The 56125-nt window shown below is 44.0% G+C and carries 50 protein-coding genes and 1 pseudogene; 17 read left to right on the forward strand and 34 right to left on the reverse strand.

What is annotated here, in order from left to right; all coding sequences use genetic code 11:
- The first annotated feature begins 131 nt into the window (after positions 1–131).
- Positions 132–2993, forward strand: a complete 2862-nt coding sequence (locus CU635_RS19165; protein ID WP_245917534.1) for a transglycosylase domain-containing protein — start codon at positions 132–134, stop codon at positions 2991–2993.
- Positions 2994–3321: 328 nt separating this feature from the next.
- Here the strand turns inward: CU635_RS19165 and acsA are convergent, their stop codons facing one another.
- Positions 3322–5040 carry an acetate--CoA ligase gene (gene acsA / locus CU635_RS19170; RefSeq protein WP_101578986.1) on the reverse strand — a complete coding sequence of 573 codons (1719 nt, stop codon included), beginning with the start codon at positions 5038–5040 and terminating at the stop codon, positions 3322–3324.
- 227 nt (positions 5041–5267) lie between these two features.
- Here acsA and CU635_RS19175 point away from each other — a divergent pair, with 227 nt between their 5' ends.
- From CU635_RS19175 to CU635_RS19185, 3 genes are all read left to right on the forward strand, one after another.
- Complete coding sequence (locus CU635_RS19175) at positions 5268–5900, forward strand: GNAT family N-acetyltransferase (RefSeq protein WP_101578987.1); 633 nt, start codon at positions 5268–5270, stop codon at positions 5898–5900.
- Between the two features lie 71 nt (positions 5901–5971).
- Positions 5972–6619 carry an acetoin utilization AcuB family protein gene (locus tag CU635_RS19180; RefSeq protein ID WP_101578988.1) on the forward strand — a complete coding sequence of 216 codons (648 nt, stop codon included), beginning with the start codon at positions 5972–5974 and terminating at the stop codon, positions 6617–6619.
- Positions 6616–7788 carry an acetoin utilization protein AcuC gene (locus CU635_RS19185; RefSeq protein ID WP_101578989.1) on the forward strand — a complete coding sequence of 391 codons (1173 nt, stop codon included), beginning with the start codon at positions 6616–6618 and terminating at the stop codon, positions 7786–7788. The genes CU635_RS19180 and CU635_RS19185 overlap by 4 nt, the downstream gene beginning before the upstream one ends.
- Positions 7789–7899: 111 nt before the next feature.
- Here the strand turns inward: CU635_RS19185 and ccpA are convergent, their stop codons facing one another.
- Positions 7900–8901 carry a catabolite control protein A gene (gene ccpA / locus CU635_RS19190; protein WP_101578990.1) on the reverse strand — a complete coding sequence of 334 codons (1002 nt, stop codon included), beginning with the start codon at positions 8899–8901 and terminating at the stop codon, positions 7900–7902.
- 267 nt (positions 8902–9168) lie between these two features.
- On the reverse strand, positions 9169–10245 hold the full coding sequence (locus tag CU635_RS19195) for a bifunctional 3-deoxy-7-phosphoheptulonate synthase/chorismate mutase (protein ID WP_101579030.1): 1077 nt from the start codon (positions 10243–10245) through the stop codon (positions 9169–9171).
- Between the two features lie 267 nt (positions 10246–10512).
- On the opposite strand from CU635_RS19195, the gene CU635_RS19200 reads away from it, so the two are divergent.
- Positions 10513–12672: a cell division protein FtsA gene (locus CU635_RS19200; protein ID WP_101578991.1), complete on the forward strand. Its 2160-nt coding sequence runs from the start codon at positions 10513–10515 to the stop codon at positions 12670–12672.
- A gap of 178 nt (positions 12673–12850) precedes the next feature.
- Here the strand turns inward: CU635_RS19200 and ytxJ are convergent, their stop codons facing one another.
- The 12 genes from ytxJ to CU635_RS19265 all read right to left on the reverse strand — a co-directional run bounded on the left by ytxJ (position 12851) and on the right by CU635_RS19265 (position 24824).
- Positions 12851–13177, reverse strand: a complete 327-nt coding sequence (gene ytxJ / locus CU635_RS19205) for a bacillithiol system redox-active protein YtxJ (protein ID WP_101578992.1) — start codon at positions 13175–13177, stop codon at positions 12851–12853.
- Positions 13178–13281: 104 nt separating this feature from the next.
- Positions 13282–13860 carry a YtxH domain-containing protein gene (locus CU635_RS19210; RefSeq protein ID WP_101578993.1) on the reverse strand — a complete coding sequence of 193 codons (579 nt, stop codon included), beginning with the start codon at positions 13858–13860 and terminating at the stop codon, positions 13282–13284.
- Positions 13861–13879: 19 nt separating this feature from the next.
- Positions 13880–14353, reverse strand: coding sequence for a DUF948 domain-containing protein (locus CU635_RS19215; RefSeq protein WP_101578994.1), 474 nt, complete (start codon positions 14351–14353; stop codon positions 13880–13882).
- Between the two features lie 298 nt (positions 14354–14651).
- Positions 14652–15953 (reverse strand): UDP-N-acetylmuramate--L-alanine ligase, encoded by a 1302-nt coding sequence (gene murC / locus CU635_RS19220; RefSeq protein WP_101578995.1) that lies wholly within the window; start codon positions 15951–15953, stop codon positions 14652–14654.
- A 133-nt stretch (positions 15954–16086) separates the two neighbouring features.
- Complete coding sequence (locus tag CU635_RS19225) at positions 16087–16776, reverse strand: hypothetical protein (protein WP_101578996.1); 690 nt, start codon at positions 16774–16776, stop codon at positions 16087–16089.
- 132 nt (positions 16777–16908) lie between these two features.
- Complete coding sequence (locus tag CU635_RS19230) at positions 16909–18006, reverse strand: nicotinate phosphoribosyltransferase (RefSeq protein WP_101578997.1); 1098 nt, start codon at positions 18004–18006, stop codon at positions 16909–16911.
- Between the two features lie 99 nt (positions 18007–18105).
- Positions 18106–20574 (reverse strand): DNA translocase FtsK, encoded by a 2469-nt coding sequence (locus CU635_RS19235; RefSeq protein WP_245917535.1) that lies wholly within the window; start codon positions 20572–20574, stop codon positions 18106–18108.
- Between the two features lie 265 nt (positions 20575–20839).
- Positions 20840–21637, reverse strand: coding sequence for a DUF1444 domain-containing protein (locus CU635_RS19245; protein WP_101578999.1), 798 nt, complete (start codon positions 21635–21637; stop codon positions 20840–20842).
- Between the two features lie 109 nt (positions 21638–21746).
- Positions 21747–22061 carry a thioredoxin family protein gene (locus CU635_RS19250; protein WP_101579000.1) on the reverse strand — a complete coding sequence of 105 codons (315 nt, stop codon included), beginning with the start codon at positions 22059–22061 and terminating at the stop codon, positions 21747–21749.
- Entirely contained in the window at positions 22058–23080 is a 1023-nt protein-coding gene (locus CU635_RS19255; RefSeq protein WP_101579001.1) for a PTS sugar transporter subunit IIC, read from the reverse strand. Before CU635_RS19255 ends, CU635_RS19250 begins: the two co-directional genes overlap by 4 nt.
- 310 nt (positions 23081–23390) lie before the next feature.
- Positions 23391–24161, reverse strand: a complete 771-nt coding sequence (locus CU635_RS19260; protein ID WP_101579002.1) for a YhcN/YlaJ family sporulation lipoprotein — start codon at positions 24159–24161, stop codon at positions 23391–23393.
- Between the two features lie 138 nt (positions 24162–24299).
- Positions 24300–24824: a hypothetical protein gene (locus CU635_RS19265; protein WP_101579003.1), complete on the reverse strand. Its 525-nt coding sequence runs from the start codon at positions 24822–24824 to the stop codon at positions 24300–24302.
- Positions 24825–24982: 158 nt separating this feature from the next.
- Between CU635_RS19265 and CU635_RS19270 the strand changes: the two are divergent.
- Positions 24983–25147, forward strand: a pseudogene (locus CU635_RS19270) (YtoQ family protein); the annotation flags it as partial.
- Positions 25148–25193: 46 nt separating this feature from the next.
- Here CU635_RS19270 and CU635_RS19275 read toward each other — a convergent pair.
- Together CU635_RS19275 and CU635_RS19280 are read right to left on the reverse strand one after the other, a co-directional pair.
- Positions 25194–25709, reverse strand: a complete 516-nt coding sequence (locus CU635_RS19275; protein WP_101579005.1) for a DUF84 family protein — start codon at positions 25707–25709, stop codon at positions 25194–25196.
- A gap of 132 nt (positions 25710–25841) precedes the next feature.
- The gene (locus CU635_RS19280) at positions 25842–26915 is read right to left on the reverse strand and encodes a M42 family metallopeptidase (RefSeq protein WP_101579006.1); all 1074 of its coding nucleotides are present in this window, start codon (positions 26913–26915) and stop codon (positions 25842–25844) included.
- Between the two features lie 172 nt (positions 26916–27087).
- Between CU635_RS19280 and CU635_RS19285 the strand changes: the two genes are divergently transcribed.
- Positions 27088–27402, forward strand: a complete 315-nt coding sequence (locus CU635_RS19285; protein WP_101579007.1) for a PepSY domain-containing protein — start codon at positions 27088–27090, stop codon at positions 27400–27402.
- Positions 27403–27524: 122 nt separating this feature from the next.
- Here CU635_RS19285 and CU635_RS19290 read toward each other — a convergent pair whose 3' ends face one another.
- From CU635_RS19290 to CU635_RS19305, 4 genes are all read right to left on the reverse strand, one after another.
- Positions 27525–27725 carry a hypothetical protein gene (locus CU635_RS19290; protein ID WP_101579008.1) on the reverse strand — a complete coding sequence of 67 codons (201 nt, stop codon included), beginning with the start codon at positions 27723–27725 and terminating at the stop codon, positions 27525–27527.
- 265 nt (positions 27726–27990) lie between these two features.
- Positions 27991–28365, reverse strand: a complete 375-nt coding sequence (locus CU635_RS19295) for a nucleotide excision repair endonuclease (protein WP_101579009.1) — start codon at positions 28363–28365, stop codon at positions 27991–27993.
- Between the two features lie 266 nt (positions 28366–28631).
- The gene (locus CU635_RS19300) at positions 28632–28832 is read right to left on the reverse strand and encodes a cold-shock protein (protein WP_101579010.1); all 201 of its coding nucleotides are present in this window, start codon (positions 28830–28832) and stop codon (positions 28632–28634) included.
- 99 nt (positions 28833–28931) lie between these two features.
- Positions 28932–29810: a GNAT family N-acetyltransferase gene (locus CU635_RS19305; protein ID WP_101579011.1), complete on the reverse strand. Its 879-nt coding sequence runs from the start codon at positions 29808–29810 to the stop codon at positions 28932–28934.
- Between the two features lie 170 nt (positions 29811–29980).
- Between CU635_RS19305 and CU635_RS19310 the strand changes: the two genes are divergently transcribed.
- Positions 29981–30355: a hypothetical protein gene (locus CU635_RS19310; protein WP_101579032.1), complete on the forward strand. Its 375-nt coding sequence runs from the start codon at positions 29981–29983 to the stop codon at positions 30353–30355.
- A 60-nt stretch (positions 30356–30415) separates the two neighbouring features.
- Positions 30416–31681: an erythromycin esterase family protein gene (locus CU635_RS19315; protein ID WP_101579012.1), complete on the forward strand. Its 1266-nt coding sequence runs from the start codon at positions 30416–30418 to the stop codon at positions 31679–31681.
- Positions 31682–31744: 63 nt separating this feature from the next.
- On the opposite strand, the gene CU635_RS19320 is transcribed toward CU635_RS19315, so the two are convergent.
- Complete coding sequence (locus CU635_RS19320; RefSeq protein ID WP_101579033.1) at positions 31745–32584, reverse strand: YtnP family quorum-quenching lactonase; 840 nt, start codon at positions 32582–32584, stop codon at positions 31745–31747.
- Positions 32585–32697: 113 nt separating this feature from the next.
- Positions 32698–33342, reverse strand: a complete 645-nt coding sequence (gene trmB / locus CU635_RS19325; protein WP_101579013.1) for a tRNA (guanosine(46)-N7)-methyltransferase TrmB — start codon at positions 33340–33342, stop codon at positions 32698–32700.
- Between the two features lie 198 nt (positions 33343–33540).
- Here trmB and CU635_RS19330 point away from each other — a divergent pair, with 198 nt between their 5' ends.
- On the forward strand, positions 33541–33819 hold the full coding sequence (locus CU635_RS19330; RefSeq protein WP_101579014.1) for a YtzH-like family protein: 279 nt from the start codon (positions 33541–33543) through the stop codon (positions 33817–33819).
- A 1-nt stretch (position 33820) separates the two neighbouring features.
- Here CU635_RS19330 and CU635_RS19335 read toward each other — a convergent pair whose 3' ends face one another.
- From CU635_RS19335 to thpR, 5 genes are all read right to left on the reverse strand, one after another.
- Positions 33821–34591, reverse strand: a complete 771-nt coding sequence (locus tag CU635_RS19335) for a phosphotransferase family protein (RefSeq protein WP_101579015.1) — start codon at positions 34589–34591, stop codon at positions 33821–33823.
- A 285-nt stretch (positions 34592–34876) separates the two neighbouring features.
- Positions 34877–37027: a type I pullulanase gene (pulA, locus tag CU635_RS19340; RefSeq protein ID WP_101579016.1), complete on the reverse strand. Its 2151-nt coding sequence runs from the start codon at positions 37025–37027 to the stop codon at positions 34877–34879.
- A complete protein-coding gene (locus tag CU635_RS19345) occupies positions 37024–38001 on the reverse strand; it encodes a diacylglycerol/lipid kinase family protein (protein ID WP_101579017.1) in 978 nt (325 codons plus the stop codon). The genes pulA and CU635_RS19345 overlap by 4 nt, the downstream gene beginning before the upstream one ends.
- 33 nt (positions 38002–38034) lie before the next feature.
- Entirely contained in the window at positions 38035–38997 is a 963-nt protein-coding gene (locus CU635_RS19350; RefSeq protein WP_101579018.1) for an NERD domain-containing protein, read from the reverse strand.
- 25 nt (positions 38998–39022) lie between these two features.
- Complete coding sequence (gene thpR / locus CU635_RS19355; RefSeq protein WP_101579019.1) at positions 39023–39595, reverse strand: RNA 2',3'-cyclic phosphodiesterase; 573 nt, start codon at positions 39593–39595, stop codon at positions 39023–39025.
- Positions 39596–39827: 232 nt separating this feature from the next.
- On the opposite strand from thpR, the gene cysK reads away from it, so the two are divergent.
- Positions 39828–40763: a cysteine synthase A gene (gene cysK, locus CU635_RS19360; protein ID WP_180955662.1), complete on the forward strand. Its 936-nt coding sequence runs from the start codon at positions 39828–39830 to the stop codon at positions 40761–40763.
- Positions 40764–41172: 409 nt separating this feature from the next.
- Here cysK and pepV read toward each other — a convergent pair whose 3' ends face one another.
- Positions 41173–42588 carry a dipeptidase PepV gene (gene pepV / locus CU635_RS19365; RefSeq protein WP_101579020.1) on the reverse strand — a complete coding sequence of 472 codons (1416 nt, stop codon included), beginning with the start codon at positions 42586–42588 and terminating at the stop codon, positions 41173–41175.
- Between the two features lie 143 nt (positions 42589–42731).
- The gene (locus tag CU635_RS19370; protein ID WP_101579021.1) at positions 42732–43271 is read right to left on the reverse strand and encodes a DUF3231 family protein; all 540 of its coding nucleotides are present in this window, start codon (positions 43269–43271) and stop codon (positions 42732–42734) included.
- Between the two features lie 450 nt (positions 43272–43721).
- Between CU635_RS19370 and CU635_RS19375 the strand changes: the two genes are divergently transcribed.
- Positions 43722–43943 (forward strand): DeoR family transcriptional regulator, encoded by a 222-nt coding sequence (locus CU635_RS19375; protein ID WP_101579035.1) that lies wholly within the window; start codon positions 43722–43724, stop codon positions 43941–43943.
- A gap of 116 nt (positions 43944–44059) precedes the next feature.
- Here CU635_RS19375 and CU635_RS19380 read toward each other — a convergent pair whose 3' ends face one another.
- From CU635_RS19380 to CU635_RS19395, 4 genes are all read right to left on the reverse strand, one after another.
- Positions 44060–45199, reverse strand: coding sequence for a dihydrolipoamide acetyltransferase family protein (locus CU635_RS19380; RefSeq protein WP_101579022.1), 1140 nt, complete (start codon positions 45197–45199; stop codon positions 44060–44062).
- A 15-nt stretch (positions 45200–45214) separates the two neighbouring features.
- Entirely contained in the window at positions 45215–46237 is a 1023-nt protein-coding gene (locus tag CU635_RS19385) for an alpha-ketoacid dehydrogenase subunit beta (protein ID WP_101579023.1), read from the reverse strand.
- A 30-nt stretch (positions 46238–46267) separates the two neighbouring features.
- A complete protein-coding gene (locus CU635_RS19390) occupies positions 46268–47224 on the reverse strand; it encodes a thiamine pyrophosphate-dependent dehydrogenase E1 component subunit alpha (protein WP_101579036.1) in 957 nt (318 codons plus the stop codon).
- 758 nt (positions 47225–47982) lie between these two features.
- Positions 47983–49929, reverse strand: a complete 1947-nt coding sequence (locus tag CU635_RS19395; protein WP_101579024.1) for a sigma-54-dependent Fis family transcriptional regulator — start codon at positions 49927–49929, stop codon at positions 47983–47985.
- A gap of 284 nt (positions 49930–50213) precedes the next feature.
- On the opposite strand from CU635_RS19395, the gene CU635_RS19400 reads away from it, so the two are divergent.
- The 5 genes from CU635_RS19400 to CU635_RS19420 all read left to right on the forward strand — a co-directional run bounded on the left by CU635_RS19400 (position 50214) and on the right by CU635_RS19420 (position 56098).
- Positions 50214–51767 carry a spore germination protein gene (locus tag CU635_RS19400; protein WP_101579037.1) on the forward strand — a complete coding sequence of 518 codons (1554 nt, stop codon included), beginning with the start codon at positions 50214–50216 and terminating at the stop codon, positions 51765–51767.
- A gap of 23 nt (positions 51768–51790) precedes the next feature.
- A complete protein-coding gene (locus CU635_RS19405; protein ID WP_101579025.1) occupies positions 51791–52963 on the forward strand; it encodes a Ger(x)C family spore germination protein in 1173 nt (390 codons plus the stop codon).
- A complete protein-coding gene (locus CU635_RS19410) occupies positions 52956–53174 on the forward strand; it encodes a hypothetical protein (protein ID WP_101579026.1) in 219 nt (72 codons plus the stop codon). The genes CU635_RS19405 and CU635_RS19410 overlap by 8 nt, the downstream gene beginning before the upstream one ends.
- Positions 53175–53187: 13 nt before the next feature.
- Positions 53188–54261 (forward strand): GerAB/ArcD/ProY family transporter, encoded by a 1074-nt coding sequence (locus tag CU635_RS19415; RefSeq protein ID WP_101579027.1) that lies wholly within the window; start codon positions 53188–53190, stop codon positions 54259–54261.
- Between the two features lie 169 nt (positions 54262–54430).
- A complete protein-coding gene (locus CU635_RS19420; RefSeq protein WP_101579028.1) occupies positions 54431–56098 on the forward strand; it encodes a spore germination protein in 1668 nt (555 codons plus the stop codon).
- Positions 56099–56125 lie beyond the last annotated feature (27 nt).

Below are 56125 nucleotides of genomic sequence, written 5' to 3' on the forward strand. Positions count from 1 at the left end.
GAATCCGCTTACACGTTTTAGGTGGAAATAAATTCCGCCAACAAATGCTTGACTCAAACAAATGCCATAGCTTGTCATCGCAGGATGTTAATGTATGCTATAATGTAGGTGATTTTAGGGGGATTGATAAAGTGAACGAAAAGCCAAATTGGAAAGACGAAATAAAATCATGGTTCAGCCTTGTTACTGATAGGAAAACAGTCAAAGGCGCAAGAATTACCTATCAAGTTTTCTGGAATTTATTGCTAATTTTTTTAATAATCTTAGTACTCGGCGGTGCTTTCGCAGGCGGGGTTGGGGCAGGTTATTTTGCGTCACTCGTCAAAGAAGAGCCGATCCGCTCCTATGAAAGTATGAAAAAAGATATATATAACTATGAAGAAACGTCGGAAATGTATTTCGCTAACGATGTGTATTTAGGCAAGCTCCGCACCGACCTTGAGCGCGAGGAAGTCAAGCTTGACGACGTATCTCCATATTTAATTGATGCCGTTGTTGCAACAGAGGACGAGTATTTTTACGAGCATAACGGTGTCGTTCCGAAAGCGATCGCACGTGCCTTGTTTCAAGAGGTCAGCAATTCGGCCAACCAATCAGGCGGCAGTACACTCACACAGCAGCTCATTAAAAACCAGATACTCACAAATGAAATTTCTTTTGAACGTAAAGCAAAGGAAATTTTACTGGCACTCCGGCTTGAAAAATTCTTTGATAAAAAAGAAATTCTCGAAGCGTATTTAAACGTTTCCACATTTGGCCGCAATTCTTCGGGACGAAATATTGCCGGTGTACAATCAGCTGCAAAGGGGATCTTCGGAGTTGAAGCGAAGGATCTTAATTTAGCCCAATCCGCCTTTATTGCTGGCCTTCCGCAAAGTCCGTTCGGATACACACCGTTTACAAACAAGGGAGAAGTAAAAGCGGACCTTGAACCCGGCCTGACGAGGATGAAGACTGTTCTAAAAAGAATGCATGAAGGCGGGGCAATTGACAGCAAGCAATACGAAGAGGCGATTGCCTATGACATTACCAAGAATTTTGTACCACCAACTGATAACCCCACCGAACAGTATCCATGGTTAACCGTTGAGATCGAAAAGCGGGCAGTTGAAGTTCTTTCGAAAGTACTCGCAAAAAAAGATGGATATGAGGAAGAAGCTCTAAAGAAAGACGATGATTTACGGGAAAAATACATAACTCTTGCAGATCGGAATCTCCGCCAAAATGGTTATCGAATTCATAGTACCATTAATAAGGATATGTATGATGTCATGGCTGTCGTAACGGCGAATTATAAAAATTTCGGCCCTGAAAAGCAGCAGGTTATTACCGATACGGAAACCGGCGAACAGAAAACGGTCATGGAGCCAGTTGAGGTTGGCGCTGTGCTGATCGAAAATCAAACTGGGAAAATTCTCAGCTTCGTCGGCGGAAGGAATCACAAGCGCGAACAGATTAACCACGCAACAAGCGGGCTTCGCCAAAACGGCTCAACAATGAAGCCGCTGCTTGTCTACGGACCGGCAATGGAGCTTGGTAAATCAGCTCCAGGAACGATTTTGCCGGACATCCCTTTGAAGCTTAACCCGCAGCTCAATCGGCCATGGCCAATGAACTATACGAGAACCTATAGCGGACTTGTATCAGCAAGATATGCTTTGGAAAAGTCATTAAACGTCCCGGCTGTTAAGTTATATAAAGATATAGTTGATCAGAGGCCCGCTAGTTATTTGGAAAAAATGGGCTTTACCTCTTTAGTAGAAGAGGACTACACAAATCTCGCAACTTCGATTGGCTCATTGAAAGATGGAGTCACCGTTGAAGAAAACACCAACGCTTTTGCAACATTTGCCAATAGCGGTCAATTTATCGACGCTTACATGATCGAGAAAATCGTTGATAAAGAAGGCAATGTGATCTACCAGCATGAAGTAAAACCGGTTGAAGTGTTCAGCCCGCAAACAGCTTATTTAACGATTGACATGATGCGCGATGTTATTAAAACCGGGACAGCTGCATCCATTAAAGGAAGGTTAAAATTCAGTTCCGACCTTGCCGGCAAAACGGGAACAGGAAATGAATTTTACGATTCCTGGTTTGTCGCTTCCAATCCGAATATTTCCTTTGGAATCTGGACGGGCTATGATACGCCTAAGTCGTTAAAAACGGCAGGGTTGAATTACAGTCTGCGGACCAATTATTTGTGGGCGGAACTACTGAATGCTGCCTACGATATTAATCCCGCACTGATTGCTCCTGCTGAGCAATTCAAAATGCCTGGCGGAATTGTCAGAAGGTCGTATTGTGTAACCTCGGGACTGCTTCCTTCTGAAGCGTGTTCGCGAGCGGGCCTTGTCGAAACCGATTTATTTAATGCGAAATTTGTTCCAACTGGTGTGGATGACAGCTTGATTAGCGGAAAGTTTGTTCGAATTGGCGACGCCAAGTACCTTGCTCTTGATTCGGCTCCGGCAGAATTCGCTGAAGATGGCGTAATTTTAAACCCTGATTATCTTCAAAAGATTTTTGGAATTACAGCCAATGTCGACCAGCTCATTCCGAAAAAAGATCGCTGGGCAAATATTTTGATTCCGAATGCGAAAATTGAAGATAACGGAAAAGCTCCTGCTGCTCCGGTCGTCATGGGTTCCGGCTCCACTCTCACATGGGGCAGCCACCCTGAGCCAGATGTCATTGGTTATCGTGTCTATACAAACGGCGGCCAACGGATCGGCAGCATTAAAGCGGGGGGCGGGCTTGCGCAAAATGTTGGAAATGGAGAATACTATGTAACGGCCGTTGATATAGCCGGAGCAGAATCGCCTCCTTCCAACATCGTATTAATCGGTGCGCCGGCCGTAACAAACCCGGTTGAACCGAAAGAAACCGAGCAAATTCCGGCACCGGTGCCAGCCCCTGCTCCGGCTCCGGTACCGGTACCAGGACCTGTCGAGCCTGTTCCTGACCCGGGAGATGGATCCACCGATACTTAATAACATTTTAAACGCCGCCTCAAAAAATGAGGCGGCGCGTTTTTTCATCTGAATGAATTTCGTAAAGCCATTCTTTAATTGAAAAACGAACAGTTACTTACATTATAGTATTATTTGTTTCCTACGGCATACTGCTGTATATCTAGAAAACTTCATTCGTTTTTCGGTTTAGCTTATTACATTGTGAAATTGGCTCCATAAAGCAATTCTTTAATTGAAAAATGAACAGTTATTTAAAATTAATCGTTGCCTGCGGCATACTCCTGTTTACTTAGACGACTTCATTTCATTTTTCGGTTTAACTTATTACATTGTGTATCTATTACGATTAATCTTCCATTGTCGACAGGTCACCAGTCGGCAAATCCAATTCCCATGCCTTTAAAACGCGGCGCATAATTTTTCCGCTTCTTGTTTTCGGCAGCTTGTCACGGAAATCAATTTCCCGTGGCGCTGCATGGGCAGCAAAACCTCTTTTTACAAATTGGCGGATTTCTTCCTTCAATTCGTCAGAAGCTTCATAACCGTCCCTCAAAGCAACGAACGCTTTAATAATCTCTCCGCGCACTGGATCAGGTTTACCGATCACGCCTGCTTCCGCAATAGCCGGATGTTCAAGAAGCTTGCTTTCGACTTCAAACGGGCCAACCCGTTCTCCAGAAGTCATGATCACATCATCCACTCTGCCCTGGAACCAGAAATAACCATCCTCATCCATATAAGCGGAGTCGCCAGAGACATACCAGCCGCCAGGCATAAAATACGAATCATACTTTTGCTCATTTTTCCAAACCGTGTGCATCATCGAAGGCCAGCCTTTTTTGATCGCCAGGTTTCCCATTCGGTTTGGTGGAAGCTCGTTCCCCTGATCATCAACAATCGCCGCTTCAACACCCGGGATTGGTTTTCCCATCGACCCTGGTTTGATTTCCATGCACGGATAATTACAAATAAGCTGCGCACCCGTTTCTGTCATCCACCAAGTATCATGAATCCGCAGGTTAAACACCTTCATTCCCCATTTGACTACTTCCGGATTAAGTGGTTCCCCGACGCTGAGGATATGGCGGAGGCTGCTTAAATCAAATTTTTTGACTACTTCATCTCCCGCACCCATCAGCATCCGGAAAGAAGTTGGAGCGCTGTACCAGACCGTAACTCCCATATCCTCAATTAATTTATACCAGGTCTCTGGATTGAACCTGCCGCCAATTACGACATTTGATGTGCCGGTTAACCAAGGTCCGAACATTCCATAGGATGTGCCGGTAACCCAGCCGGGATCTGCTGTACACCAGTAGATATCATCTTCTTTCAAATCAAGAACCCATTTTGCAGTCTGGTAATGCTGGATCATCGCGTTATGGACATGCAGTACTCCCTTTGGTTTACCAGTCGAACCGGAAGTGTAATGGAGGATAAGACCGTCATTGCGATCAACCCACTCAATATCAAGCTTGCGGCTCGCCTCTTCTAGTTTCCTCTTAAAATCAAGGTAGGGACCCTGTTCTTTAATATCATCTCCGACTAGAAAAATATGCTTTAAAGCAGGAAGCTCCTCTACCGGGACACGCTCGAGCAGCTCGGGGGTTGTAACGAGCACCTTCGCTTCGCTATCTTCCAAACGGTCGCGCACGGCCCCTTCCATAAATGCTTCAAATAACGGACCGACGATCGCTCCCAGCTTAATCGCTCCTAAAGCGGCAAAATAGAATTCAGGCGAACGCGGCATAAATATAAACACGCGGTCTCCTTTTTCTACATCCGCAAACGCTTTAAATACGTTCCCTGCCTTATTGGACAGCTCTTTCATTTCCTTAAATGTATACTTTTCATTGCGGCCACCGCTCCGGTAATACAACGCAATTTTATTTTTCCTTTCAGATTCAGCATGGCGGTCAATCGCTTCATAAGCCATGTTCATGAGTCCAGTATTGGACCAGGAAAAATGCTTTTCGGTTTCTTTCCAATCAAACTGCTTGTACATTTGTTCATAATCTTCTAGATTAAATTGCCCCTTTATTACTGGCAGCGCTTCCACTTTCATGCACCATATCCCCCTTTAATTCGGTTAGTCAACATTATTATAGTATAAAAAACATTTTTTCTCAATTTTTAAAATATTCTACCTGCCAAAGATTTCTTTAATCTTTATGTGACGGCTTTTTAACATATATTGAAATTTACCAGAAAATTTTGTGAAAGCGCTTTTAATTAATAGTTTTTATGTATAATAGTATTAATCTGTTAATTGTTATTCCAGGTGGTGTATAAATGGAGCATAAAAAAACTTACAATGCAAAAGAATTGAAAACAAAGCACGGCGACCTGATTATCGAAGGGCCAATTTCTGCTGAGAAGCTTGCCGGTTATGAATTTCATAAAGATTTAGTTGCCTTTCGCCCTCCGGAACAGCAGCATAAGGCACTAGTGGAAATCGCCGGCCTCCCTGAAGGAAGAATTTTGATCGCCAGATACAGGCATATGATTGTCGGCTACGTAACTTATTTATATCCTGATCCGCTCGAACGATGGTCTGAGGGCAATATGGAAAACCTGATTGAACTTGGTGCGATTGAAGTTATTCCGGAATTCCGCGGGGCGTCAGTCGGAAAAAATCTTCTGGTTGTATCGATGATGGACGATGCAATGGAAGACTACATTATTATTACGACTGAGTATTACTGGCATTGGGATTTAAAAGGAACCGGCTTGAACGTTTGGGAGTATCGCAAAGTAATGGAAAAAATGATGAACGCCGGCGGGCTGGAATGGTATGCAACCGATGACCCTGAAATAAGCTCACATCCTGCGAATTGCTTAATGGCACGAATCGGAAAAAGAATCGATCAGGAATCGATTCAGCGCTTTGACCAGCTAAGGTTCATGAACAGATTTATGTATTAAACGAAACCTGAAGCAACTGATGCCATTTATTGATTTACGAATAAATGACATTTGGTAAGGGGGAAAAAACGATGATTGTCGAAGAAATCATGAAAACGAATGTGTGCACGTTATTTCCAAATAGCACGATTGCGGATGCCATTCTTTTAATGGAGCAAAAGAAAATTCGCCATATTCCGATCATCAATCAAGATAACCGTTTAATCGGCCTGGTGACAGACCGGGATATCCGTGACGCTACCCCTTCGATTTTTCGGGCCGAAGAATATAAGGACGATTTACAGAAACCACTGGAAACAATTATGAAAACGGACGTGATCACAGGCCATCCCCTCGACTTTGTAGAGGAACTTGCTGCTCTATTTTACGAGCATCATATTGGCTGCCTGCCGATTTTAAAGGATCGGAAGCTGGTCGGGATTATTACGGAAACCGATTTACTGCATACGTTAGTTGAATTAACCGGGGCTCATCAGCCAGGTTCGCAAATTGAAATAAAAGTTCCCAATAAAGCAGGCATGCTTTGGGAGGTAGCGACCGTCATCCGCAACCGTAAGGCCAACATTCAAAGTGTCCTCGTCTACCCTGATAAAAAGGATGAAAACTATAAAATAATTGTACTCAGAGTCCAGACCATGAATCCGGTCGGCATGATTGACGATTTAACGAATGCAGGACTTCAAGTGCTGTGGCCGAATTTACCAGGGCTTCCATCATGACCGAGCAATCCGTATTTGTATTTTCAGAAGAACTGCTGAACTACAAATTCAGCAGGCATCATCCTTTTAATCAGCTTCGGCTTAAAGTGACACTTGACCTGCTCCAAAGAATGCAGGCTATTGAAGAACAGCAAATCGTGCCGCCCCGGTCTGCTTTAGAGGAAGAGCTTTGTCTCATCCATGATCAAAATTATATAAACGCTGTCCGGCTGGCAGGACACGGGAGCCTTGACAAGGATATTGCTGAAAATTACGGCCTTGGTACCGAAGATACGCCAATTTTCGACAAGATGCATGAAGCAAGTTCGCTGCTTGTCGGCGGAACGTTGACAGCGGTTGATTATGTCATGACAGGCAAGGCAAAGCATGCCTTGCATCTCGGCGGCGGGCTTCATCATGGATTCAGGGGAAAAGCTTCAGGATTTTGCGTATACAATGACACTTCGATTGCGATAAAGTACTTGCAGCACAAATACAATGCGCGCGTTCTTTACGTTGACACAGATGCCCATCATGGAGACGGCGTTCAATGGGCATTTTATGATGATCCAGACGTTTGCACGTTATCAATACATGAAACAGGGCGCTATTTATTTCCCGGGACAGGCAATGTTAATGAAAGAGGCCAGGGAAAAGGGTACGGTTATTCCTTTAATATCCCGGTTGATGCGTTCACAGAGGATGATTCATGGCTTCACGCGTACTACAATGCTTTAAACGAAGTGGCCGATTTCTTCAAGCCTGATGTGATCCTGACGCAAAACGGAGCCGACGCCCATTATCTGGATCCGTTGACCCATTTATCGGCAACGACAAAAATTTTCCGGGAAATACCGAAACTGGCCCATGAAATAGCGCATAGGTACTGTGACGGACGCTGGATCGCAGTTGGCGGCGGCGGGTATGATATTTGGAGGGTCGTTCCAAGGGCATGGGCCCTGATCTGGCTGGAAATGACTGAAAATCCGAATCGTTTTGGCAATATGCCCTCTGATTGGATTGAATTCTGGCAGGATAAAGCGCCCATTGCGCTTCCGAAGGAATGGGATGACCCGGCCAACCTCTACCCGCCGATCCCAAGAAAAGCGGAAATTACCGAAAAAAACAGCCAAACACTTGACAAAGCACTATATCCGATTCGCAACAGGACGAAAAGTGAATCAGGATAAGACCATCCGTGTTGAAATTTCGGATAAAACAAAAAACAGGAGGCCCGGAAGGATTTTTCAATCCTTACAGGTCTCCTGTTTTTTTTGCAAAGTTTCTTTATATCGGCAAACTTACTCTTTCGTTGAGCTGCGGTATTCAATTCGGTGCGGAAGAACTACGATCTGATCGTCGACTTGTTCCTTATTCATCAATTTCGTTAACAGCCGCATTGACACTGCTCCAATATCGTAAAGCGGCTGCACGACCGCTGTCAGCTGCGGACGGACCATCATAGTCAGTCTTGTATTGTCTGAACTAATCACTTCGAAATCGTTCGGGATGCTGTAACCCTTATCCTCTGCACCATGGACAACACCGAGTGCCATTTCATCTGAACCGACAAATATCGCGGTTGGCTTTTCTTCAGCTTCGAGCAATTTTTCAAATGCCTCTATTCCTGAATCGTACGTGTAATCGCCTTCGATGACAAGCTCATCACGGTACGGCAACCCGGCAGCTTCTAGGGCTCTTTTATATCCGGCAAGCTTTTTTTCCAGATTGATCGGCTCATGGAAAGGCCCTATTACAAACGCGATGTTTTTATGGCCTTTTTCCACAAACGTTTGAACAACATCAAAGGCTGCTTGCTCATAGTCGATATTAACGGAAGGAATGTCCCCGCTTGCCTCAATGGAACCGGCAAGAACAATCGGCACAGGTGATTTTTTGAACTCTTCAACATGTTCAGCCGTAATATTGCCGCCCATAAAGACGATACCATCAACCTGCTTGCCGAGCATTGTATTCAAAAGATGCAATTCCTTTTCTTTGTTTTGATCCGAGTTACTGAGGATAATATTGTACTTATACATTGTCGCAATATCTTCGATTCCCCTTGCCAGCTCAGCGAAAAAAGTGCTCGAAATATCGGGAATAACGACACCGACGGTCGTTGTTTTTTTGCTGGCCAGCCCCCTTGCCACTGCATTCGGACGATAACCAAGCCGCTCAATGACTTCCAGGACTTTTTTTCGAGTCGCCGGTTTAACGTTAGGATTCCCGTTGACCACCCGGGAAACGGTTGCCATCGAAACATTAGCTTCACGGGCAACATCATATATTGTTACATTCATATCTATACACTCCTTTTTGTTTGCACACGCACCGTTTTTCTTTATTTTACTGCAACAAAGGAAAACCTAAACATCTTTCTAAAGTTTGTGACGCGTTAAACAAGTCTAATTATGTATTTAATCATACGACAGACAAGGGAATGCCGCAATGTCAAGCCCTTAATTTTTGCATTTTTTTATAAATTTTATGTATATTCGCCACGATTTTCACATGAAAAGAGCCTTCCCAATGAACAGAAGGCTCCTGATGTACCTTAAAAAATGCACTTAAACTCTTACAAATGGCGTGCTTTGTAATTCCTTGAAGAAATGCTCGAATTGTGGCAGATCCATTTGCTGGGCTGAATCGGAAAGAGCTACTGCCGGATCCGGATGAACCTCGGCCATTACCCCGTCAGCTCCGACGGCCAATGCTGCTTTCGCTGTTGGGATGAGCAAATCACGGCGTCCTGTCGAATGAGTTACATCCACAAGTACCGGCAAATGCGTTTCCTGCTTGAGAATTGGCACAGCTGAAATATCAAGCGTATTTCTTGTCGCGCGCTCATATGTGCGAATCCCCCGCTCACAAAGGATGATTTGTCCGTTCCCCTGCGCCATAATATATTCAGCTGCATTGATAAATTCTTCGATGGTGGCAGCGAGGCCCCTCTTTAATAAAACAGGCTTATTTACTGCCCCGGCAGCTTTAAGAAGCTCAAAATTTTGCATATTGCGGGCACCGATTTGAATCACATCAATATATTGAACAGCCGTTTCAATATCAGCAGGATTGACAATTTCGCTGATGACAGCCATGTCATAATCATCTGCGACACGCTTGAGGATTTTCAACCCTTCCAAGCCAAGCCCCTGGAAATCATACGGAGAAGTTCTCGGCTTGTAGGCACCGCCGCGCAACAGCTTTAACCCTTTTGCTTTTACCGCTGCAGCAACAGTCGCTACCTGTTCATATGACTCAACCGCACATGGGCCAAATACAAAATGAGGCTTGCCATCCCCAACCAATTCTCCCTTAAGGTTAACTACTGTGTCCTCAGGTTTTTTCTTCCGGGAAACAAGCAGAGCTTTGCGATGGTCATCCTTCTGCAGCTCCAGACCTGCTTTAAATACTTCTTTGAAAATATGCTCAATTGTTGAATTTTCGAATGGTCCATCATTGTTTTCTTTAATTAAATCAAGCATTCTCCGTTCTCGCACTGGATCATAACGGTAAACTCCCTGAGTTTCTTTCACTCGCCCGATTTCCTGGACGAGCCGGGCTCTCTCATTAATTAATGATAACAGCTCCAGATTTAATTCATCTACGCGATCGCGCAGTTGGTCAAGTTGTTTATTGCTCATTTTCTTTCCCGTCCTTTCAAATTTTTTCGGTTTTTTAAACACTTGCTTTGCACCCATAGAATCAGGTAAACTGCAAGCCAGCTGGGCGGGTCAAAAGCTTATCGTTTCCAATCTCTTTAACGCCCCGTTAAAATGTGGTACATTTTATTATAATTACGATTTATTATATATGAATCTTTTCTTAATGTCACGAAATTTCTTTATTAATTAAACGCTTTTAAGTGTTAAAGTATTTTATGATGAATTTAAAAAGAAGGTGTTCTCATTTTGCAGGAAAAAAACAAACTGTTTGCCCTTGATATTGGCACGCGTTCCGTAGTCGGCGTCATCCTTGAAGAAACCGGCGGCCAGTTCCATGTTGTTGATATGCTTTCGATGGAGCATAGCGAACGTGCGATGCTTGATGGGCAAATCCATGACGTGTTGTCAGTCTCAAAGTTGATTGCCGTTATAAAAGAGCAGCTTGAGGAGCAACATGGACCGCTACATAAAGTCTCGGTCGCGGCAGCCGGCAGGGCTTTGCGAACAGAAAGGGCCAAGGTATCGGTCGATATTAATGGAAAACCGATGATGACAAAGCAAGACATCCTTTACCTTGAATTAAGTGCTGTCCAGCAAGCCCAGGCGATGGTTGCCGAAAAGCATGAGATTGAAAAAAGCCAGTATTATTACTGTGTCGGATACTCCGTGCTTTATTACCGGCTTGATGGAGAAGAAATCGGCAATTTGATTGATCAGCAGGGTGATGAAGCTTCTGTTGAAATCATTGCGACTTTTTTACCGAAGGTTGTTGTTGAATCACTTATTTCTGCTCTTCACCGGGCAGGATTGGAAATGGATGCTTTGACGCTGGAACCGATCGCCGCAATCAATGTGCTGATCCCTCCTTCGATGCGCAGATTAAATGTCGCTCTCGTTGATATTGGCGCAGGCACTTCCGATATCGCGATCACCGATGCAGGAACGGTCATCGCCTATGGAATGGTGCCTGTTGCCGGAGATGAAGTTACTGAAGCAATCAGTGACCATTTTCTCCTCGATTTTCCGCTTGCAGAAAAGGCGAAACGGGAGTTATCCAGCCGTGAAACGATTACCATAACCGACATTCTCGGTTTTGAAGCAGAGGTTACAAGGGAGGAAGCAGTTGGACACATTACACCTGCCTTGGATAAGCTCGCTGCTACGATTGGCGACGAAATTTTAGCATTAAACAACGGGAAGCCGCCAAAAGCTGTCATGCTTGTCGGTGGAGGCAGCTTAACGCCTGAACTCCCAAATAAGCTCGCGCAACGTCTCGGGCTCCCGGAAAACCGGGTTGCGATAAGGGGCATAGAAGCGATTTCTTCGTTAACACTTGCAGATCATATTTTAAAAGGACCGGAACTGGTTACTCCCGTTGGAATTGCGATCGCGGCCCAAATGTCTCCGGTTCAATATCGGACTGTTTACGTTAATGAGCAGCCCGTTCGCCTTTTTGAAGTGAAAAAGCTAACGGTCGGCGACTGTCTGCTTGCAGCCGGAATAAAAATGAATAAACTATACGGAAAACCGGGCCTGGCGATGATTGTGACGTTAAATGGACAAAGCATTACGATTCCCGGCCAGCTTGGCAGTGCTCCAACCATTTTAAAAAATGGTGCCAGCTGTTCCTTCGATGAAGAAATCAGCAATAATGACCGGATTACGGTTAAAAAGGGCGCGGACGGCCAACAAACGAAGATACAAATAAAAGATTTAATTGACCATCTTCCCCAGAAAATGGTGACGATTAACGGGAAGCCGGAAATCATTTCTGCCGTGCTTACATGCAATAAGGCAGCTTGCAGCCCGGAAAAATTTGTTGAGGATCGCGATGAGATCGTCTGCACGCTCCCTGAGACAATTGAAAAACTGCTTCATTCATTAAAATTACAGTACTACCTGCCTGAGCTGCGCCCGCTTTTCCTTAACATAAACGGAAAGGATCAGTACTTTCCAGGATTCGGCGGAAAAATCTATCGAAATGGCATGGAAGTAAGACTGAAAAGCGGCTTCAATGACCTTGATGAATTAACAATCACCAAACGAAAAGCGCCGACAGTCGAGGATCTGGCAGTAATCAAGCAAATAAATCGATATCAAAAGTTGCCAATCTCCTTTAACGGCGAAAGCGTTACGCTTACTAAAGAAGTTACAGAGTTTTACAGAGGTGAGCAAAAACTGCTCGATGATGATATCCTGTCAGATGGAGATCATCTGAGAATTTCCGAAAAAAGCTTTGAACCGTTCATCTTTCAGGATATCTTTACGGCGGTTCAGGTCGATATGCCCGCCCATGCAAACGGAAGCTTTGAACTGACACGGAACGATCAGCCTGTAGCCTTTCATGATCAGATTCAAGCGGGAGACAGCTTGAGAATTTTCTGGCCGCTTGCTCAACAGAATTAGCAATAAAGCAAGCATATTTTGGATGGTGATCGAAAATGCGGATTGCCGCTCGTAAATTTCGATAAGCGCTCGTAAATCCGAAGGGTTCCTCTCATCAATCGGTTGTTACAACTTTATGCAGTACTTTTATCAAAACAAAACCACCTTGCAATTCAAGAAAGGTGGTTTTGTCGATAATTTATTTGTTTTCAGCTAGCACATTCGCCAACGTCTCATAAGTAATTTTCCAGTGTGAGGCATGCCAGGCGACACCCGAATTCGTGAATAGGAGCGCCTGCGGAGACTCATGCTTGAGATCATACTTTTCCGCAATATGGTTGGAAAGTGGGCGGGCATCCTGGACAGTTAAATAATAGCTGTTAACCTCTGGATGGTCCTCTGTGAATTTTTCAAATTCTTCATAGGCCGCCTGGCTAATCGGGCAGGTAGTACTGTGCTTTAATATTAAGAATGCTCCATTGTTAACTGCGTCGTCAAATTGCTCCACTGTGTTGATTTTATTCAAAATAATCCCTCCTGAAAAACTTGGAGCCCGTGCCACTTTAGCACATAAGCAGCCAATAAATAACGGTGAAGTTATCTTACCACTTCACCGTCTCCAAAACAAACTTAATGTTTTTGATTTAATTTTTTCTCTGTTTCATCAAAAGCCTTTTTTGTTTCCTCAAGCTTTGCTTCGGGGTTGCCGGTTTGGATAGAACCTTTGTTCTCAGTCTCGCTTAGTACGTCAATGGCTGATTCACTGGAAATATATTCATCTGGCGTGTTAACCCCGGTGCCATCCCCGACTTGGGATCCGCTTTCGGAAGAATTTTTGCTGCTTCTCACCTTGTTAAGAAGGTCTGTCGATTGCTGGGCGACTGAACTCGTTTTTTGTTTCGCAATAGACACCACTTCCCCGCCTTTAGTCATGGCAGTTTCACGAAGCTGACCGGTCTTTTCTTTTGCTTGCGCAGCCAGATCACTGCCCTTCGTCATCGCCGCTTCGCGATATTCATTTGTTTTTTCTTTTAGCATGCCTGCTTGTTCCTTTAAGTCGCTGCGAAGCTCCCTGCCTGAGTTCGGAGCCAGTAAGAGCGCTGTTGCTGCTCCGACAACCCCGCCAATAATCGCACCCAAAACAAAATCCCTCGAGGTCCCACTATTGTTTTCGTTAAAACCTTCAAATTGACTACGTTCCTTCACCATGCTCAATTCCTCCTCACCTTTAATATCTTGCCCGCTCCCGCTCTGTTCTTACAACAGGCGGCCGATTTTCAAGTTGATTTTCTTTTTTTCTGGCTGCCCACTTGTCTTTTAATTCCAGGAACACATTGCTCCATTGGACAACCTGTGAAATCTTATCCTTATGCTGATCAAGCTGATGGTCAACAGATGAAGTGATATTTTGAATAGATGTGTTAAACTTCTGAACTGAATAGCCTACATTCTTCACTGCGTCCACGACAGTATTTAAGCTTTCGGACTTTTGCTGAATATCTGAAGCGAGAGCGTTGGTTTTATGCAGAAGCACAGTAGTCTCTCTCGTAACTCCATCCAACTGCTGCTCTAATCCTGTCAATGTTTTTGAAACACTGTCAAGGGTTGTTTGCACTGATTTCAACGTTTTTGTTAAATACAGAACTAACACAAAGAAAGCTATGGCGATCACAGCTACGCTTAAATATAAAATAATCTCCATACATTCCACCTCCATAATCGTTACTCTATTTTTTACCCAGGGCGGTCCAGCCTAAACCACCGTTTTACTAAATAAGTATCTTACTTTAACGGTATCATACTTCTCCTCATTTTAAAAAGATATCATTTTTTCAATTCTCCTTTAGGCGAATTTTTCGCAGCTGAGTTTATCTAATAGGAACGTGAACCATCCTTGACTCCTTGGCAAGCAGCCAAAGATATGCATCAACCCCCATATTTTATACCAATTAAAGTAATCTAATCAAAAAAACCACCTTGTGAAGGTGGTTTTCGACTTTTTACAATTGCAGCTGCTTTTCATAAGCTGACTGGAACTTTTGAATATCGCCGGCACCCATGAAAATAATCACACTATTTTCGTGTTTTCTCAAGGAGCCTGTTTCTTCCTCTTTGATAATCTCTGAATGCGCTATTTTCGCCTGCAAATCTTCGATTGAAAGTTTACCGTGATTTTCACGGGCAGATCCGAAAATTTCACATAAATATACTTTATCAGCTTTATTCAAGCTTTCGGCAAATTCATTTAAAAAGGTTTGCGTTCTCGTAAAAGTATGCGGCTGGAAGACTGCAATGATATCGCGATCAGGGTACTTCTGCCTGGCTGCTTCGATCGTGGCTTTGATTTCGGTTGGATGATGCGCGTAATCATCGATGACAACTTGCGAACCAATTACCTTTTCTGAAAATCTTCTTTTAACACCGCCAAACGTTGAAAGCTGCCGGGCGATAACTTCTGTGTCAATCGCTTCATAATGGCAAAGAGCAATCACCGCCAAGGAGTTTAAAACATTATGGTTACCATAAGTAGGGATTTCAAACGTCTCATAATACGTATTCCGGACGAAAACATCAAAGGTCGTTCCCTCAGTCGACTTAACCACATTCCTTGCCTGGAAGTCATTTTCTTCGCCGAATCCATAAAATACGACAGGCACCTTTGCCTGGATTTTTTGCAGCTGTTCATCATCACCGCATGCAAATATACCCTTCTTTACTTGCCATGACATCTCCTGGAATGCAGAAAAGACATCGTCTATATGGGCAAAATAATCAGGGTGATCAAAATCTATATTCGTCATGATCGCATAATCAGGAAAATAGGATAAAAAATGCCTTCTGTATTCGCACGCTTCAAAAGCAAAATACTCAGCATCCCGGTCTCCTTTTCCAGTACCGTCTCCAATTAAGAAGGAGGTCGGCTTTGCACCACTCATAACATGAGCAAGCAGCCCGGTTGTCGAAGTTTTTCCGTGCGCACCTGTTACGGCCACACTGGTGAAGTTTTCCATAAAATCACCTAAAAAACGATGATATCTGACGATAGGAAGCCCGAGTCTCATTGCCTCCACGATCTCTTCATGAGTATCAGGAAAAGCATTACCGGCAATAATCGTCATTCCGGGCTGTATATTCTCCTTTTGAAAGGGAAGGATCTTTATTCCAGATTGCTCAAGCGCTTGTTGAGTAAAAAAGTGCTTATCGACATCGGAGCCTTGCACATGATAATTCATATCATGAAGAATTTGTGCGAGCGCACTCATTCCGGACCCCTTTATACCTACAAAGTGGTAAATGGTCATGTAAAGAACCTCCAACCAACGTCTATCTGTAAAACAGTATATGACATTTATATTAATTTGCTCATTTCATCCATTAGTCTGAGCTGCATGCTAAACATTATAACATCTTTCTTATATCTGGTGAAATCCAGATCTAAAACTCTTTTCTATAAATCTGTTTCCGTAAGCCTTCGTAAAGAAAAAGTATCGCATGATTTTTTAAATATGTTCTCCACGAAAGAGATTCATCCTCGCGTTTTTGATCGATAAAACTGTTTTCCAATTTGTTAAAAACCTCAGGCCCACTCACTGCAAATAAAGGACTGATCGCGATATCTCGTTTCAGCGCCGGTATTTTCCTCAAAAATACGTATTGCAAATTTTGAGATTGCAAAAGAGGAAGTTTGGAAAATACAGGGAATTCCACCTCTGACGCAAAGCCTTGTACTGTAATCTCCTCATTCCCTTCGTCAACCGATATAACAGTAAACGGCTCCAGCATTGAGCTTAAAATTAACGCCCCCTGGATCATCTCAGGTTCTGTTAAATTTGCAGCCTGATTTTTCAAAAACAGGCTCAGCATCGTAAAGCCTTGAATTGTCTGGTAATCAAATAGAAACCACTGCTCAAACAACTCTTCTTCAACGGCAGTCAATATGTGCCCATTTCGAAGGCCGAGCTTCTTGCGGAAAATATGCTTAGCACGAACTTTTTCCCGGATATTCGTGTTTCTTTCGGTATAATCTGCGGCAAGCCGGAGCAGATGCTGAACGCTTTTCTCTGCTTGTGCTTGCTTTTGGCTTCGATAGTTATCTAAATTTAAAGTTGAGCGGTCCATAGTCATAAGGATGCTCCCTGCCTTTTCCCGGCAGATAAGCGTGCCGGTCTTCTATAGTTTCATTAATAAAATTTAAAGATGGTCCTGCTCGAAATTGAATCCGGAACATTGATGATTTCCAGATCGAATTTCTGATTGTTACTCTACTTTTTCAAGACGCGAATTCGGCCGCAATTTCCGGCCTGCCTTTGCCTGGTGCTCCCCATTTAACGTCACATTATCACCTGTAAAGCCAATGTTAATCTTCAAAAGGCTGCCACCCACGCCGTATAAATCGACAGGAACTCCATTTTTTTCAAATTCAACAATTCTTGTTTCATTAAAACCGCCGCTGACAACAATTTTGACATGATGATAGCCTTCATCATCCAGAGCCTTCCGCAAACCAAAAATCAGCTCGGCGTTAACGCCGCGCGGATCAAAAGTTCCTAAAAGGTGCTGGTTACGCAAAAAGTATTGGTCGATAAGGGTTCTCGAAGTATCCACCCTTACCCCCTTCAAATCGTCGCCAAAAGCGCGGGCAACCTTTAATGAATCGGTAACCGCATCATTATTATAATCAACAAGAGCAATTAAATCATCATCGGGGAATGTTTCCTGATAAGCCTTTGTCGCTGCTACAATATCCCCGTTAAATAGCTGGATCAGCGCATGCGGCATCGTACCCATCCCTTGTTTTCCCCACCATTCATTCATGGCATGGGTCGCCTGGGCCGTGGCACCACCGATATAGGCAGCATACCCGTCGCCAGCCTGGGTTGTAAAATGGTCATCTCGGTCTCCCATAAAAATGACCGGTTTCTGTTTACCGGAGATGCCTGCCGCCTTGACAACATTATAAACATTCGTCGCTACCGACGTCCGGCGCGCCAATATCCCATCAATGAGTCCTTCCAGGTATCCGAAATTCTGGTATAAGCCTGTAATTGTTAAAACGGTCTCGAATGGACTGATCTTGTCTCCATCCTTTAACGAATAGATTTCAAGCTCCTCCGGACGGTCCGCAAATGTTTTAACGAGCGCAATCACTTCATCTGTTCCGCACAGCACCGCATGTTCTTTCTGGAAGAATTGCATAGTGACGATGTTATCTTTTAGATACTTTTGGACAATTTCCCGCGTTTTTAGAAAATAAACGGCAGAAAACCACCCATCCTTCACTCGTTCGTCGAATTTAAAGGTGCGATTCGTTAAGCGCTGGATTTCACCTTTTAACTTCAATTCTATTTCTTTCATTTCAAAGCTCCTCTAAACAAGTCAATATTGCGGGCAACCCGTTAAGTAAAATAAAGATAACCCTATTCTTCGATACATGCTAATACAGAATAACATTAATTAATCGATTGGACTAGTGTCTTGCAATGCCGCAAGCTCTGTTTCCGTAATCAGGACATCGCGCGGTTTGCTGCCTCGCGTTTCAGATATGTAACCATGCTGTTCCATCATATCAATTAACCTGGCGGCGCGATTATAGCCGATTTTGAAACGGCGCTGCAGGCTTGAAGTCGAAGCAGCCCCATGGCTGACAACAAATTCGCAAGCTTCATAAAAGAGTTCATCTTCCTCTTCGCTCGCCTCGGCTTTTTTCAGCAGTTCTCCCTGTTCAAACAAATAAACAGGCTCCCGCTGGGCGCGCACATGGGAAACAACATCGTCAATTTCAAGATCGGAGACATAGGTTCCCTGCAAACGGACAGGCTTGGATGAGCCATTTTCAAGAAACAGCATATCACCACGGCCAAGCAGCTTTTCAGCGCCGCTTATATCAATAATCGTTCTTGAATCGATTTGCGAAGACACAGAAAAAGCAATCCTTGTTGGCACATTCGCTTTAATCAAACCGGTAATGACATCCACTGACGGTCTTTGTGTCGCAATGATCAAATGAATTCCGCACGCCCGCGCTTTTTGGGCAATCCTGCAAATTGCCTCCTCGACATCTGCCGGCGACATCATCATCAAATCGGCGAGCTCATCGATAATAATCACGATGAACGGCAGCTTATCGGAATAACGCTTGTGCTGGTCTGCCATTTCATTAAAACGGTTAATATCACGGACACCTGTATGGGCAAACAGCTCATAGCGCCGTTCCATTTCCTCCACTGCCCATTTCAGGGCAGCAGTAGCTGCTTTTACATCTGTAATAACTGGACAAACGAGGTGAGGAATATGATTATATGGCGCAAGCTCGACCATTTTCGGATCAATAAGCAGTAATTTTACCTGGTCAGGATCTGCTTTGTACAGCAAGCTGACAAGAATCGTATTGATGCAGACACTTTTTCCGGAACCGGTCGCACCGGCAATCAGGCCATGCGGCATTTTCTTCAAGTCGGTGATAATCGGTAACCCGGATATATCAAGACCGAGAACAGCCGTCAGCGGCGAAACGCTCTCTGTGAACTCACGGCTTTTGATGATTTCACTAATCAAGACCGGACGGCTCTTCTCGTTTGGCACTTCAATTCCGATCGTATGCTTGCCCGGAATCGGTGCTTCAATCCGGATATCTTTGGCAGCGAGGCTTAATTTAATATCATCAGAAAGATTGGTAATTTTATTTACTTTTACTCCGGGATCAGGCTGGACCTCAAAGCGGGTTACGGACGGCCCTTGCACAACATTGACCACCCTTGCACCGACATTAAAATTCTCCAGCGTTTCGTTCAACAGCTGTTCCTGCGCGTACAGCCATTCATCATTCGCTTCATAAACAACAGGCGGCTCAAGTAAATCAAAATCCGGATGCGTGTAGCCTTGAGCGGTTTCCGGTTCTGGTTCAGCTTCTTTAGCCGCGGGATATCGGTTCATTTCGGTGGCGGACTTGTCATAAGAAGCCGCACTTCGACCTGTCTCGCTGCCGGACCGCTTATTGGCTAAAGGAAATTGGTTTTCCTCCAGCTTCTGCTTATCCTGCTTCAGCATAAGGACGTTAAACGGCAAATGCGGCCTTTCTTTCTGTGATTGTGGAGCCTGTGGTTCGGATTGTTGCTCCCCATCTTTCAGGCTCAGGTCATCGACGGTTTTGTCCGCTACCGGAGCAGCTTCGAATCTTTGAATATCAGGAACCTCATTTTCGAAAATTGAATTGCTGCGAGACTCGCTATCTCCCTCAGAGATTAACGTTTCGCTTTCGGAAACAGGTTCGCTTTCTACTTGAAAAATTCGGGATGGAGCTGCTGCCTGTTCGAAAAATGCATCGCGCTGAGTCCTGGATCCGTCCTGAATCGTTAAAGATTCACTTTCAAAAATAGGATTACGATCAGTCTCGATTTTCCCTTGAAGAATTGCCGACCCGCTGTTAGGCGTTTCACGAGCAGCAACATCAGAATCTGCTTTGATATTCTCTCGGTATTTGATTTCAGTTAATTGGCTGTTGTTCGGCTCAAAGCTGCTTATTTCGTGGATGATGGCTTCATCCTTACTTTGTTTGCCAAAGCCAAATACGGGTGGAATTTCAACCGGTCTAAAAGGCTGGCTTGCTTGACTTGACACGGTTGGCATTCGGTTTTTATGTAAAGTTGACTGTTGTTCCCTTTTTTGCTGAATGGTGACGGGACGATTTTTTTTATGCATGCGTTCAGTTCTACTCTGACTCGGCGGCTGTGACTCCTTTTCATCCGGAATAACGGGAAACCGAAACTGCCCTTTAGGATAATGATACGCAACCCTCGTCTCGATATCTTTGCCGCGTCTTTTTTTTATTTCCGGATTAGGCATCCCGGCAAATTCATCTCTATTTGAAAGATATTCGCTCTCTTCGTCTTTAAACATGTGAAGCAACTTTTTAATCCAACTCAAAATCTATCACTCTTTCTTCTTTCTCATATATCATATCTATTTTATCAGTAATTCCTAAAATATCGACATAAAATGAAGGAATGAGCTGATTAATTGAGCTTTTGGAGAATAATACTAGATTGTTATGACTTTTGTAGGATATCCCCCTCGCAGGACAACGGATTGTAAAATAAGTAGATAGATTCGATTTTTCGAATTTAGCGAAAGTGCTCATTGCATTAAAAAAGCATGGCATCGTGCCACGCTTTTTTGATGTGTATATTACTTACTCCCGTTTCCGGTTTTTTCCCAAAATAAAAATCGGCTCAAGCTCGCCGTCCTCGTATAAAAAAGACAGGGCCGTAACCGGCACCCGACCGCTTGCAAAGAAGCTCATCGTCATTTGCGCGAGCACATCGTAGCCTGTGTTATTCTGAATATCTCCGATAATTAACACATCCTGATGCGGAACAGCAACCGTCATCGTTCCGGTGACTTTGCCCTCCATTTCTTTTAAAAACGATTCGTTCAAAATTCTTGACGCGTCATATCCATCATTGGAATTCAAAAAATAGAAGGTGTTGCCTGCCACAGTATCGGTTTTCATCTTGATCGGCAGTGCCCTCGCATTGAACAAAGCAATCTCCCTGACCCGGTTCGCATCCCAGTGTTCCTTTTTTAGCAGCTGTTCGTCAATTAGCCTGTACGTATTGCCCATATCAAAAGCATAATAAACTCTTGTTTCGGCAGTATGTTCATCGTACACAAGCGGAATCCCTTCCTCTGCCTCTGTCGGGAAGGAGGCAGAGCGGATAACCGGATATATGTTCTTTTCTTTCCCGGATAGCTGAACAGATTCTACCATTGCCTGAAGCCCTTCTTCGACATAATAGACGACCTCATCAATCGCTTTATCCTTTTCAATCTGCCATTTAGCGATAATACCCGGCAATGAAATGGTAATTCCTTTCCCGGTGCTTTTGTTCTCAATCCGCAGCGTATCTTTTTCGCTATCAAAAGTAAATGAACGACCCGGATCGCCTAGCCTCTTTTCAAGTTCTTTTCTCAATTTATTGCTATCCAATTTGTATCCTCCTCTAAGGAGCCATGATTATTAATAATTTCTTTTACTTGTTCCAACCGATTAGGAAAACCCCTCCGCCTGCTTGAAGACGGAGGGGCCGTGCATTTGATTATGATAAACCGGCAATGAATGTTTCAATTTCTTCCTGTGTTTTTCTGTCCTTGCTGACGAAGCGGCCCATCTCGCGCCCATTGTCAAATGCGACGAAACTTGGTATCCCAAATATTTCTAGTTCCCCGCAAAGATCTATGAATTCATCCCGATCCACATGAACAAATGTGAAATCGCTGAATTTTGCCTCGACCTCCGGCAAGATCGGCTCAATAACACGGCAATCCGGGCACCAATCAGCTGAAAACATAAAAATATGCTTTCCGCTATCGCGAAGCGCCTGGAATTGCTCAATTGATTCTAGTTTTTTCATTTTCTTTCTCCTCCAATTTGGATTAGCATATCACCTGGTTTGATCCAGTTTTTTTTCCTCATATATTCAGATAATACCAAGCTGACCAATGCAGGTCCAATGATATGCAACAAGGCAACCTTGAGCCAAACTTCACCGCTGAATCCCATTGTCGTGAACGTCATGATTTGGCCAACGAGGCCACTCGTACCCATTCCGGCACCAGCTGCGTTGTTTTCCATCAAAAAAACGGTCGTTCCAAGCGGAGCAAGCAGGGCGCCTGCAATCGTCGGCGGGATTAAAATTAATGGGTTCCTGACTATATTCGGAATTTGCAGCTTTGAGGTTCCGATTCCAATCGCCAACAACCCGCCAATTTTATTTTCCCGGAAGCCGCTGACGGCAAAACCGATCATCTGTGCAGCACAGCCAATCGTGGCTGCCCCGGCGGCAATCCCATGAAGATCAAGCATTAAAGCGAGCGCTGCGCTTGAAATCGGACCGGATAATGCCAATCCGACCAGTACAGCGACAACAATTCCCATCACAATCGGCTTCTGTTCTGTCCCCCACATAATTAAATCGCCAAGTCGGATCATGATAAAGGCAATTCCTGGCCCAATGAAAGCTGCGACAGAATAACCTGTAAAAACAGTTACAAAAGGGGTAACGATAATATCGATTTTTGTTTCCTTACTAACAAGTTTGCCAATTTCTGTAGAGATGATCGCAGCGATGATACTGCCTGCAGGCCCGCCCAATGCTGCTCCCGCTGCTCCGCTAACTATTGCGGAAAACAAAACAAGCGGCGGCGCCTTGAGACCATAAGCAACTGCTGCCCCGATTGCCGGTCCCATCAGTTCCATTGCAGTTGTTCCTATTTGGACGAGATAAGCGATCCCGGCTTGTTCACCAATCGTTTTAATAATAAGTCCAATAATTAAAGATGCAAATAGACCTAAAGTCATGCTGCTCAATGCGTCAATAAAATATACCTTTGGTGAAAGACTTACTCCCTTTCTCTTTAGAAAATCTTTCATCTTGATCCCCCCAAACACAATTTTACATATGTAAAGACACCTGTCGCTTTTTATTCTAAGGCTTGGATGCAGGAAAAGGAAACATATTTTTCAGCAAAGATATTAATTTAACTATTCTGACTATTAGGCGCATGAGGAAAACATAGTTACAAAGCATATTCGACGATTGACGGCTTCACCTTTGGCTTAACATTCAATCAAAAGGACACAGCAGTTAGCAAAAAAGTGAAAAAAATCAATGAAGCCCCCCAGCGTCAGCAGATATCGCGACACAGGAGGGATCATCTTTCGTCAGCAGTTTTCAGAGTGATTAGTCGTCAAAAAGTCCGCGCACTGTATTATTAAAATCTTCAAAAAGGCCTGCATCATTCCCGCCACCCTCAATATCATCCGCATAGCCTGTCAATGTGTCATAAAAATCGGGATTCGTTGAGAGATACACTCGGTGAACATTCCTGTCGGCTGCCCGTACCTGATCGGCTATTTTTTGATCTAATGGTGAATCCACCGGACCATAGTTGTCCTGCTGAATATTCACATTATTGCTGGCTTCATTGCCGGTACCCTGGCCATCGCCTTGGCCAATTCCTTGGTTGTTGCCTTGGTCATTCCCATTATTGCCGGCATCACCATTGCCATCAATTGCACCGTTTTCTGCTAAATTATTAGCAGTTCCGCCTCTTGTGTCCTGAATAACGCCATCCTCAGTGCCATTTGCAGCGTTATTTCCGTTTTCACCACCATTGTTATTGCCAGCTTCACCATTGTTACCGCCGGCACCACCACCATTATTAGCATCATCAGCAAGCCGTACAGCGACATACGCATTATTATTCACAAGAAATACCTGTGCCTGATCTACTTCTTTCATGCGTTCAATATTCCGGGAGGCGCGGTCTGACACTCGCACCCTTTCGTTATTATCGTTGTTATTATTGTTGCCGTTGTTGTCATTATTGTTCCCGACTCTGATCGGCTCGGCGTCATTATTTGCGTTATCACCAGCATTATCACCGATGCCGCAGCCTGTCAAACCGAAGAGAAATAGCGCTGACACGAACAGGATCCATCCTTTTCTCATTGTGCTCACTCCTTAATATGATTTTGCATTCATAGCATGGCTAGTATCAGCAAAACTATTCGGATTTATAACACATATTGACTTTTGGACAATTTATAAATCGCGTCCTCTTAATTGACGGAATGTAAAAAGGAAGGGCTATTTGCTCCCTTCCTTTTCGTTAAATTGCACTGAGCGGATGATTTGTGCCATGATTTCAGCTTCTGATTTCAGGTTTCTTGTTTTCACTTCAGAAGTGATTTTGATCCCGCCATTTCCAATCGTCACTTCATTCTTGTTCTTTTCAAGGTTTTTAATCAGTAAAAACCCAAAGCGATCATCGTCAGCAAAAGTTTTCTTGACATCATACTTCTGCTGCCTGGCAGTTGCCTCGTAAACTACTTGACTATCACTGCCTTCATGCTGGTTATAGAAGAGGAGATACTTTTTTGCCCCATTTTTTAAAACGATATTATTTGCTGCTGCATCTTCTATTTCCATACCAAACGGCAAATGGTATTGGATATCTTCATTTTTTTTATTTGTTTTTTTTGCATCGCTGCGTAAAGCTTTTTCAACAGCAGCTTCTGCAGCTTTTTGCTCTTCCTTTACAGATGCGGAACATGCTCCGAGTAAAAAAACAGCAATCACTAAAAGCAAGGCTGCTTTATAGTGCTTTCTCATACTATTTTCCTCCCTGCAATAGTCACAAATTCTCCTTTCCTATCATACCGTTCTTTTTAATAGGCTGACAAGACATCTTTGTAATTTTCATAACCAGCTTGGTTACATTTTGGTTAAAATGGTAAACTGAAGGAAGATCACTAAAGGAGGTTAGCAGGATGGAGTTAATTGTATACTTGGCCGGTGAGATTCACAGCAGCTGGAGAAAAGACTTAAAGGAAGGCGCTGAAAGGCTGCAGCTCCCTGTTAAATTTGTAGGACCAATGGAGGATCATAGCCGCTCCGATTTGATCGGCGAGGAAATTCTCGGTGAAATGCCAAATAAATTTTCAGTGCCAGCCTCCTAAGGAAGCTGGCACTGTCCTGTCGTTATTCATCGTTTTGCCTGTATATGTACTGCCCGATTAACAGATGCATGATGTGTGAGAACATCGCGGCTCTGTCGACCAAACCGGATGTGAAAATGCCTACCGCACCTGCATTTTTACGGACATTTGTCTTTTTTGCATAATCATCCATCACCGGACCCAACTCTTCCCCGGCCCGCAGCCTTTGCGAAATTTCCTCCGGAAGCACGAATCTTGCCCCTCCCGCGATGATTGGCGGCTTTTCTTGCTGGACAAATGCTCCCCAATTGCATAATAACAAGCCGCTGCTTGATTCTTGCACGCCTCCTTCGAGCCCGATTCCAATATCACATTCGCCTGTTTCGAGTGCAAGAATTGCTCTGTTAACAACCCCCTCAATCGTTTCATCATCACTGAAAGGCTGTTCCCTCACCCCGGAAGGCACATCTGTGCTAATGACTTTTGCCTGAAAATTTGCAAACGCCTGTTGAACGGCCGAGACCTTGGCCGGATTTTTTGATCCAATGATCACCTTCATGATACTGTTCACCCTTTTTGAGTATGGTAAAAGGAGGACTGACCAAGCTCCTCCCCCAAGATCAGCTATTTTGTTTCATAGTTGCAACTTAACTGATGAAGGAAATGCGCGAGAACCGCTATAACCTAATGATCAGCTATTTTGTTTGATTGTCGCAACTGTCGAGCGGTCGCAAGCTTTCATAAGCTTTACCAGCAATTGCTTCGCCGCCGCATAATCATCGACATGGATGATTGAGGCATGGGTATGAATATAGCGGGAACAGATGCCAATCACTGCGCTTGGCACACCTTCATTGGAGATGTGGACACGGCCGGCATCGGTTCCGCCTGGTGATACAAAGTACTGGTATGGAATATCGTTCGTTTCAGCTGTATCAAGAACCAGCTCTCTCATACCGCGATGTGTGACCATCGACCGGTCGAAAATCCGCAATAACGCACCTTTGCCGAGCTGGCCGAACTCGTTTTTGTCGCCTGACATGTCGTTGGCCGGGCTTGCATCAAGGGCAAAAAACAGATCGGGTTTAATCATATTGGCGGCCGTCTGCGCCCCCCTTAGACCAACCTCTTCCTGAACCGTTGCCCCGGAATAAAGCGTATTTGGCAATTTTTCATCCTTAACCTCCTTTAATAGCTCGACCGCCAATCCGCAGCCATAGCGGTTATCCCATGCTTTTGCCAAAATCTTTTTATTATTCGCCATCGGCGTAAACAGACAGATCGGGACGATTTGCTGGCCCGGCTTAATTCCGATGTTGATAGCGTCGTCACGGTCATCTGCACCAATGTCAATCAGCATATTATTGATTTCCATTGGCTTATTCCGTTTCGCTTCGTCCAGCAAATGCGGGGGAATCGATCCGATAACGCCGATAACCGGGCCTCTGTCGGTAATGATTTGCACGAGCTGGGCCAATAACACCTGGCTCCACCATCCGCCTATCGTTTGGAAGCGGATCATGCCGTTATCGGTGATGGATGTCACCATAAAGCCTACTTCATCCATATGGCCTGCCACCATAATCGTTGGCCCGTTTTCCGGCCCTTTTTTCAAGCCGAAAATTCCGCCAAGCTTGTCCTGCACCACCTCATCGGCATATTGACTCAATTGCTCACGCATAAACTTGCGGACTTGATGCTCATTCCCCGCCGTTCCGGGCAGCTCCGTTAACGTTTTAAAAAGCTGTAATGTTTGCTCGTTCATTAACTTACTCCTTCTATCACCATTTTTAGTATGTATATTTTTTATTTTACAGAACTTTCGAACGGCTTACCACCATTGTCATTCGGCAAAATAAATTGTATGTTTATGATTTTTTCCCAGAAAAATATTTGATATGATGAAAAGAGCAATTGAAATCACTGGAGGTGCAATCATGAACTGGAAATCGTTTTTCCTTGGCGTCGGGGTAGGAATCGTGACCGGCTTCGCCGCAAAAGAACTGCTGGCTGAAAACAGCTGCGTTTCTTCCGAAAAAGTCCTTGCCCATGTAAAATCAGAATTCAAAAAAGAAGCCCCAATCAGCGGCTCATGGATCCATATGAAAACAGAACCTTACGAAAAAAACCAGCTGCACTACAACGTCTATCGAGGCGGCATTTCGAGGACCGTCAATGAGGAAGCTGAGCAATATGAGTTTGTAGCCGATGCAAAAACCGGAACAATCCTTGATATTTACCCGATTACTTAAAGAATTTGATTAGGAAAGAAATTCTGGATTATGTAATAATAGCAGCGCAGAACCGTTTACAGATGTTAAAAGCAACTCCTGAACCAAACATTCGGGAGTTGCACTCTTTATTCAGTCCAATTTTAATATGCCCCGTATTGTTGTCCAGGGTACTGATCTAATTGTGCTCTGTAATGATAAGCTCGTGCCTTATGCTCGCTTTCTCTTTCTCCGTAAGTGAAATACGCTCTTGGGTCCTGGGCACAAGCCTCTTTCATCCTCTTAAATTCTTCACATAATCCCAAATGATACAAATACCTGCTGTAAGCATCCTGATGTGGCATAATGAGTCCTCCCTCATAAATGAACCGTTTGTTTTGTTGAACAAGCATTTTACCCAGCAACTGCTGTTCACACGTTTAATTTATGTATAATTCAGAAATAGGTGTTAGGCATTTAATCGCCTGCAAATGACATGGGCTTAAATCGTGGCAGCTATGCACGGGAACCAGTATTTTTGTTGCTAAAAAAAAGACAAACGATACTCCGTCAGAAGTATCGCACATGGTTCAGGGCTAGCTGCCTGTGTTTTATTGATTATCCGATAAATTACTTAAAATATACCTTATCGATATTGTATTTCGCCTGCTGAGTGTTAATAATATACGTTTCATATATTTCGCGCTCCATGGCGCTGTCCACGTAGCAAACGGCAATTTCGTATACTTCGTCCCGATGCTGTTTGATGGGTGAGACATTATCTTCAAAATGTTTCTTTATTCTTTGTCGGAGCTTCCTTGCCTTTCCAACGTATAGTAATTCGTCATTGATGTTAGAGAACATGAAAATTCCGCTTTTATCGCGTGGAATCCGCATATAATCAGTGAAGCCATACACGCTGCTGATTTCCGGCTCCCCTTGCTCACCCAATTGATTGCTTTTAGTGATAACTAAATCAGGAGTCGGTGCTTCTATTCTAATCATTACATTCACTTCCTATTTTCTATGGTGGTGTTCTTACCATTTTTTTATCCGAATCAGAACTTTTTCATTATCGCATAACAATGGCAAAAAATGCATCATCAGATTTTAATACGTCTAGGTATGTATTGCCTGGCACAGCTTTATACTAACATAAACCTTTTACTTTATCTGCCCCCTGCTCCTGTTGCGGAGCAGGGTTATTTTTTATTACAAAATTAAAATAAAAACAGACTCAGGATTTCGAGTCTGTTTAGATGTATCCCTGGTTAGGCCTTATTTACGTTTGTCGCTTGCGGTCCACGCTGGCCATCTTCCACTTCAAAAGTCACTTCCTGGCCTTCGTCCAACGTTTTGTAGCCTTCGCCCTGAATAGCGGAGAAGTGAACAAATACATCCTCTCCATCTTCACGTTCGATGAATCCAAAACCTTTTTCACTGTTAAACCATTTTACTTTTCCGCGTTCCATTTTTTTCCTCCTACATGTAAAAATCAACAAAATTCCAATTTGATTTTGCGTAATTATTATAGCCAGAAAAAACCTTTTATAAACATATGTTGAAATTATTTATGCCTGAGAAGTAACTGGATGCTTGATATGTAGTGGAAATGGCTGACCGCCATTCGTTCTCACAAATAATCCATCATTAATCCTCTTTTTTTCTAACTCGTGTCTTTGGTCATCTGGCGTGTAATGAAAAACAATTGTATCGGTACTGTTCCCACTAATGGCCGATAAAATACCTTCAATATTCACTTGCCTTTTGCTGATAACATCAAAAATATCAATTCGGCTTTGTTGTTTTTTAAAGATGATCATGACTTCTTCCCGGTCGAAATAATAAATATCATGAGGAAACACGTTCATACAATGAAACATTAAAATTTCTCGGGAGTTGTCAGTGCCAAAACGTTGTGACACAGGCACTCTTTCACAAGCAAATTGATAGATAAAATCCAGATCTCCAGTGTTCGTTCCATCTAATTTACGAATATTTGCGCAATCAGAACTACTTGTTGACGTGAATTTCATAGAATATTGCAGTTCGTTCATTGCTTCGAACCCAAACTGCGGATAAAAATCCAGCACGGTCTGATTGGCAAACAGGTAAATAAAATCAACCTCGTCCTGATATTCTTCCAAAACTATATTCATCAAACTCGCGGAAAGACCTTGATTTCGATAGTCTGGATGCGTCATCACAGTTCCGATCTGTACCGCACTTCTTTTTTCACCATCGATAATCAAATCAAGCATATTTACTGACACATTGGCGGCCACCTGATTTCCTGCCAGATAGGAATAGGGAATATATCGATCAGTCCAAAATCCTTTCTCAAACCAGCCTTGAAAATTGATGGCAAAAACATTGTCAGCAAGCTGAAAAAAGCTTTCTCTGAGCTGCTGCTCATTTTTATAATCCTTAATAAATTGAAATGGTTTCATATTATTTCTCTCCTTACTCTAAAGTTCTGGACAGCTTCGTAAATTCCTCTTTTCCCAGCTAATTAAGTTGAAAAACAGGCAGAATAGACATACTTTTCACCTGAAAAGGAATTATACATAAAGGGAGACAGAGCATGGCTAATCCATCATCAACGAGGCAGGGGACAAGCATGGAGAACATTGTTGACGGAATGGAACAAGAAGAGAGAAAACGAATCCAGGAAGAAATTGATCGAATGGCCTTTACGAAAAATTTCCGATCCGCCACAGCTGAAGAATGGTATATCTTTTTGAAGAATTACGAGGATCCCCAGACTGGCGGAGCGGCCGGAAAAGCTATCATTCACTACAACCTTTATGGAAATAAGGATATTTTCATCCATACAACCGTTATTTTTGATGACCCAAAGCTGTATGAGCAGGAAGCCTATCATCTCGTCTACGCCCTTGCAGACGAATTAGTGAACCGTCTTGTCGGTTATGCTGATACTCTATTGTCGGTCCATGCCGGCCCTAATTCTTATCAGGCCGAGTATAAACAATAAAAATGCACAATGAAGCAGATCTCCAAATCACGATTAAAATCATTCAGGAGGCTATTTTCCATGCAAAAAACGCTAACAGACAATATTGAAGAACATGCTATTCCCTTAACACACGAAAATGACCTGGACTTGCTCGTCGAAAAAATAGGAAACGCTAAAATCGTGCTTCTCGGCGAAGCTTCCCATGGAACATCAGAGTTTTATCAAATCAGAGCCGAAATTTCCAAAAAGCTTATTCAGGAGAAAGGCTTTACAATCATTGCCGTCGAAGGAGACTGGCCTTCGTGCATGGAAGTAACCCGCTATATTAAAGGGTATGATCAAAGGTACGAATCCGCTAAACACGCTTTACAATCGTTTAACCGCTGGCCAACCTGGATGTGGGCCAACGAGGAAATTGCCGATTTTGCAGAATGGCTGAAGGATCATAACTCTTCACTTCCCGACCGACAAAAAACTGGTTTTTACGGGCTGGATGTGTACAGTTTATGGGAGTCAATGGAGGAGGTTGTTGATTATCTTGAAGAAATTCAATCACCGGATTTAGAATTGGCGAAAAAAGCATTTACCTGTTTCGAACCTTTTAATCGAAACAATGAGAAATATGCGGTCGCATCGGCGATTTATTCAGAAGGCTGTGTAGAAGAAGTAACCAAGCTGCTGACGCAAATCCGCAGAAACAAAGAACAATATGAGGACGGGGAAGAAAGCGGCTTAAGCCTGAGAGTGAATGCGCTTGTTATGGCTAATGCTGAAAGATATTACAGCTCGATGGTTTTAAACGATGAACAATCGTGGAATATCCGCGATTTGCATATGGTAGAGGCCCTCAAAGAGATTCTCGACTTTTTCGGTTCCGATTCAAAAGTAATTATTTGGGAACACAACACCCATGTCGGCGATGCAAGGGCGACGAACATGATCGACAACGGGACGATCAATGTCGGGCAAGTTATCAGGGAACGAAACAACCCGGACGATGTCTATATTGTCGGTTTCGGAACACATAGCGGAACCGTGATAGCGGCGGACGAGTGGGGCGTGAACATGGAAGTTAAAGACGTTCCCCCTGCGATGCCGGGAAGCTGGGAGGATATGATGCACAGAACCGGCCCATATAATAAAATGCTATTTTTTAATGACGAAAACCGGCCGCTGTTCAGTGAGATAATCGGACACCGCGCAATCGGTGTTGTTTATAATCCGGCCTACGAAAGGTACGGCAATTATGTGCCTTCCGTCATGGCCGAGCGTTACGATGCGTTTATACATGTTGACAGATCAAATGCCCTAAGGCCGTTAATCCTGCAACAAGTCCGAGTTTAACAAGCACTGCCGGGTCAGATTCCGGCAGTGCTTTTTCTTTGAGTGCACACGCTGTAAAATCTCTCACCTTGCCCGTTTTAGCGCCTCGGTAATTTTGCCGTTTTCATTCCATTTAACAGCACGGTAAAAGGGATCATGATAAAAAGAAAACCAGGCATTTTTCGATTTTCCAAATTCGATCCACTCCTGTTTCCCACGGATTGAGTCCATTGGATAATCATCATAGGCGAGAACCCATAATGGATTTTGGTGGGCATGGGTAGGCATGAGATCAGCCATATGGACGATAAATTCAGGACCTGAATTAATAATGACAATACTGTGCCCCTCACTGTGTCCACCTGTATGGACCATTTTGATGGAAGGTGTTGACCATTCTTTTTCAAACGTTTCGACCTGGTCCTGAACCGCCAGCCAATTCTCCTGCCAGTATGTATTCCGGGAGCGGATATTCGGCTGTCGCATTTCGTTCCATTCCGTCTCGGAAGTGATGATTTTTGCATTTGGAAACACGGAAACATGCCCGTCGTTCTCCGGCTTCGTTAGCCCGCACGCATGGTCAAAATGCATGTGCGTCATCAGGACAATGTCAATATCCTCCGGTGTTAAACCTTTGTCGATTAACGACCGTTCCAGCTTTGATTCCTCGGTTACTCCATAATTCCTTTTCTGCTTTTCGGACAGCTTCCCCGCGCCAAGCCCTGACTCAATTAAAATGTTCTTCCCATCTGCTTCGACCAAAATCGGGTCGGTGCGCAATTCGATTTGATTGTTTTCGTTACACGGATAATATTTGGACCAGAGTGGTTTTGGCACGACGCCAAACATCGCTCCTCCATCAAGATGGGTAACCCCGCCATTCATCCATGTCAGCTGCAAGCCGTTAAGCTGTAAACTTTCCATATCCATCACCCTTGCCTCGTGTTTTCTTTAGTGTACCATTGCAAATAAATGATGAAAAATATTTGAAAGTGCTCGCCAGAACAAGAACCCGGCCAACATGCACCGGGCTCCTGCTATTTCTTTCGGTATTGGACTTCACAGCGATAAATACGGTTGCCTTTTTTAGAGAATTTTTCTTCATACTCCGTCATAATATTTCCTTCGAAATCACTATTGTGCAGATCAAGGCTGACAAATTTCAAAAGCATGCCGTATTCTGAAAAACTCGTTAATGAATATTCAAACAAGCCTTGATTATCGGTTTTTAAATGGATTTCACCATTTTTGGGCATAATGCCTTCATAAAGGCTGAGAAACGTTTTATAGGTTAATCGCCGCTTGTGATGCCGTATTTTTGGCCACGGGTCGGAAAAATTGAGATAAATCCGCTCAACCTCGCCATTTGCGAAAAACGATTTTAAATCGGCCGCATTAACATTTAACAGCTTCACGTTCGGCAGCTCAGCTTCAATCAACCGGTCAAGGGCAGAGACGATCACGCTTTGCTGAAATTCGATCCCTACGTAATTGATATCGGGATTTACTCTTGCCATTTCGGTAATAAATCGACCTTTGCCAGTCCCGATCTCAATATGAAGAGGCTGGTTCTCTGCAAAGGCGTTACCCCAGTTTCCTTTTACCGCTTCCGGGTCAGCGACAACGTACTGTGGATACTGCTCTATTTTATCCTTTGCCCAAGGTTTATTTCTAAGTCTCAAGTTCAGACACCCCTAAAAAATAATATCGTTCAAACCATATCATTCATTTATGTGGCATGCAACCCCGCGAAATGAAGTGGGTTTTGAATTTGTGGCACCATGCATAAACAGAAAAAGGAATCCACAAGCTAATTGTGAATTCCTTGAACATGCCGCAACTAAAGTCCATACTCGAAGATTTCGAAAGGGTGTATACAAATGCCGCTCAATCAGCAGCATCAAGTTGATCTATTAAAAGATATATTGAGTAATCACCGCACAGATTGCAGCGGTTCTATTGCTGAATGTGAACAGTTGGAACGCCTCGTTAAGTCGCTTATGGTCAATACTGAAATCAACCAGGATGTTAAAAATATTCTTCAGGAAATTTATGATTACAGCCAGCATGGCATTCAGGCCCGCAATTTAAATGCACACATTGAATCCAATCAAGGTCAATTGTCCGCATGGGTTAATGAGATTAATCAGCTTTCCTGACTTATATTTCGTCTAAATAGTCGATCCATCTTTCCATTTCAGAGAATCGCCCTTTCGTTTTATACCATTGAATGGATGTCAGCGTTTGCGCATACACATACCATTTCATCCGAAGACCAAGTTCTTTTGTCAGTTCGATACCGTAACGATTGAGCCAGTCTTCCCAGTTCTCGCGGGGCACATACCAGTTAAGCAGCTGGCCTAAATCAATCGCAGGATCGGCTATCATCGCTTCGTCCCAGTCGATCAAATACAGTTGGTTGTCTTCCGTCAGCAACCAGTTGTTATGGTTGACATCACAATGGCAAACGACCATGTCCGGGCAGGAAACGTTTCCGACCTCTTCCTTTAGAAAAGAGATGGATCGCTTCACAGACGGGAGCATTAACACCTCCGGGTCCAGCTCACCTTCAATCATATCGAGTAAGGTATCGGCATAGAGCGGTGTCTTTCCGAGCCTTTCAAGCATTCCGAGCAGCGGCTTTGATTGATGGATTTTCCTGAGTAGCCTGGCAATCCGTTCTTCAATCATTTCAGCAGGCTTGAGCTCTCTGCCGTTTAACCACTGCTGTGCGGTAATCACGTCTCCATTCTCAAGCCGTTTTGTCCAAACAAGCTTTGGGACGATCCCTTCCGCTGATAAAACGGCAAGAAAAGGTGAAGAATTACGCTTTAAGAAAAGTCTCTCTTCTTCATTCTGTGCAATAAATGCCTCTCCTGTAGCCCCGCCTGCCGGGATGATTTCCCAGCCTTGTCCAAATAAATGTTCCAAATGGTTCACCTTCAATTTATGCTGTTCTTGCGGCGATTATTGGCAAACCGCCTGAACCTGATTCTGTCCAACTTCCTGCAGTACCTTATATAGGATGCTCCCGGAAAGTATCTCCCTGTTGCTTCAAAGGCTCATCTACATGCCATTAATGTCCATTTTAATTTAACTATTCATCTGTGAAATAAAAAAGACAGCTACTGAAGCATACCTTCACAATAGCTATCTTTTAAATTTTATATCCAGAGAGGTATATCGTCAAGTCCATCTCCACCTACTTGAAAAATATCAGCGCACAAGAATATAAATGCTTGCTGATTGCATGTTAAGCGAACTCCCTTCAACAGAAAAGAAAGGGCGTGTTGCAGCTTTTTCATGATTGGCAAGGCCTTGCCACCCTCCACGGTTCCCAAGCTCAACGACAACATCCGCTAAAGTAGGGTTGAAAATAACGAGAATCGTATTCCAGCAACCAAAATCGCCGACGTCCTTTAACAGATAGCCAAGTATCGGTTTCGGCATCGGAATAAACTCGACATGGCGGCGAATCATCTCGGCGCTTGGCAAGCGAAAAGCCCGGTGCGATTTTCTGATTCCAATCATGTTTCTGATATATTCCACATTGTCTTTATGCGTGATTTTCCGCTCCCAATCAAGCTGATTGATCAAGTCCGGAGATCGGTAACTATTACCAATTTCTTTTTTAGTCCTGAAAAATTCCTGGCCGCTGTGCAAAAAAGGAATCCCCTGAGCGAGAATCACCATCGCGGTCGCGAGCCGATGATATTTTCTCCGGATATGTTCGGGTGTCTCCCCTTCACATTTCATCAGCTTATCCCAAAGCGTATGATTATCATGGGATTCCACATAATTCACAGATTGGCAAGGTTCGAGAAAAATTCCCCGTTCTTTTTTCTCAAGGCCAACGCTGCCGGCAAGCACTTGCTTTGCTGCTTCGTAATAATGCTCATTGCCAAGCGCATAGCCGCGGTCATAAATATTAAACGTACTTCCCTTTATCGAATCGCGAAACCAGTCGTTAAACTGTGCGATGCCGGGCATCTGATGCTGATTATGAAGATTCGCTTTTTTGTCCGGGTCAAGCGGAGTGTTTAAGTCCCAGCCTTCTCCGAGCAGCAGGGCTCCCGGATATATCTCGACGACTGCTTTTCTGATTTGGTTCATAGTCTCAACATCAAAAATCCCCATTAAATCGAAGCGAAAACCATCAATATGATATTCCTTCAGCCAAAAGCGGATCGAATCAATGATAAATTTTCTGACCATCGCTCTTTCGGTCGCAATATCATTGCCTACTCCCGTCCCATTTGAAGGCATGCCATCTTCACCATGTCGAAAAAAATAACCCGGAACAATTTTTTCAAAAGATGACTGTTCGCGTTTATATACATGGTTATAGACGACGTCCATAATGACACGCAGCCCCTGCTCATGGACGGATGAAATCATTCTTTTGAGCTCGCGGATCCGCTCATACGGGTTTTCTGGATCGAGGGAATAGCTGCCGTCCGGAGCATTAAAATGGACTGGATTATAGCCCCAGTTGTACTCCGCTCCTTTTTCCAGTTCATCGACTTCTTCAAAATCGTTAAAGGGCAGAAATTCAATATGTGTAACACCAAGGCTTTTTATATAGGAAAGGCATGTCGGCTCGCCGTCATTGCCGGTTGTATTAGTCTCCCCTGCACCCAAATATGATCCTTTTTGAGTCACACCGCTAGCTGGATGAATCGTTAAGTCGCGGATATGTGTCTCATAGATGACCGCGTCGACGGGATGATCAAATGGTGGAAGTCCAACTTTGTCCGTTCTTGTTTTTTCAATATCAATGATGACTCCATGGTGCCCGTTCGCCGTGACAGCAATCGCATATGGATCGTCGGCATCTTTCCATTCAAGATTGATACAAACAAGAAAAGAATATCGAAACCCCTCTAAATTGCCGATAACTTCAGCTGACCATATACCCCTTTCGCAACGCTTCATCGGAATCGTATCAGCATCTTCATTGTCAAACTTTTTCAAGCTTAGCCTTACGTTAGAGGCAGTTGGCGCCCACAGCTTAAAGATGGATTTTTCAGGTGTGAATCGGACCCCGAGATCATCACCATCATAAAAAAATTTCTCATCAAACGCAGCCGTTCGGATAACGGCCCCGACTTGCAGGTCCGTCAGTCCCCCATATTCATCGATAATCGAATAATTACGGCCCAACTCCAGTTCATTGCCGGAGCGGCAAATATATTTTACCGCATCATCCAAATAGACCTTCTCTTCAATAAAAAGCTCAACGCGATTCCCATCAGTTTCGAGCATAAAAGAAGATGAAGCGCCTTCATGGTAGTCAAAGGGCAGCAGAACCGTAATACTCGTAAAATCGTCTATATAGGCGAAAAAATCGCGCTTGATTGAAATCATCCTGGATTCATCTCCTTCACATCCCGCTCCTCTCTGTGCAGGTTCCTCGCGCTGATCGGAAGAACGGCAGGACAAACCTGGACCTGAATGGGCGTCTTCCCAATAATTTCCCCATCAGCATGAACCATATAAGGCGATGCGGAGTTGATCGTGACGGTTCGTCCCTTGAAGCTATCTACCTCCTTAAAACGCAGATGTCCGCCATAGAAAACTGTTCCAAATACAAGCAGCAGCTTCCACCTTGGCAAGCTGTGAACAACCGTCACGTTTAAAAGCCCGTCATCCGGCATCGCATCTGGAGCGATTTTCATGCCCCCACCATAAAAAGGCTGGTTCGAGACGGTCACAAACCATACAGAATTAAAGCGATATTCTTTTCCGTCAACGGTTAGTTCGAGGGGACTGCGCCGGAAAGACACAAGTGTTTTAAGGAGAATATAAACATAAATTAGCCGGCCGATTGAGAGACGATTCAATATTCCTTTAAGGGGGGATGAATTTGCCGCGTCGGAAACAAGGGCATCAAAACCCGCCCCCATATTATTAACAAAGTATGTTTCATGTTGCTGTTCATTCACGATTTTTCCAATATCAATGTAACGCGGCAGGCTTTTTCGCTGCCTGAGCAAGATAGTTAAAGCATTTAGAGGATTTTTTGGAATTGAAAATCCGCGGCTGAAATCATTTCCCGATCCGCCGGGAATAAAGCCAATCCTGACATTTTGATAAGCGACAGCTCCGTTAATCATCTCATGCAATGTTCCATCTCCCCCGACAGCGGCTAACACGATGTCCGCCCCGTCCGAGTTTTTCGCTATCGATTGTGCCAGTTCCTTTGCATGTCCGGGATATTCCGTAAAAAACGCCAAATAAGCTATGTGTTTCTCTTGCAGCTCCATTTCAATCTTGTTCCATACTATTTGGCACCGTCCATTTCCGGCACGCGGATTCACAATAAAATAAATTTTCCCCATCGTCGTTTCCTCTTCGGCACTTAGCGTCCGTGTTTATTTTTCATCACTGGCATCCCATTCCATTCGTCTCATACTGGATGTTTGGCAATATTCCAGCAACGCCTGGGCTGCTTTTAACTGCTGGGCTTTAAGCGGTGATCGCTGTTTGCGCATTGATTGGAACCATTCCTGAAAGCTGCGTTTCTCGATAAAACGGATATCATATGGAGCAGATGGAAAATCGATATACCCGTTTCTCGAAAGGATCATTTTTTGAACAGGAAGATCGATATCATATAGTTTCAATATCTTTTTAATAACTTTCTCCGTCCGGTTTAAGGCAAGCAACGGACTCAAGATGTTTTGCTCCTTCATTTGATGGCGCTTTATCCAGAATCGCTCTGTTGAACCGGAAAATACCGCATTCTCTTCTTCCTCAAGAAAAGATATGCACAATACACCAGACGGCCTGATCAGGACACTTTCTACCTCGACCGGCGCCTGCTTCAATAGAAACACAGGCTTGTATAAAACTAAAAAAGTATCAGGAAAGCGCTGCAGGAAAAACTTTAGCCGTTCGTCATAATAGAATTTCTGCTCTACATCCGACTTTTCCAGAATCGTTGTACTTGCCCATTTCATTTGAAAACGGAACAGCTGGTCAAGGAAATGCTTTTTCAAATCTTCGACTGTTTCCGGTTTGGACGGCAGCGAGGGCGTGAACAACATGCCCCCATCTTCATCGGAATCTGCACCTTCATCTCCTTCGACGATGGTTTCCGTTTCCGGCTCCTTCTCCGCGATTCGCAAAAATCCTTTTATTTTATGAAAGAGCGGTTTATGATCATCTTCAAGCCAAGCGGCTGATTGATCAACGTTGTCTTTAGCGTCTGTTTCCCAGTTCACAAGCAGTTTTTCCCACTGCTGTTTTTTTAACCTGACAAACCGGGAAGGATAAAGAAATATATTTTGTTCATAGCGTGATACATAATCTTGCAGCTTAATGAGCTGTCCCATATAGATAAACCTGCCTTTAATTATTTCATTCAATATGTAAGGGGAATGTCGCAAACGCCCGATATTTAGGCGTATTCCCTGGATGTATCCTATATAAAACCACTTCTGTTGCCAAAAACGAAAGCGGCTCTGTTTCAAGAATATTTTTTTCCTTAAGCTGATGCGGATCTAACCGTTCTGGCCCCGACCAGTTTCTCGCCAGTGTAATATGTGGCGCAAAAGGCCTTGTTTCGAGTGAATACCCGGCTCTTTCACAGGCAGAAAACACTAAATCCCGGACCTCATGAAGGCGATCTTCCCTTATCAATCCGGCCCAGAAAACCCGTGGCGAGTCTTTTTTTCCAAATACACCGATATGGTCGATTGTCAGTCGAAATGCGCCGACATTCGTTAACGCCTGATTCGTAAGTTCGATCGTCTTCGCAATCTTCTCATCGGATGAAGCACCGAGAAAGGCGAGCGTAACGTGAAAATCTTCTTCATGAACCCATTTTGCAAAAGGAAAATCCTCGCCGAGCTGCTTTGCTGTTTCATTGAGTTGCTGTTTCGTCTCCTTCGGCAGGCTTACTGCGATAAAATAATGCGGTTGATTACCCATTGGTTAGACGCCCTTTCATCGATAACTTTTACCTATTCTAGCAAAATCCTCTCCCAAATCGCAGAAGCTTAAACCCGGCTCTTGTTTGCAGGGCTCGCAGCTCAAGTCCTTCGATTTGCGAATTCAGGCTTTTTTATCGTATGATTTATTATATAAAATAAATTGGCTCTTCCAAACTGAGGGAGAAGCATTTAATCATACTTCCTATACTATTTTACCGAAAGGGACGAACATTGTGAAAGTAGTAAATAATATTGCTGAATTAATCGGTGATACACCACTCGTAAAATTAAACCGGCTAGCACCTGTCGGTGGTGCATCCGTCTACTTAAAGCTCGAATTTTTCAACCCAAGCAAAAGTGTAAAAGACCGGGCAGCATACCATATGATAGTCCTTGCCGAAAAAGAAGGCAAACTAAAGCCCGGCTCAACGATCATCGAACCGACAAGCGGCAATACCGGAATCGGTTTGGCGATGAACGCGGCTGCACGGGGATACAAGGCGATTTTGGTGATGCCGGATACGATGACCCAGGAAAGAATCAATCTTCTTAAAGCCTATGGGGCCGAAGTCGTATTAACTCCCGGTGATGAAAAAATGCCTGGTGCTATTTTAAAAGCAAGAGAACTGACCGAGCAAATTCCCGACAGTTTCATGCCGATGCAGTTTGAGAATGAAGCAAACCCCGACGCGCACCGCCATTCGACTGCTCTTGAAATCATTGCAGCCATGGATGAGCTCGGCAAAACTTTGTCAGCATTCGTGGCAACATCCGGTACAGGCGGAACGATAACCGGTACTGGCGAAGTGCTGCGCAGCCATTATCCTGATTTAAAAGTCCATGTCGTTGAACCAGCCGGTTCTCCAGTTCTATCCGGCGGCCAGCCCGGCAAACATAAGCTCGTCGGCACAAGCCCCGGGTTTATTCCAGAAATATTGAATGAGGATGTCTACGATCAAATTCATCAAATTAAGGATGAAGAAGCTTACGACATTACGCGGCGCCTTGCCAGAGAAGAAGGAATTCTGGTTGGCCCGTCTTCAGGAGCCGCCTGCTTTGCTGCGATTGAAACAGCTAAGAAGTTGACACCCGACGATGTAGTCGTCTGCATCGTGGCCGATACTGGTGAAAGGTATTTATCAAGCGATTTGTTCCGGTTTGAATAAACATTGGAACTGTTTTAGTTTCGATTTAAATGATAAATTGAGCCGTTTTAGTTCAATTTGAATAGAATTGACCCTTTTCAGGAAAAAAAGCTTGAAATATAGGCGGCTAGCGGTATTTTGATTACAGATATTTACATTAAAATACAAAATTTTACATTTGCAGAGGCAACCGAAAATAATTAAGCGGAAATCAGCGGGAATTAAGCGAAAATCCCTCTGATTTAAGCGAAAAAAACAGGAATTAAGCGAAAACTGGCTTTTATTAAGCGAAACGATTTTTTTCTGCTGATAATAAAAAGGGACTGATACCCCGGAAGTAATTTCCGATCCGTATCAGGCCCTTTTTTGTGTTTTCATTAAAAGCATATTGACTCAGGGCTGGCCGCTCTTTTTTGAGAACTCGGCTTATTTAGCGGGCCAACTCATAAATGGCCTGAGCATAAATCGCCGTTGCTTTCAGTAGGTCATCAATATTAATATGTTCATCCTTTTGATGTGCACAGTCCGGACGGCCCGGAAAGAGCGGTCCAAAAGCTACTCCGGATTTCAAGGAACGTGCATAGGTGCCGCCACCGATTGATAGCAATTCGGGTTTTTCGCCAGTTTGCTGTTCATACACTTTCTTTAATGTTTGCACAAGGAAATTGGATTCCTCGACATGATGCGGCTTCGAGTCGGAAAAATTCTCGATAACAAAGCCTTCCTCCTCAAGCAGCTCTGCGAGTATTGCTTTCGTTTTCTCCATTTTCAACGTAACCGGGTAGCGAAGATTCAAGCCAAGTCTTCCGCCTTCTTCATGGCTGTAAAACAGTTTCCCCGTATTGATCGTTAAATCTCCGGTAATCTCGTCGGAATAGGCAATGCCGAGCCCACGGCCGCGCGATTCTTTACAAAAATATTTTGAAACAAACGCGAAAAATTGCTGGGACTTGGCATCTGTCTCAAGCTGGCAAAGAAAAGCCGCCAGCAGCAGCCCGGCATTTTTTCCTTTGTCAGGCTCCATCCCATGAGCAGATTCCCCTTCCAATTCGAGGATCAGTTCACCGTTATCGACATAGTATTTTCCTTCAAGCTCGTTTTTCTTTAAGTACTCCGTAAAGCGCTGCAGTACTTCTGTTTGATCGTATGGAACGGACAAGGACGCCTTTGCAAAGTCCGGAACCATATTGTATCTTCTGCCTGATTGGAAATTGTTCACCTGGATTCTTGACTCGTCTTCTACTGTTTGAGCCGCCTTCTGAACAAGATCAAAATCGGCTATTCCTTTTTCCGCATAGATGATCGGGAAATCAGCATCTGGAGCAAAGCCCATCGTTGGCATTTCCTCATGCTTAAAATAATGCTCTACACAGCGCCACTCACTCTCTTCGTCTGTCCCGATGATCATCCTGACCCGCTTATTTAAAGGAAAACCAAGCTCCTTAACAATTTTCATAGCATAATAGGCCGCCATCGTCGGACCTTTGTCATCGATAGCGCCACGGGCATAAATTTTCCCATCGCGAATTTCCGCTCCATATGGGTCGCTTGTCCAGCCATCCCCTTCCGGCACAACATCAACATGGCAGAGCACGCCGACAATCTCTTCACCCTCGCCAAGCTCAAGATGACCAGCGAGATTGCCAACATTCTTTGTAACAAATCCATCTTTGTCGCCAAGATCGAGCATAAACTGCAGAGCTTCTTTCACGCCTTCACCAAGCGGAGCGTCAGCTGTAGCATTTTCCTCATCAAGCAAGCTTTTAATGCGAAGCAAATTTTGTGTATCATCAATCAATTCATCTTTACGGCTTACCGCCTCTTTTAGCCAATCAATTGGTTTCATCGCTTTGAAAAATCCTCCTAGAACTTTAGTACGATTTCTCCAACAATGTGGAAAATTTTTTGTCTGCCTTTATTATAAAGCTTTTTTTGAAAACTTTGTTGCTATGTAAACATAAAACAAAAGACCGCGCTTGCGCAGTCTTTTCACTTATGTCTCTCCTGGTTATAGAATGGCGGTGTTTTCAACCAGCCTTTATCCTCCATCATTTTCTTAAATGAAACAGAATAGGCGACCTTCATCATTTGGTATTTCAAAAACATATAAGCAACGTCCACTCTTACAGCTTCCGTCATGCCTCTGACGGCTGCAGTGATTCCGACGACTAGATTGTAGGCGAGAAAGTTTGCGATTTCTTCGTCGTTCATCTTTGCTCCGTCCGGGATGCTGCGGTAATCTCCAACGTTTTTTTCTGGAGTTGTGTCCGGCAGCGGGACACCCTCCTTCAGGAAAAACTCTTCCAGCTCCTTGACCATCGGCCTATGCACATCATTGATAGCCTCGTCAAGCTTCTTTTTTAGGTCTTCATCCTGGCAAGTGTTGCGGGAAATTTCATCGCCCCGCAGCGTTTGCTTCGTACCGATCAAATAAAACCATAAATTCATCACTTCCCCGACATGGAGGGGCTTCATCTCTTTATCTGTGAATTGCTCAAAAGCATCCTTGGTGAGTTGAAAGAAATTCATGCCGCTGATTCCTCCTGGACATTGTTTCCTTTAACTTCCCCATTCCTCTTCTAATTATCCCCATGATTTTATGGTATTAAGAAGCCATAAGTTGCATCTATTTATTTTTCTTAATTTTCGTTTAATTTATCATAATAAGCCTGTTTTCGACCATAGTTTATAATAACAAGGCTGAAAGGAGTGATGCTTCATTTGGTTTTGCAAATAAACAAGTTTTACACACTGAAAAAGTAAATATTTTGTGAACTTTTTTATAAAGCTAGAAATTATCAGATTTTATGGGTAAAATAATAATAGTACAGGTATATACATCTTGGATTTACTCACGAAGGAATAAAAAGGAGTGTCTGGGGAAAAGAAAATTACATATCATTTGGAGACATGTTCCTAATAGAATCTGTCGGTCGCAGGAAGTGCCACTGGTTTGAAAAAAGGATAGGGAGTGGTTTTTTGAAACCTTCAACTAACCGAATGTTGAACCGCATCAAGTCCATCTACATGTTTATTCGGAACAATGGAACTGTAACAACTCAGGACCTTGTAGAGGAATTTGGTATCACACCTCGAACCATCCAAAGAGACTTGAACGTCCTCGCCTATAATGACTTAGTCACAAGCCCAAGTCGCGGCAAATGGACCACTACGCAAAAGAAAGTGAAAATGACCTCTTAAAAACAAAAAATAGGAACAACCGAGCAGGGGTGGCCAGGATATGGCCACCCCTTCCACATCGCTTTCACAATAGACAATTAAACAGAGACTGCCCCAGGGACAGCCTCACAGTCTATCTATTTTGCCAAAACCTCTTCCAATAGTTCAGCAGGCTCTTCCAGGCAACGAATCACGGTTTGCAGAAATCTCGCTGCCGGTGCTCCGTCAATGGCGCGGTGGTCGAATGTTAAGCTTAATGGCAACCTTTTTCGCTCGGCTGGTTGGCCGACTTTTAAAATAAGGTCTGTTTCGATTTTGCCTGCACCAAGAATAGCAGCCTCGGGCCGGTTAATGATTGGCGTAAAAAATTGAATGCCGAAGCTGCCTAGGTTGGTAACCGTGAAGCTGGCACCTGACAGTTCCTCAGTTGAAAGCCTGTTATGTTTTGCTTTTTCCACAAGCTGGCTGATCCGTTCTTTTAACTCTATTAAACTTAATTCATCTGCATTCCTGACAACCGGTACAAATAACCCTTGCTCTGTATCGACGGCAACACCCAAATGAACCTTAACGTATTGGTGAATTTGATCTTCATGCACATGGGCATTTATTTCCGGGTGCGCACTTAATGACTTGACTACCGCAAATAACAGAAGATCATTCCATGAAGGGCTGTCCTGGATGCGGTTTCGTTCTTGATCCAACAACGTCACATCTGCCCACGCTGTTTCCGTTAATTGGGCCGTTTCCTGCAGGCTGTCAGACATCCTTCTTGCAATTGTTTTCCTGACTCCGCTGAATGGAACAGCTGTGTATTCAGAACTATCCTCTTGTGAACTTGCCTGGCGAACATCCTCTTCAGTTGGCTGCCCGTTTCGTCCGGTCCCCTTTACTGACGCCAAATCGACGCCAAGCTCCCGGGCCAGGCGGCGGACCCGCGGCGACGCCCTGACAAACTGTGGATCTGCCGCTTCAGCAGCACTCATTTTTGGCGGCTCTTCCCCTGCCGGATCAGTTTGCTCCACATCGACGGAAATCTCTGCAGCCGTTTCAATTTTAGCAAGCACATCGCCTACGCCAGCTACCTCTCCCCGCGGAACGAGGATTTCTTTCAGTACCCCGCTTTCTTCGGCTTCTATTTCAAAGACAGCTTTTTCTGTCTGCACCTCCACGAGTACATCGCCCTCTTTGACAGGATCCCCTTCTGATTTATGCCAGAAAACGATGACACTTTCCAAATCCTCCTCGGATGTTTGCGGCAGCTTTACTTCAAACATGGTGACAACCTCCTGTTATTGTTCATTTACAAGTTTCATAGCCTCTTGAAAAATCTTTTCTGCATTCGGAAGCACAAATTGCTCCAATGGACGGCTGTATGGAATCGGGACATCTGGAATGGCGATGCGCTTAACCGGTGCGTCCATATCATACAATGCTTCTTCGGCCACAATCGCAGACACTTCCGCGGTTACCCCGTAAGATAAATAATCCTCATCGACGACGATCAGCCGGTGTGTTTTTCGAACCGATGTTAATAACGTCTCTTTGTCGATTGGAGCAAGTGACCGCAAGTCAATCACTTCCGCATTAATGCCTTCTTTTGCAAGCCTTTCCGCAGCTTCCAGCGCGTAGTGCATCGTCATTTGCAAGCCGACAATCGTGACGTCTTTTCCTTCACGAACAACATTCGCCTTGTCCAATGGAACGGTGTAGGCTTCTTCCGGTACATGTGAAATCGAAGCGTCGAGCTGATCCATCCAGCCAAGTCCCTGTAGTGTTTTATGGAACATAAACACAACCGGGTTATCATCCCTGATTGCTGAAATCATCATCCCTTTCAAATCGTACGGAGTCGATGGGGCGACTACCTTCATGCCTGGAAGATGGGCGAATGTCGCATATAATGTTTGCGAGTGCTGCGCCGCGTCGTTGTAGCCTCCGCCCACAGCGGTCATTAATACCATCGGGAGCTTTACATTGCCGCCAGACATGTATTGAATTTTCGCCATATGATTATAGATTTGGTCCATGCAAACACCAAAAAAGTCAACAAACATCAGCTCGGCAATCGGGCGCATTCCTTCAGCGGCTGCACCTATTGCCGCACCGATAAACGCTGTTTCCGAAATGGGTGTATCCATAACCCGTTCCGCGCCAAACTTTTCAAATAATCCTTGAGCCGAGCCAAAAATTCCCCCATATTTGCCAACGTCTTCACCTAACACAAACACATTTGGATCCCTGTCCATTTCCAAGGCAATTGCTTCAGCCATCGCTTTATTTCCTGTTAACATCCGCGTTTTTAGCGTTTCCATCTGAAATCCCCTTTCCTTTGCTTCAATTGGTTATTTTGAGAACACATCCGCCAGTGCATCTTCCGGTTTCGGGTACTCGCTTTCCTTTGCGAAAGCATATGCCTCATCGACTTCTTGCTTTGCTCTTGATTCCAGTTCTTCTATTTCTTCTGCGGTTGCGATTCCTTCCAGCAGCAATTCTTTTACTTTAACGATCGGATCGATTTTACGGAGATTTGGCACTTCTTCCATATCGCGATAAAGCTCCGGATCCCCCTGAAAATGGCCGAGATGGCGGTGCGTTTCGATTTCAATGATCGTTGGACCCTGGCCATTTCTCGCCCGCTTAATTGCTTGTTCCGATACACGATACATTTCAATCGGGTCGTTGTTCCGGACATAGGCACCGGCAATTCCATAAGCCGCTGCCCGTTTATCATTGGATTCAACAGCGGTTGAAGCGCGTTTCGGGACGGAGATTCCATATGCATTGTCTTCAACAACGACGATTAACGGCAATTTCCAAACCGCCGCCAGATTCAGGGATTCATGAAAGCCTCCGGCATTGGCTGCTCCTTCGCCGACAAAGGCAACGGCTACCCAGTTCTTTCCCTTTTTCTTGGCGGCCAGTGCAGCCCCGACAGCATGGGGAATACCGGCAGCAATAATTCCTCCGCACGAGAATTTAACCTCGGGGTCAAATAAATGCATATGACCGCCTTTTCCTTTGCCAAGTCCGGTAATCTTTCCAAACATCTCAGCCGTCATTTTTTTTAAATTTACACCCTTCGCGATCGCATGATGGTGCGGACGATGCGGGGACGTCACGGTATCCTCCTTGTTAAGATGAGCACAAATTCCAACGGCAGCCGGCTCTTGTCCCGTACTTAGGTGCATTTCCCCCGGAACAGGCCCTGCCCCAATATTGAAAACCGGTTTTTTCCCTTCGTTATAAGCCTCGACCATCGTATCTTCGTAATAGCGGCTTTTGACCATTGTTTCGTACATCCACTTCAGCTTCTCAACAGGAATACTAACTTTTTCACTTGTTAATGACACTTTAGTTCCTCCTTTTTTAAAAATACTCCCAACTATTTCGATGCAAGTTTCATGCCAAAAATGAAAACGCTTTCTTTATTGGTTGACAAAACGAGAGACTGTCCCGTTTTGGAACAGCTGCACCCTTGTTAATGGGACAGTGTTGCAAAACGGGACAGTTTTTACGAAAGTTATCTGAGCGGCGATGCGGCCATCCGGATGAAGGTGTGCCTTTTACCGCGTACCGCAAGAATCTCGTGCTTATGCAGATGTTGATCCGATAATGGTCGACAGTGCCTTTTACCGGGTACCGCAAGAATCTCTTGTTTCAAAATCTTTTTTGCCGATTATCTGAAAATCAGGCTCCCTGCGATCCAGGATTCTGTTCATTTTTATACCTCTTCGGCCGTGTTTTCCTCAACTTTTCCAGACTTATCGTCAACTTCGGCTATTTTATCGTCAACTTCCAGACTTATCTCCAACTTCGCACAAGTTATCGTCAACTTTTCCAGACTTATCGTCAACTTCGGTTATTTTATCGTCGACTTCCAGACTTATCTCCAACTTCGCACAAGTTATCGTCAACTTTTTAGACATATCATCAACTTCGGCTATTTTATCGTCAACTTCCAGACTTATCTCCAACTTCGTACAAGTTATCGTCAACTTTTCCAGACTTATCGTCAACTTTCAATATATATCATCAATTTCGCCCATGTTATCATTTCTTAGCGAATATTGTACCGTTCCATTTGCCGATACAGCGTGCTTCTGGAAATGCCTAAATATTTGGCTGCTTTACTGAAATTTCCGTTGTACTTTGTGATCGAATCCATTAACGCCTGCTTTTTTAATTCATCCTTTCTCGGTAACAATAAACGGGGATTTTCAGGCAAGCTGTGCAGTCCGGTTATTTCTTCCGGAAACAAATCAGCGGTAAGGTCCCTTCCGGAAGATTTCACAATCGCCCGTTCCAATATATTTTGCAGCTCGCGAACATTTCCAGGCCATTGATATTTTGTTAATAAATCCATCACTTCGTTTCGGATCGCCGGGATACTTTTCTGCAAACCGTAGGCTAGCTGGCTTGAAAAATGATGGACTAAGAGCGGGATATCGTCTTTGCGTTCCCGCAGACTGGTCATCGTAATCGGCATGACGTTCAATCGGAAATACAAGTCCTCGCGGAAGTTGCCTTTTTGGACTTCCTGCTTTAAGTTTTTGTTCGTGGCAGCGATAATCCGGACATTGACAGGCACTACTTTGAAACCGCCGATTCTGACCACCTCGCGATTTTGTAACACGCGCAGCAGGAGAACCTGCATCTCTAATGACATTTCGCCAATTTCATCTAAAAAAAGCGTCCCGCCGTCAGCCAGCTCAAACTTCCCGGCACTGCCACCTTTTCTGGCTCCTGTAAATGCTCCTTCCACATACCCGAACAGCTCACTGCCAAGCAAATCTCTTGGAATCCCGCCACAATTAATGGCGAGAAACGGATTTTGCCTGCGGCTGCTCTCATTGTGGATCGCTTGTGCCAGAAGATCCTTTCCCGTTCCGCTTTCCCCCATGATCAGCACAGTTGATGCCGATTGGGCGGCCAGCTTTGCCTCGTGCAGACAATCGAGAAAGCGCTCATTTTCTCCAATCATCTCATTAAAAGTAACCTTTGCCTGATTCCCTGATACATGATTGACAAACAGGCGAACCTTTTTGATTTCTTTCACCGTTACAAGCGAACCGATGACTTGGAGTCCCCTGATAATCGGCTTCGCATTGAACAATACGGACAGATGGACGCCGTTTTTGCGAATTCGCAGCTTTATTTCCCTGTCAACAACCTCCTGGCTCAGCAACAGGAAGCTTTCGATTGTTCTATTTTCAAAGACATTCGTCAGCTTTACACCTTCAATTTCATCTGGATGTAAGTGAAGCATCTTCTGGAGCGTTTTATTCGTTTTAATAATCGTTCCTTTTTCGTTGATAATGATGATTCCATCGCTCAGTGTGTTCGTTGTCTCCTCAAGATAGCTTTTCATCAGTTCATTCTTTTCAATTTTTTCTTTTAACTGCAGTTCATTCTCGATCGCCTTTGCCGTCGAGACGACCATCCCGAGCGTATGGGGATGGACTTTTTCAAACGGCCCCGACATATTTAAAACACCTACTAATTGGCCGTTACCCTCGTAAATCGGAGAAGCCGAGCATGTCCATGATTGGGTGGCGATTGTATAGTGCTGATAGGAAAAAATTTGGATCGGCGTCCCGACTTTGATGGCTGTACCGATCGCATTCGTTCCCATCACCTCTTCGCTCCAATTCGCCCCTTCAACGAACTGAATTTTTTCCGCAGCGATTAATGGATCCCTATCGCCAATCACCTTTAATAAGTAACCGCTTTCATCGCAGAGAATGACAAGAAATCCCGATCCTTTTACAAGTGAGTAAAGGGTGTTCATGAGCGGGAGTGAAATTTGGATTAATTCTCTCTTCTTTTCTACCAACAACTTTAATTCATGCTCAGATAATTTTTCCTTGCCGGTGGCTTGATACGGATCTACCTTGTTCATTTTCGACCGTAACCAGGAACTCTTGACGATCGGATCTAAATCGCAATGCAGCCTCGCATCTTTCACAAACATCTCCCACATGTGGTGCAGCTCTTTCTCCTTCATGCCATTTCCCCCCAATATATTTAGCTTTAGACCAGAAAATTCAATGGAAATTCAAGAAAAAATGGTACATGTAATTGCTCTAACTACTTCTGTTCTAGTACGCTCTTTTCCTTCAAAAAATTAATCGGAAATTCCACCTGTTACAAGGGTCCCAGCATGTCCGCTTTTTTAAATAAACACCTTAAAAATTCCGCTTCTGCTTTAATTAGGCTATTTACATATATTTGCTAACCTGCGGATACATTAATTCCTATCATGGTTTTTAAGGGAAGTGAGACAGTATGATGAAACTAGACAGAAAGAAGAAAGTAACGGAAAGGGATTTTACGGAGATTTTACAACAGGAAAATCCCGCAAGTTCTATCGAAGAGAAGGTCTCCACCACCCTTAAAGAAAATATCGATTTATTAAAGGTGCTTTTTCAGGACTGCTCCGATGTTGTTTATCGAGACATTGCTATAAAACAGTCTTTAAAAGGATTGGTTATTTACATCGATGGAATGGTGAATGCAAAAGCGATTGCAGACAACATGATCGAACATTTAATTTATAAGTATACAAGGGTCACGCCTGCTGATGATCTCCCTGGTACGGTTGAAAACAATGTGTCGTATCCGAGCGTTACCAAAACAAATAAATATCAGGATATTCTTTCATCCGTCCTGTCCGGTAATGCTGCCCTTTTTGTCGAAGGCCATTCTGACGCCTTGCTTATATCCGTTCGGGAGGGGACTCGCAGGGGCGTGGAGGAACCTGCAACAGAGGCGTCGATTCGCGGACCGAGAGAAGGATTTACGGAGAATTTACGGACAAATACGGCTCTCGTTCGATTCAGGTTGAAATCCACTAAATTAAAAATGGAAGCAATGGTACTGGGAAAACAAACCCAGACCAACATTGTTCTTAGTTACATAGACGGAATCATTCCCCCTAACGTTCTGGATGATGTAAAAAAACGCTTAAACAGGATTGAAATCGACAGTATTCTTGAATCTGGATATATTGAGGAACTTATTGAGGATAATCCTTATTCACCTTTTCCCCAGCTGCAGTATACGGAACGGCCCGATTCTGTAGCCGGGCAGCTGCTAGAAGGCAGTTTTGCGATTTTCGTCGACAATACACCTTTTGTGTTGGTCGGCCCGATCACATTTTGGCAAATGCTGCATGCAAGCGAGGATTATTATGAAAGATTTTATGCTTCAAACTTCATTCGTTGGTTGAGATATTTTTTCTTAATGGTGGCGCTTTTCACACCTGCTCTTTATATAGCCGTGATTACCTACCACCATGATATGCTTCCAACCACATTAATACTGAGTATAGCGGCAGCGCGGGAGGCTATCCCTTTTCCTGCTGTTGTGGAAGCATTAATTATGGAGGTAGCGTTTGAAGCACTAAGGGAAGCAAGTGTGAGGCTGCCAAAAACGATCGGACAAGCGGTAAGTATTCTCGGAGCCCTCGTCATCGGCCAGGCAGCTGTCGAGGCGGGAATTGTATCCGCTCCGATGGTGATCATTGTTTCGTTAACAGGTATTGCCTCTTTTACGATACCAAGATTCAATTTTGCGATCGCTATCCGTTTAATGAGATTCCCGCTTATGATACTGGCCGCTGCATTTGGTTTATATGGAATAGTTATCGGTTCCACTATTTTAATCACTCATTTATGCCAGCTCAATTCATTCGGCGTTCCTTACTTTTCCGGAATAGCTCCACTAAGAAAAAACGAAGTGAAAGATATCCTTGTCAGGGCACCGTGGTGGAGAATGTTTTCGAGGCCGTCAACCTATGCACGGCATAACCTAAAACGCATGCAGGAGGATAACAACTCCTGACTCAATGAGAAAGGTGACGGTAAATGAAACTTAAAAAGCTTCGCTATTTCGTACTTGCTTCAGTCCTGCTAACTTTGACCGGATGCTGGGACCGCCAGGAAATCAACGATGTCGCGTTTGTGATGGGAACAGCTATTGATAAATCTGACAAGCAATATAGATCGACGGTTCAGGTTGCATTGCCAGGACAGCTTGGCGGGGCTGGCAGCAAGGGGGGCGGCGGCGGTACAAGCGGTGGAAAATCGTATTTGATGCAATCAACTGAAGGAAAAAACATTCGGGAGATTAATAATCAACAACAGAGATCCAACCCAAGAGAGCTTAACTTTGCGCATAGACGGTTGATTTTGGTTGGAGAAGAAATGGCGCGTTCCGGAATAGAGCCAATCATCGATGTATTAGGAAGGATTCCACAAAACCGGTTATCGGCCTTAATGATTGTGACCAGGGGGGAGGCCAAAAAAATACTGGAAACAGACGTTCCTATGGAGAATTTTCCGTCTGAAGCCATACGTGAATTAGCGTTAACAGCAATGAAGGAACCCAGATCACTCAAGCATGTAGTCAATATTATGATTGCAGATGGCGTCGATCTCGCTCTCCCATATGCAGTTGCCGATAAAAACCAAAAGAAACTGATAAAGATGGAGGGCCTGGCTGTTTTTAAAAATAATAAATTGGTGGGATTTTTAAAATCGAATCAAGCCACAGGTGCTCTCTTGGCCATGGGAGAAGCACAACAGCCTGAAATAATCGTTCGCCCTCCCGCAGGAGTCGACGAGATCGTGACGCAAATACAAGAATATACAGTCGACGTAAAACCCATTGTGAAGAGAGACAAAATCACAATGGAAATGTCGATCAAGGGTAGAGGGGTGGTAGTTGAAAATGAATCGAATTACGATATTGACTCAGAGACGAATATTATCGCGTTAGAGCAGAAGCTCAACAAAGAAATAAAAGACAACATTTTGAAGTCGATGGATCGCTTACAGCATGAATATAAGGCTGATGTTGTAGGATTTGGACAACTCATTTATAACGAAAAACCGGCTGAATGGAAGAAAATCGAAAACAGGTGGGGAGAGATCTATCCAGAAGTGGAGGTTGCCGTAAAACCTGATATTCATATCGAAAACGTCGGAGCTGTCATTACTCCTTTAGGCAGAAAGGAGAGTCATTTGATAAATGATTAGACACATCTTAGCTGTTAGCATTGTCGTTATTATCATCTTATTACTTGAACGGAAAAACCTTAAGAAGGCGACAAAAATAACTCGGACAATCACGATTGGTATACTTCTAATCAGCGCCGCACTCCAAGTATATATCCTGAATAATCCGGACCATGTTAATCCTTCCATGTGGCTTCATTTTTTATTAGAACCGTTCGATCCTATTTCATAAGGAGCAGATTACTGTGAATAAAATCTCGCATCATCAAGTGATCTTAATGGGCGCAACGTTTATTTTAAGTGCAACCTTGGTAACCGTACCTGCCCAGGCGGCTGTTTATGCCCGCCAGCATACTTATTTAGCGCTCATCGTTGCCAGCTTGATTATTTTGCCACCGGTTTTCTTAATGTCGAAGGTTGCCGCCAGATTTCCCGGGCAAAATATATTCCAGGCCTTAGCAGAGAGATTTTCATTACTCGGCAAAATTATTATCGGTTTCTACGTATTGTTTTTTTTTCTAATTCTTGTCCGCGATATAAGAATGCTGATGGATTTTGTTGATATTGTTTTACTGCCTGATACACCGATCTTTATTTCCGCCATCCTGTTAATACTCGCGGTCTGGTATATCGGTCGCGGTGGCGTTGAAGCAATGGGCAGGTTTACAGAAGTTTATTTTCCTGTAATGACGATGTCCGTCTTGTTTATTCCACTTCTGCTGGCAAGGGAGTTTGACCCAATTCTGATCATGCCCTATAAAGAAATAAATCTGCCAGGTGTTTTAAAAGGGTCCTGGTTCTTTGTCGCATATTTGGGTGAAGTAATCGCGGTTTTTTTTCTATTTTCCCATATCACCTTCCGCGTGCGCTACGGCATATTCTCCCTTTTAATCGGGACAGGAATGCTGTTTATATTAGTGTTGTCATCACAGCTAATCCTTGGAACAAACATGCTGCCGAGGTTGTTTTACCCCAGCTATGAACTTGTCCGGCACTTGAAGGTAACCGATTTCCTTGATCGATTTGACCTTCCGCTTGTTGGGATATGGATGCCTACGATCATCGCAAAAATAGCCTACAGCTTATATATTGTATGCTACGGTATTCAAACAATCATCCCGGATACATCCTCGAAAATGCTAACCACTCCATTCGCCGCTCTTGCATATGTGTGCTCCTTTTTGTTTTTTAGGGATACTGTGCAGCTTATGAATTTAAATAAAACTTGGCCGGTCTTTGCGCTCATATTTGAACTTGCACTTCCGATCCTTCTCTTCTTTATATTAAAACCAGAGAAGGAACAGGGGTTAAACGCATAAAAGATTCTTCATATCTTTGCTTCCGTGTTCGTATTCGCAGGAAGTCGCCAAATAATAGTGCACGCTCCTGCCCATAACAGGGTTGCCGAACTTCGGCAGCTCTTTTTTTGCTTGGTTGAAAAGTTTAGCTAGCCACTAAGAAGTATGAAAGATTCGCATTAAGAACATAATGGGTAATAATGACTATGCAGAGGCGGGGAGATTCTTGAGATCTTTCAAAAATACCATCAGAAAAATAATAAAACTTTCCTCCACTGCAAAAAAAGATCCGACCGGGCCGAATCAAAAGGAGCCACTGAAATCGAGTATTCAAGAAAATATCCAGTTTGTGAAAAATGCGGTTGGCAATAGTTCGGATGTAACAATACGGCAAATTCGCATCGGCAATAAAGCCAATATCCGCGCTGCCGTGCTTTATACCGATGGCCTGGCCGATGCCAAAGCTATTAATAATTTCATTATGGAATCATTATTGCTAGATATGAGGCGATCGGAACTAGATCAAAAGATTTCCGCCAACCCAAATACCGCCTTGCAACTGTTAAAAGAACAAGCACTTGCAGTAGGTGGAATTAAGGAAGTGACTGATTTTGAAACTCTGCTTACCGCTATTTTATCAGGAGATACTGTCATCTTAATCGATGGGACTGCCAAGGGTCTGATCGTCGCGATAAGAGGATGGTCACAGCGGGGTGTACAAGAGCCATCGTCTCAAACCGTTATTCGCGGACCAAGGGAAGGATTTACGGAAACCATTCGAAATAATACGATGTTAATCAGACGAAGAATTAAAGATCCCAGCCTTTGGCTGGAAACATTCGAAATCGGTCGAGTCACAAAAACGGAAGTATCGATCATGTATATCAATGGTATTGTCAATGACAAGGTGCTTAATGAGGTCCGCGAACGGCTTAATCGCATTGATATCGATGGGATTTTGGAAACCGGTTATATTGAGGAACTGATTGAAGATGAAACCTATACCCCTTTTCCTACAGTTTATAATACCGAAAGACCTGATGTAGTGGCCGCAGGACTTCTAGAAGGGCGTATTGCGATTTTAGTGGATGGGACTCCATTTGTTTTATTGGTTCCCGCCATTTTCGGGCAATTTCTGCAAGCTGCGGAAGATTACTATCAACGCTGGGATATCGGAAGTTTGATCCGGTTTTTGCGGTATACTTCTTTAGCCATTTCCATGATCGCGCCGTCGCTATACATTGCGGTAACTACCTTTCATCAAGAGATGCTCCCCGCCCCGCTGTTGATCAATTTAGCGGCGCAAAGAGAGGGAGTGCCTTTTCCGGCGTTTGTGGAAGCGCTGATGATGGAAGTCACGTTTGAAATTTTACGGGAGGCAGGAGTCAGAATGCCGAGAGCGATTGGGCAAGCGGTATCGATTGTCGGAGCTCTGGTTATTGGCCAGGCAGCAGTGGAAGCCGGAATTATTTCCGCCGCCATGGTCATCGTCGTTGCGATCACTGCGATTTCGAGTTTTGTGTTGCCTGCTTTTAATATGGCCATCTCGGTTCGAATGTTGCGTTTTGGTTTGATGATTCTTGCCGCATCATTTGGCTTATTCGGCATTACGATTGGGATCATGGCCATTGTCCTGCACCTATGCAGTTTGCGCTCTTTCGGCATCCCGTATATGTCGCCGTTCGGCCCGTTAATTCCTGCAGATCAAAAGGACATGATATTCCGTGTACCGATCTGGGGGATGTTTTCGCGTCCGCGCTTAATAAGCCAGAAAAACGTGATTCGCGAACAAAATTCCCCTACCGGCAAACCTGAGGGGAAAGGTAGTGTAAAAAGTTCTATGAAAACTCGGCTTTGAGGGTTCCGTTCTGCCACAAAACAGATG

Origin of the sequence: Bacillus canaveralius, from assembly GCF_002860125.1 — a bacterium.
In the GTDB taxonomy this organism is placed as follows: Bacteria; Bacillota; Bacilli; order Bacillales; family Cytobacillaceae; genus Bacillus_BJ; species Bacillus_BJ canaveralius.

Excerpts from the sequence above, each read along its gene's own strand:
- acsA (WP_101578986.1), bottom strand. The coding sequence starts at position 5,040 with ATGAAAGTGGAAGCGCTGCCAGTAATAAAGGGGCAATTTAATCTAGAA.
- CU635_RS19175 (WP_101578987.1), top strand. The coding sequence starts at position 5,268 with ATGGAGCATAAAAAAACTTACAATGCAAAAGAATTGAAAACAAAGCAC.
- CU635_RS19180 (WP_101578988.1), top strand. The coding sequence starts at position 5,972 with ATGATTGTCGAAGAAATCATGAAAACGAATGTGTGCACGTTATTTCCA.
- CU635_RS19185 (WP_101578989.1), top strand. The coding sequence starts at position 6,616 with ATGACCGAGCAATCCGTATTTGTATTTTCAGAAGAACTGCTGAACTAC.
- ccpA (WP_101578990.1), bottom strand. The coding sequence starts at position 8,901 with ATGAATGTAACAATATATGATGTTGCCCGTGAAGCTAATGTTTCGATG.
- CU635_RS19195 (WP_101579030.1), bottom strand. The coding sequence starts at position 10,245 with ATGAGCAATAAACAACTTGACCAACTGCGCGATCGCGTAGATGAATTA.
- CU635_RS19210 (WP_101578993.1), bottom strand. The coding sequence starts at position 13,860 with ATGGTGAAGGAACGTAGTCAATTTGAAGGTTTTAACGAAAACAATAGT.
- CU635_RS19215 (WP_101578994.1), bottom strand. The coding sequence starts at position 14,353 with ATGGAGATTATTTTATATTTAAGCGTAGCTGTGATCGCCATAGCTTTC.
- murC (WP_101578995.1), bottom strand. The coding sequence starts at position 15,953 with ATGACCATTTACCACTTTGTAGGTATAAAGGGGTCCGGAATGAGTGCG.
- CU635_RS19225 (WP_101578996.1), bottom strand. The coding sequence starts at position 16,776 with ATGACTATGGACCGCTCAACTTTAAATTTAGATAACTATCGAAGCCAA.
- CU635_RS19230 (WP_101578997.1), bottom strand. The coding sequence starts at position 18,006 with ATGAAAGAAATAGAATTGAAGTTAAAAGGTGAAATCCAGCGCTTAACG.
- CU635_RS19250 (WP_101579000.1), bottom strand. The coding sequence starts at position 22,061 with ATGAAAAAACTAGAATCAATTGAGCAATTCCAGGCGCTTCGCGATAGC.
- CU635_RS19255 (WP_101579001.1), bottom strand. The coding sequence starts at position 23,080 with ATGAAAGATTTTCTAAAGAGAAAGGGAGTAAGTCTTTCACCAAAGGTA.
- CU635_RS19260 (WP_101579002.1), bottom strand. The coding sequence starts at position 24,161 with ATGAGAAAAGGATGGATCCTGTTCGTGTCAGCGCTATTTCTCTTCGGT.
- CU635_RS19265 (WP_101579003.1), bottom strand. The coding sequence starts at position 24,824 with ATGAGAAAGCACTATAAAGCAGCCTTGCTTTTAGTGATTGCTGTTTTT.
- CU635_RS19275 (WP_101579005.1), bottom strand. The coding sequence starts at position 25,709 with ATGAAGGTGATCATTGGATCAAAAAATCCGGCCAAGGTCTCGGCCGTT.
- CU635_RS19280 (WP_101579006.1), bottom strand. The coding sequence starts at position 26,915 with ATGAACGAGCAAACATTACAGCTTTTTAAAACGTTAACGGAGCTGCCC.
- CU635_RS19285 (WP_101579007.1), top strand. The coding sequence starts at position 27,088 with ATGAACTGGAAATCGTTTTTCCTTGGCGTCGGGGTAGGAATCGTGACC.
- CU635_RS19290 (WP_101579008.1), bottom strand. The coding sequence starts at position 27,725 with ATGCCACATCAGGATGCTTACAGCAGGTATTTGTATCATTTGGGATTA.
- CU635_RS19295 (WP_101579009.1), bottom strand. The coding sequence starts at position 28,365 with ATGATTAGAATAGAAGCACCGACTCCTGATTTAGTTATCACTAAAAGC.
- CU635_RS19300 (WP_101579010.1), bottom strand. The coding sequence starts at position 28,832 with ATGGAACGCGGAAAAGTAAAATGGTTTAACAGTGAAAAAGGTTTTGGA.
- CU635_RS19305 (WP_101579011.1), bottom strand. The coding sequence starts at position 29,810 with ATGAAACCATTTCAATTTATTAAGGATTATAAAAATGAGCAGCAGCTC.
- CU635_RS19310 (WP_101579032.1), top strand. The coding sequence starts at position 29,981 with ATGGAGAACATTGTTGACGGAATGGAACAAGAAGAGAGAAAACGAATC.
- CU635_RS19315 (WP_101579012.1), top strand. The coding sequence starts at position 30,416 with ATGCAAAAAACGCTAACAGACAATATTGAAGAACATGCTATTCCCTTA.
- CU635_RS19320 (WP_101579033.1), bottom strand. The coding sequence starts at position 32,584 with ATGGAAAGTTTACAGCTTAACGGCTTGCAGCTGACATGGATGAATGGC.
- CU635_RS19330 (WP_101579014.1), top strand. The coding sequence starts at position 33,541 with ATGCCGCTCAATCAGCAGCATCAAGTTGATCTATTAAAAGATATATTG.
- pulA (WP_101579016.1), bottom strand. The coding sequence starts at position 37,027 with ATGATTTCAATCAAGCGCGATTTTTTCGCCTATATAGACGATTTTACG.
- CU635_RS19345 (WP_101579017.1), bottom strand. The coding sequence starts at position 38,001 with ATGGGGAAAATTTATTTTATTGTGAATCCGCGTGCCGGAAATGGACGG.
- CU635_RS19350 (WP_101579018.1), bottom strand. The coding sequence starts at position 38,997 with ATGGGACAGCTCATTAAGCTGCAAGATTATGTATCACGCTATGAACAA.
- thpR (WP_101579019.1), bottom strand. The coding sequence starts at position 39,595 with ATGGGTAATCAACCGCATTATTTTATCGCAGTAAGCCTGCCGAAGGAG.
- pepV (WP_101579020.1), bottom strand. The coding sequence starts at position 42,588 with ATGAAACCAATTGATTGGCTAAAAGAGGCGGTAAGCCGTAAAGATGAA.
- CU635_RS19370 (WP_101579021.1), bottom strand. The coding sequence starts at position 43,271 with ATGAATTTCTTTCAACTCACCAAGGATGCTTTTGAGCAATTCACAGAT.
- CU635_RS19380 (WP_101579022.1), bottom strand. The coding sequence starts at position 45,199 with ATGTTTGAAGTAAAGCTGCCGCAAACATCCGAGGAGGATTTGGAAAGT.
- CU635_RS19385 (WP_101579023.1), bottom strand. The coding sequence starts at position 46,237 with ATGGAAACGCTAAAAACGCGGATGTTAACAGGAAATAAAGCGATGGCT.
- CU635_RS19390 (WP_101579036.1), bottom strand. The coding sequence starts at position 47,224 with ATGTACGAAACAATGGTCAAAAGCCGCTATTACGAAGATACGATGGTC.
- CU635_RS19395 (WP_101579024.1), bottom strand. The coding sequence starts at position 49,929 with ATGAAGGAGAAAGAGCTGCACCACATGTGGGAGATGTTTGTGAAAGAT.
- CU635_RS19400 (WP_101579037.1), top strand. The coding sequence starts at position 50,214 with ATGAAACTAGACAGAAAGAAGAAAGTAACGGAAAGGGATTTTACGGAG.
- CU635_RS19405 (WP_101579025.1), top strand. The coding sequence starts at position 51,791 with ATGAAACTTAAAAAGCTTCGCTATTTCGTACTTGCTTCAGTCCTGCTA.
- CU635_RS19410 (WP_101579026.1), top strand. The coding sequence starts at position 52,956 with ATGATTAGACACATCTTAGCTGTTAGCATTGTCGTTATTATCATCTTA.
- CU635_RS19420 (WP_101579028.1), top strand. The coding sequence starts at position 54,431 with ATGGGTAATAATGACTATGCAGAGGCGGGGAGATTCTTGAGATCTTTC.